General features: G+C 58.5%; 49 protein-coding genes and 2 tRNA genes. 19 read left to right on the forward strand and 32 right to left on the reverse strand.

Going from position 1 to position 57,508, the window contains the following annotated elements:
• Positions 1-534: 534 nt before the first annotated feature.
• Both ACQK2L_RS23740 and ACQK2L_RS23745 read right to left on the reverse strand, forming a co-directional pair.
• Entirely contained in the window at positions 535-732 is a 198-nt protein-coding gene (locus tag ACQK2L_RS23740) for a hypothetical protein (RefSeq protein ID WP_425399530.1), read from the reverse strand.
• A gap of 80 nt (positions 733-812) precedes the next feature.
• Positions 813-2,711, reverse strand: coding sequence for a thioredoxin-like domain-containing protein (locus ACQK2L_RS23745; RefSeq protein WP_425399531.1), 1,899 nt, complete (start codon positions 2,709-2,711; stop codon positions 813-815).
• 261 nt (positions 2,712-2,972) lie between these two features.
• Between ACQK2L_RS23745 and ACQK2L_RS23750 the strand changes: the two genes are divergently transcribed.
• The 4 genes from ACQK2L_RS23750 to ACQK2L_RS23765 all read left to right on the forward strand — a co-directional run bounded on the left by ACQK2L_RS23750 (position 2,973) and on the right by ACQK2L_RS23765 (position 5,452).
• Positions 2,973-3,046: transfer RNA gene (locus tag ACQK2L_RS23750), tRNA-Ile, on the forward strand.
• 62 nt (positions 3,047-3,108) lie between these two features.
• Positions 3,109-3,181 (forward strand) — tRNA-Ala (locus ACQK2L_RS23755).
• Positions 3,182-3,319: 138 nt separating this feature from the next.
• The gene (locus ACQK2L_RS23760; protein WP_425399532.1) at positions 3,320-4,669 is read left to right on the forward strand and encodes an L-fuconate dehydratase; all 1,350 of its coding nucleotides are present in this window, start codon (positions 3,320-3,322) and stop codon (positions 4,667-4,669) included.
• Between the two features lie 36 nt (positions 4,670-4,705).
• Complete coding sequence (locus tag ACQK2L_RS23765; RefSeq protein WP_425399533.1) at positions 4,706-5,452, forward strand: SDR family oxidoreductase; 747 nt, start codon at positions 4,706-4,708, stop codon at positions 5,450-5,452.
• An 11-nt stretch (positions 5,453-5,463) separates the two neighbouring features.
• Here the strand turns inward: ACQK2L_RS23765 and ACQK2L_RS23770 are convergent, their stop codons facing one another.
• Positions 5,464-7,581 (reverse strand): glycoside hydrolase family 97 protein, encoded by a 2,118-nt coding sequence (locus ACQK2L_RS23770; protein WP_425399534.1) that lies wholly within the window; start codon positions 7,579-7,581, stop codon positions 5,464-5,466.
• A complete protein-coding gene (locus ACQK2L_RS23775; RefSeq protein WP_425399535.1) occupies positions 7,578-8,657 on the reverse strand; it encodes a substrate-binding domain-containing protein in 1,080 nt (359 codons plus the stop codon). The genes ACQK2L_RS23770 and ACQK2L_RS23775 overlap by 4 nt, the downstream gene beginning before the upstream one ends.
• 579 nt (positions 8,658-9,236) lie before the next feature.
• Here ACQK2L_RS23775 and ACQK2L_RS23780 point away from each other — a divergent pair.
• The 8 genes from ACQK2L_RS23780 to ACQK2L_RS23815 all read left to right on the forward strand — a co-directional run bounded on the left by ACQK2L_RS23780 (position 9,237) and on the right by ACQK2L_RS23815 (position 18,537).
• Entirely contained in the window at positions 9,237-9,986 is a 750-nt protein-coding gene (locus tag ACQK2L_RS23780; protein WP_425399536.1) for a PEP-CTERM sorting domain-containing protein, read from the forward strand.
• A 136-nt stretch (positions 9,987-10,122) separates the two neighbouring features.
• A complete protein-coding gene (locus tag ACQK2L_RS23785) occupies positions 10,123-11,643 on the forward strand; it encodes a hypothetical protein (RefSeq protein ID WP_425399537.1) in 1,521 nt (506 codons plus the stop codon).
• Between the two features lie 36 nt (positions 11,644-11,679).
• Entirely contained in the window at positions 11,680-12,744 is a 1,065-nt protein-coding gene (locus tag ACQK2L_RS23790) for a DUF1559 domain-containing protein (RefSeq protein WP_425399538.1), read from the forward strand.
• A gap of 22 nt (positions 12,745-12,766) precedes the next feature.
• Positions 12,767-13,183, forward strand: a complete 417-nt coding sequence (locus ACQK2L_RS23795) for a hypothetical protein (protein ID WP_425399539.1) — start codon at positions 12,767-12,769, stop codon at positions 13,181-13,183.
• Between the two features lie 54 nt (positions 13,184-13,237).
• The gene (locus ACQK2L_RS23800; RefSeq protein ID WP_425399540.1) at positions 13,238-15,337 is read left to right on the forward strand and encodes a hypothetical protein; all 2,100 of its coding nucleotides are present in this window, start codon (positions 13,238-13,240) and stop codon (positions 15,335-15,337) included.
• A gap of 117 nt (positions 15,338-15,454) precedes the next feature.
• Complete coding sequence (locus tag ACQK2L_RS23805; RefSeq protein WP_425399541.1) at positions 15,455-16,747, forward strand: MFS transporter; 1,293 nt, start codon at positions 15,455-15,457, stop codon at positions 16,745-16,747.
• Positions 16,748-16,852: 105 nt separating this feature from the next.
• Complete coding sequence (locus ACQK2L_RS23810; protein WP_425399542.1) at positions 16,853-18,010, forward strand: alpha/beta hydrolase family protein; 1,158 nt, start codon at positions 16,853-16,855, stop codon at positions 18,008-18,010.
• 92 nt (positions 18,011-18,102) lie between these two features.
• On the forward strand, positions 18,103-18,537 hold the full coding sequence (locus ACQK2L_RS23815) for a ribose-5-phosphate isomerase (RefSeq protein ID WP_425399543.1): 435 nt from the start codon (positions 18,103-18,105) through the stop codon (positions 18,535-18,537).
• A gap of 116 nt (positions 18,538-18,653) precedes the next feature.
• Here ACQK2L_RS23815 and ACQK2L_RS23820 read toward each other — a convergent pair whose 3' ends face one another.
• The 5 genes from ACQK2L_RS23820 to ACQK2L_RS23840 form a co-directional block, all read right to left on the reverse strand.
• Positions 18,654-19,490: a hypothetical protein gene (locus ACQK2L_RS23820; protein WP_425399544.1), complete on the reverse strand. Its 837-nt coding sequence runs from the start codon at positions 19,488-19,490 to the stop codon at positions 18,654-18,656.
• A gap of 483 nt (positions 19,491-19,973) precedes the next feature.
• Positions 19,974-21,092 carry a glycosyltransferase gene (locus tag ACQK2L_RS23825; RefSeq protein WP_425399545.1) on the reverse strand — a complete coding sequence of 373 codons (1,119 nt, stop codon included), beginning with the start codon at positions 21,090-21,092 and terminating at the stop codon, positions 19,974-19,976.
• On the reverse strand, positions 21,089-21,793 hold the full coding sequence (locus tag ACQK2L_RS23830; RefSeq protein WP_425399546.1) for a hypothetical protein: 705 nt from the start codon (positions 21,791-21,793) through the stop codon (positions 21,089-21,091). The genes ACQK2L_RS23825 and ACQK2L_RS23830 overlap by 4 nt, the downstream gene beginning before the upstream one ends.
• Before the next feature lie 95 nt (positions 21,794-21,888).
• Positions 21,889-22,704, reverse strand: a complete 816-nt coding sequence (locus tag ACQK2L_RS23835; RefSeq protein ID WP_425399547.1) for a hypothetical protein — start codon at positions 22,702-22,704, stop codon at positions 21,889-21,891.
• On the reverse strand, positions 22,701-23,522 hold the full coding sequence (locus ACQK2L_RS23840) for a hypothetical protein (RefSeq protein ID WP_425399548.1): 822 nt from the start codon (positions 23,520-23,522) through the stop codon (positions 22,701-22,703). The genes ACQK2L_RS23835 and ACQK2L_RS23840 overlap by 4 nt, the downstream gene beginning before the upstream one ends.
• Positions 23,523-23,826: 304 nt before the next feature.
• Between ACQK2L_RS23840 and ACQK2L_RS23845 the strand changes: the two genes are divergently transcribed.
• Positions 23,827-27,177, forward strand: a complete 3,351-nt coding sequence (locus tag ACQK2L_RS23845; RefSeq protein ID WP_425399549.1) for a S41 family peptidase — start codon at positions 23,827-23,829, stop codon at positions 27,175-27,177.
• Positions 27,178-27,192: 15 nt separating this feature from the next.
• Here ACQK2L_RS23845 and ACQK2L_RS23850 read toward each other — a convergent pair whose 3' ends face one another.
• Positions 27,193-28,065 (reverse strand): hypothetical protein, encoded by an 873-nt coding sequence (locus tag ACQK2L_RS23850; protein WP_425399550.1) that lies wholly within the window; start codon positions 28,063-28,065, stop codon positions 27,193-27,195.
• 379 nt (positions 28,066-28,444) lie between these two features.
• On the opposite strand from ACQK2L_RS23850, the gene ACQK2L_RS23855 reads away from it, so the two are divergent.
• The gene (locus ACQK2L_RS23855; RefSeq protein ID WP_425399551.1) at positions 28,445-28,915 is read left to right on the forward strand and encodes a hypothetical protein; all 471 of its coding nucleotides are present in this window, start codon (positions 28,445-28,447) and stop codon (positions 28,913-28,915) included.
• 578 nt (positions 28,916-29,493) lie between these two features.
• Positions 29,494-30,147, forward strand: a complete 654-nt coding sequence (locus ACQK2L_RS23860; RefSeq protein WP_425399552.1) for a PEP-CTERM sorting domain-containing protein — start codon at positions 29,494-29,496, stop codon at positions 30,145-30,147.
• Between the two features lie 21 nt (positions 30,148-30,168).
• Here ACQK2L_RS23860 and ACQK2L_RS23865 read toward each other — a convergent pair whose 3' ends face one another.
• From ACQK2L_RS23865 to ACQK2L_RS23875, 3 genes are all read right to left on the reverse strand, one after another.
• Complete coding sequence (locus tag ACQK2L_RS23865) at positions 30,169-31,053, reverse strand: polyphosphate kinase 2 family protein (RefSeq protein ID WP_425399553.1); 885 nt, start codon at positions 31,051-31,053, stop codon at positions 30,169-30,171.
• Positions 31,054-31,195: 142 nt separating this feature from the next.
• Positions 31,196-32,704, reverse strand: coding sequence for an arylsulfatase (locus tag ACQK2L_RS23870; protein WP_425401123.1), 1,509 nt, complete (start codon positions 32,702-32,704; stop codon positions 31,196-31,198).
• Between the two features lie 228 nt (positions 32,705-32,932).
• A complete protein-coding gene (locus ACQK2L_RS23875) occupies positions 32,933-33,196 on the reverse strand; it encodes a response regulator transcription factor (RefSeq protein ID WP_425399554.1) in 264 nt (87 codons plus the stop codon).
• Positions 33,197-33,471: 275 nt separating this feature from the next.
• Here ACQK2L_RS23875 and ACQK2L_RS23880 point away from each other — a divergent pair, with 275 nt between their 5' ends.
• Positions 33,472-33,681, forward strand: coding sequence for a PEP-CTERM sorting domain-containing protein (locus ACQK2L_RS23880; protein WP_425399555.1), 210 nt, complete (start codon positions 33,472-33,474; stop codon positions 33,679-33,681).
• A 203-nt stretch (positions 33,682-33,884) separates the two neighbouring features.
• On the forward strand, positions 33,885-34,292 hold the full coding sequence (locus ACQK2L_RS23885; RefSeq protein WP_425399556.1) for a hypothetical protein: 408 nt from the start codon (positions 33,885-33,887) through the stop codon (positions 34,290-34,292).
• A 56-nt stretch (positions 34,293-34,348) separates the two neighbouring features.
• On the opposite strand, the gene ACQK2L_RS23890 is transcribed toward ACQK2L_RS23885, so the two are convergent.
• Together ACQK2L_RS23890 and ACQK2L_RS23895 are read right to left on the reverse strand one after the other, a co-directional pair.
• Positions 34,349-34,888: a hypothetical protein gene (locus tag ACQK2L_RS23890; protein WP_425399557.1), complete on the reverse strand. Its 540-nt coding sequence runs from the start codon at positions 34,886-34,888 to the stop codon at positions 34,349-34,351.
• Between the two features lie 111 nt (positions 34,889-34,999).
• Positions 35,000-36,352, reverse strand: coding sequence for a DUF1598 domain-containing protein (locus tag ACQK2L_RS23895; RefSeq protein ID WP_425399558.1), 1,353 nt, complete (start codon positions 36,350-36,352; stop codon positions 35,000-35,002).
• A 410-nt stretch (positions 36,353-36,762) separates the two neighbouring features.
• Between ACQK2L_RS23895 and ACQK2L_RS23900 the strand changes: the two genes are divergently transcribed.
• Positions 36,763-38,802 carry a sigma 54-interacting transcriptional regulator gene (locus ACQK2L_RS23900; RefSeq protein ID WP_425399559.1) on the forward strand — a complete coding sequence of 680 codons (2,040 nt, stop codon included), beginning with the start codon at positions 36,763-36,765 and terminating at the stop codon, positions 38,800-38,802.
• An 8-nt stretch (positions 38,803-38,810) separates the two neighbouring features.
• Here the strand turns inward: ACQK2L_RS23900 and ACQK2L_RS23905 are convergent, their stop codons facing one another.
• The 13 genes from ACQK2L_RS23905 to ACQK2L_RS23965 form a co-directional block, all read right to left on the reverse strand.
• Entirely contained in the window at positions 38,811-40,196 is a 1,386-nt protein-coding gene (locus ACQK2L_RS23905; protein WP_425399560.1) for a serine hydrolase, read from the reverse strand.
• A 77-nt stretch (positions 40,197-40,273) separates the two neighbouring features.
• On the reverse strand, positions 40,274-40,690 hold the full coding sequence (locus ACQK2L_RS23910; RefSeq protein ID WP_425399561.1) for a VOC family protein: 417 nt from the start codon (positions 40,688-40,690) through the stop codon (positions 40,274-40,276).
• 232 nt (positions 40,691-40,922) lie between these two features.
• Positions 40,923-41,381 carry a nucleoside-diphosphate kinase gene (gene ndk / locus ACQK2L_RS23915; RefSeq protein WP_425399562.1) on the reverse strand — a complete coding sequence of 153 codons (459 nt, stop codon included), beginning with the start codon at positions 41,379-41,381 and terminating at the stop codon, positions 40,923-40,925.
• A 268-nt stretch (positions 41,382-41,649) separates the two neighbouring features.
• Entirely contained in the window at positions 41,650-43,701 is a 2,052-nt protein-coding gene (locus ACQK2L_RS23920) for a recombinase family protein (protein WP_425399563.1), read from the reverse strand.
• 107 nt (positions 43,702-43,808) lie between these two features.
• Positions 43,809-44,081 carry a hypothetical protein gene (locus ACQK2L_RS23925; protein ID WP_425399564.1) on the reverse strand — a complete coding sequence of 91 codons (273 nt, stop codon included), beginning with the start codon at positions 44,079-44,081 and terminating at the stop codon, positions 43,809-43,811.
• Between the two features lie 98 nt (positions 44,082-44,179).
• The gene (locus ACQK2L_RS23930; RefSeq protein WP_425399565.1) at positions 44,180-44,677 is read right to left on the reverse strand and encodes a hypothetical protein; all 498 of its coding nucleotides are present in this window, start codon (positions 44,675-44,677) and stop codon (positions 44,180-44,182) included.
• Positions 44,652-44,894, reverse strand: coding sequence for a hypothetical protein (locus tag ACQK2L_RS23935; RefSeq protein ID WP_425399566.1), 243 nt, complete (start codon positions 44,892-44,894; stop codon positions 44,652-44,654). Before ACQK2L_RS23935 ends, ACQK2L_RS23930 begins: the two co-directional genes overlap by 26 nt.
• 18 nt (positions 44,895-44,912) lie before the next feature.
• Positions 44,913-45,674 carry a hypothetical protein gene (locus tag ACQK2L_RS23940; protein ID WP_425399567.1) on the reverse strand — a complete coding sequence of 254 codons (762 nt, stop codon included), beginning with the start codon at positions 45,672-45,674 and terminating at the stop codon, positions 44,913-44,915.
• Positions 45,675-47,114, reverse strand: coding sequence for a hypothetical protein (locus ACQK2L_RS23945; protein ID WP_425399568.1), 1,440 nt, complete (start codon positions 47,112-47,114; stop codon positions 45,675-45,677). It abuts the gene before it with no gap.
• A complete protein-coding gene (locus ACQK2L_RS23950) occupies positions 47,111-47,503 on the reverse strand; it encodes a hypothetical protein (protein WP_425399569.1) in 393 nt (130 codons plus the stop codon). The genes ACQK2L_RS23945 and ACQK2L_RS23950 overlap by 4 nt, the downstream gene beginning before the upstream one ends.
• Positions 47,504-47,585: 82 nt before the next feature.
• Complete coding sequence (locus tag ACQK2L_RS23955; RefSeq protein WP_425399570.1) at positions 47,586-48,224, reverse strand: recombinase family protein; 639 nt, start codon at positions 48,222-48,224, stop codon at positions 47,586-47,588.
• A gap of 99 nt (positions 48,225-48,323) precedes the next feature.
• Complete coding sequence (locus ACQK2L_RS23960; protein ID WP_425399571.1) at positions 48,324-48,515, reverse strand: hypothetical protein; 192 nt, start codon at positions 48,513-48,515, stop codon at positions 48,324-48,326.
• Between the two features lie 237 nt (positions 48,516-48,752).
• The gene (locus ACQK2L_RS23965) at positions 48,753-50,666 is read right to left on the reverse strand and encodes a DUF6884 domain-containing protein (RefSeq protein WP_425399572.1); all 1,914 of its coding nucleotides are present in this window, start codon (positions 50,664-50,666) and stop codon (positions 48,753-48,755) included.
• A gap of 317 nt (positions 50,667-50,983) precedes the next feature.
• Between ACQK2L_RS23965 and ACQK2L_RS23970 the strand changes: the two genes are divergently transcribed.
• Positions 50,984-51,700 carry a hypothetical protein gene (locus tag ACQK2L_RS23970; protein ID WP_425399573.1) on the forward strand — a complete coding sequence of 239 codons (717 nt, stop codon included), beginning with the start codon at positions 50,984-50,986 and terminating at the stop codon, positions 51,698-51,700.
• Positions 51,701-51,909: 209 nt separating this feature from the next.
• Here ACQK2L_RS23970 and ACQK2L_RS23975 read toward each other — a convergent pair whose 3' ends face one another.
• The 4 genes from ACQK2L_RS23975 to ACQK2L_RS23990 all read right to left on the reverse strand — a co-directional run bounded on the left by ACQK2L_RS23975 (position 51,910) and on the right by ACQK2L_RS23990 (position 57,287).
• Positions 51,910-53,277, reverse strand: a complete 1,368-nt coding sequence (locus ACQK2L_RS23975) for a hypothetical protein (RefSeq protein WP_425399574.1) — start codon at positions 53,275-53,277, stop codon at positions 51,910-51,912.
• 616 nt (positions 53,278-53,893) lie between these two features.
• Positions 53,894-54,763, reverse strand: a complete 870-nt coding sequence (locus ACQK2L_RS23980) for a hypothetical protein (protein WP_425399575.1) — start codon at positions 54,761-54,763, stop codon at positions 53,894-53,896.
• A 1,108-nt stretch (positions 54,764-55,871) separates the two neighbouring features.
• Positions 55,872-56,318, reverse strand: coding sequence for a hypothetical protein (locus tag ACQK2L_RS23985; protein WP_425399576.1), 447 nt, complete (start codon positions 56,316-56,318; stop codon positions 55,872-55,874).
• 135 nt (positions 56,319-56,453) lie between these two features.
• A complete protein-coding gene (locus ACQK2L_RS23990) occupies positions 56,454-57,287 on the reverse strand; it encodes a hypothetical protein (RefSeq protein ID WP_425399577.1) in 834 nt (277 codons plus the stop codon).
• Positions 57,288-57,508: the final 221 nt, after the last annotated feature.

Raw genomic sequence — 57,508 nt, forward strand, 5'->3', positions numbered from 1 at the left:
CTGTGCAACCTTGGGCGTTTCACCAAAATGGTGAAACTGCCTCCCTATTTGTGTGCCTTCGTCGCAAGGTATTGCGCCAGCTCGACTTAAGTGATGCGTTGACAGCGACTCCGAAGCAGCCGAGCCAGTCGTCGGGGATCGCAGTCAACTGCAAGTCTTTACTAGGGCTCGATTTAGCTCCTATAGCGGGCGACGTCACTAATCTCGTGAATTTCGCTGGCCGCCGGTTCGAACCGCAGGACCACCTTCGAACTAAATCTCGAATCCCTCGGGACCTCTCTCCGCTGAGAAATGCGTCCCGCAGAGTCCGAAACGGGGCGGTTTCGACGAACATCGGACTGTTCTGGCCCTTTGGCACAGCCATTGCATTTGGCGGTTGCTGAGTGCGGATGGTGATTAGCCATCCGAAGAGTTTGATGAGTCACCCAGTCTTTCGGCGAAACGGACCTGACCCAACGAATCGCCTGTTCGTCGAGATAGATAGCTATGAAGGAGGGGATGATGAGCTACGGAAGTCAAAACATCGATTACGCTCTACGCGCCGGTTTGATCGACGCTGTTGATACCGAAGATTACGCCGAAGAGAAGCAGCCACGATACAGCCGCAAGCGCTCCACCTTGGCCCAGCGCAAACGGGGCCGGAAGCGTACCGCGAATGCCCCGAGCTGCGGAATTGGCGGGCGTCGTAATCGCCGTTACCACGTTTAAGTCAGCGGCAGCGACTGAGACCATAAAAAAACCACGTGCCAGTCCTCGGTCGAGGCGGCACGTGGTTTTCTTTTTTGCTTCGCTACAGACAGAGCTAACGCGACTTAGCGGCGGCCGATTTGGGGCTCTTTGCCAAGCACGCGTTTTAGTTCGTTCTCCAGCTCGGTGATGTGGACGTTGCGGTTGGCCACTTGGCCCTTGTCGTCCACCAGCAGCATCAGTGGAAGCGTCATCACGCCCATCTCGTTAGCAAGGCGGCCATCAAGCCCGCCCTCGTCGTACACGTGCTTCCAAGGCATGCGGTTTTGCTTCAGGTACTTCTCGGCTTCGGACACGCTGCTGTCCAGGTTCACGCCGATGATGTCGAACCCGCGACGCGAATACTTGTTGTGGAGCACCTTCAGCTCTTCGATGTCCTCCTTGCAGGGCTCGCACCACGTGGCCCAGTAATGGATGAGCACGTACTTGCGGCGGTAGCCAGCCAGGTTAACTTTGCCACCTCCCACGGCATCGCCGGCCAGGGGCATCGCCTTGCCGATCGATTGCAAACGACGCACCGCTCCAGTGGCCTTCTTACCGGCGTCGCTGTTGGGGAACTGCTTGGCCAGTTTGGTGTACCATTCGATGGCCGATTCTTCCTCGCCCGCGAATTCCTCCTCCATGCCCAACTGCAGCATGGCCTCGGCCGTATCGGGGAAGTTGGGGTAGTCCTTGGCAAACTTCTGCAGCGATTCGAGCCATGCGTCGCGGACCTTCGTGTAGTTGGACTTCGGGTCCATGCTGGACTTGATGTACTCCGACCACAGCCGGCGGAATTCGACATGCGCCTGCAGTTCCTTCGAGGCTTTCTGCTTCTTTAGCTCCGTGGCAAGCTGTTCGATCTGCTCGATGGCGTCGTAGTACTGCATGGTCTGCACGGCGGCGCTCAGCATATCGACTTGCTGGCGTTGCCATTGTTCTCGATCGCTACCCGCGGCGCTCTCGGCGGCCAGTTTCTCCAGCACCGCCACGCGTTTTTTGGTAACAGCGATTTGCTGGTCGTTCGATCCTCCCAACTGCGAGTCGAGCTTTTCCAGATCGGCCAGCAGCTGCTGCACTTTCTCCGAAGGAGCGTCGCCGCTTGGCATCGCGGCCATCGATTCGGTTTGCGGAGCGGCGAACAGCTGCGCCACGGCGGACGAGTCGCCGATCTGCGGCAACCCAATCAGTCGCCAGGTGTCGCCCATCTGCACCATGGCGCCCAGGTAAACTTGCTCCGGCTTTCCACCGTTGTCGACCAAGGCTGCGACGTTTTCGTAGACGTGCAGGTCCTGCTTCACTCCATCGCCACCGGCAGGAATAATGGCCGGACGGCTGGCGCCGAAGTCGAGGAACATCGTCGACTTGCCCACCAACTTCTGGTCCTTGGCGAACTTGGCAAAGTCAGACTCTGCTTCACTAATGCCCTTGGATACGCGGTCCTTGAGTTCGCCGCTGAAGCCCAACCTGTCGATGTCCTTGCTCGAAGGCAACAACGTGGCGTACAGGCGGGCGTCTTGGTTCTGGATTGCTTGAATGGCGACTTCGGCCACTTCGTAAGGGGAAATCCGCTTCCAGGAGTCGATCTTCCCGTTTTCGTCCTCATCAATGGCCCATCGCGTGCCGGCCGAGTGGAACCAACGGTACTGGTCGGCCTTGCCGTCGAAGTCGGCGTCGATGTCGCGGTAGACTTCCAGGCCGTTCTTGAAGTAGCTCCAGGTGTCGATCACCTTGTCGGAGTTCGAGTCGCTGAACCGCCGCAAGACCTTACCGTCCGGGTCGGTAACCACCCAAGTGGTTCCTCCATCCACCAGCTTGATGTTGCACTTCTCCACGTCGCCGCTGTCGGGCTGATCGTAGTCGATATTGGCCTGGATGGGCTTCAAACCCAGTGCTTGCTGGATGGTGGCGCTCTGGGCTGCGGTTGCCACAGCGAGCGTGAGAAAGGTGCTGGTAATGACGAAAGCCGAACTTCTTAGCGACATGGCGGCATCCTTGCGAACTGCGGGGGGCAGAAAGTGGCCCGTTTAAGTGCGAAACCTGACGTTGGCAAGGAAGAATATCGAACCTTCCGCCCTGCGACTAGGTCAGTGTTCTAAAGACGGGGAAGAGGTCGCCCGACCGATATAACCGGTGGAGAGGCCCATTTTGCGGCCCGATCGCTCCACACGGCCGCCGGGTGCCCTTTGACAGTTGCCGCCGCCGACCTAGAATACTGGACTTGCCACTTTCAGTTGGCAAAACGCGGGTGCGTAGCTCAGTTGGTTAGAGCGCAGCCCTGATAAGGCTGAGGTCCCAAGTTCGAGTCTTGGCGCACCCACTCCCCGAAGCGATCAGCCCTCAGCCCTCTTTGGGGCTGATAGCTGACGCTGACCCCCATTTGGGGCCGTAGCTCAGTTGGGAGAGCGCTAGCTTTGCAAGCTAGATGTCGCCGGTTCGAGCCCGGCCGGCTCCACTTTCGCAAGTGCCGTGAAGTGTTCTGCTCTATTTCCTGCCCGCGTTTGGCAGTGCGGCGCTTCCCTCGGGCGGTCGCTCGCTGCGTTCCGCTGCCCCATTTGCCTCACCAGCAATGGCCAGTGCACGCCTGCCTCGCATGTCCATCGTTGAATTCTCCCAGGACCAGCCCAACATGGATTCTTCGATCACGATCACCGACTGCCAAGTGGTCGATCTGCGGTTTCCGACGTCGGAGGAAGCGCATGGCTCCGACGCCATGCACACCGACCCCGACTATTCCGCCGCCTATGTCACGCTCGCGACCAATCGCGACGACCTGTTTGGTTACGGCCTGACCTTCACCCTGGGCCGCGGCACGGATCTGTGCGTCAGTGCGATTGAGTCGCTGGCAGATAAAGTGGTCGGGCGGTCGCTCGGCAGCCTGGTGGAATCCTTCGGCGAGACGGCTCAGCAGATTGCCAACGATTCGCAGCTGCGGTGGCTCGGTCCCGAAAAGGGAGTCGTGCACCTGGCCACGGCCGCCCTGCTGAACGCCATCTGGGACCTTTGGGCTCGAGTGGAAGAGAAGCCACTCTGGAAGCTGGTGTGCGACCTGCCCGCCGAGCAACTGGTCAATTGCATCGACTTTCGATACCTGACCAACGCGCTCACACAGCAGGAAGCACTCGACATCCTCCACCACAACGACTCGACCCGCGCCCAGCGCGAAGCCCAAATGCAATCGACGGGCTTTCCTGCCTACACTACGTCGGCAGGCTGGCTGGGCTACTCGGACGATCAAATCCGCGCGCTCTGCCGCCAGGCGCTCTCGGAGGGTTGGGAACACTTCAAACTCAAGGTCGGCGCCAACCTGGACGACGACAAACGCCGAGCAGCGATCATCCGCGAGGAAATTGGCCCTGACCGCCGCCTGATGGTCGACGCCAACCAGCGCTGGGAAGTGGCCCAAGCGATTGAGTGGATTGGAGAACTCGCGGAGTTCGACCTGTGGTGGGTCGAAGAACCGACCTCGCCCGACGACGTCGTCGGCCACGCAGAAATCGCCAAGGCAATCGCACCGATTGGCGTCGCGACCGGCGAGCAGTGCCAGAACCGCGTGTTGTTCAAGCAACTACTGCAACTGGGCGCGATCTCCTTTTGCCAGATCGACAGTTGCCGCCTTGGCAGCGTGAATGAGATCCTCGGCGTGCTGCTGATGGCCAAGAAGTTCAACATTCCGGTCTGCCCCCACGCGGGCGGTGTTGGGTTGTGCGAGTACGTGAACCACCTGATCATGATCGACTACATTCGCGTCGCCGCGTCGCTGGACAGCCGAGTCGCGGAGTACGTCGACCATCTGCACGAGCACTTTGTACACCCAGTCGTGGTCCGCGACGGATGCTATCTACCACCGACCGAACCAGGGTATAGTGCTGAGATGCACTCGGCGAGCATCGAGCAGTACAGTTACCCGCAAGGGTCCGAGTGGCAAAAGCGTCTCGCGTGAGCGACGTTACCTCCCAGCCTACCAGACACGAGAGAAATGATGGCCGAACGATTGCAGGGCAAGACCGTGTTGGCGACTGCAGCCGGACAGGGCATCGGCAAGTCATCCGCGTTGGCCTTCTGCCGCGAAGGCGCGCAGGTACTGGCCACGGACATCAACGAGCAAGCGCTCGAGCAGCTCCAGCGCGAAGAGCCGCGCATCGAAGTGGCGGTGCTGGACGTGTGCGATGCCGAAGCGGTTGAAAGTCTTGCCAAGCAGCAATCGAGTCTCGACGTGCTATTCAATTGTGTGGGCTACGTTCACCACGGGACCATTCTCGACTGCGAGCCCGACGCCTGGCAGCGGTCGGTCGACATCAACATCACGTCCATGTACCGCATCACCCGAGCCTTTCTGCCCGGCATGCTGGCCTCGGGTGGTGGTTCGATTGTGAACATGTCGTCGGTTGCTTCGAGCGTGACCGGCGTGCCGAACCGCTTTGCCTACGGCGCCACGAAAGCTGCGGTTATCGGGCTCACCAAGTCGGTAGCGGCCGACTTCGTGGGGCAAGGCATCCGCGTGAACGCCATCTGCCCGGGCACAGTGCACTCGCCGTCGCTCGACGAGCGCATTAAAGCACAGGGCAACTACGAAGAAGTGCTCAAGTCGTTCATCGCTCGACAGCCGATGGGTCGCATCGGAACCCCCGAGGAGATCGCTGCGCTGGCCGTGTACCTGGCTTCCGACGAATCGGCCTACACCACTGGCGCCATCCACCTGATTGACGGCGGCTGGTGCATCTGACGCCCTCGGCCTCAAGTTCCCTGTCGCGGGTTGGCGGCCGTTTCGGCGTGCGGCTCGTCGCTCACCGCCTTGGGGGCGATGGGGTGGAAGCGAATCGCAATCCCTCCGCCCGGCGCTAATCGCAGATCGAGGGTTGCCTGCGAGTCGACCTGCTTCGACTCGATCGTGTACGCGGTGGGATTCGACTGCCAATCGGCATCGTCGGCGTCGCGATAGATCTCGGCCATGTACTGGGTGTCGGCATCCAGAAACGACAGCGGTACCTCGAGGCTGCGCTGCTCTCCGTCGGTCACTCCGCCCAAGTACCAATCGTCGCCGCCCCGCTGCCGCCGGGCGATGGTCACGTAGTCGCCGATCACCGCATCCAACACGCGTGTCTCCTCCCAGTCGGTGGGAACATCGCGGATGAACTGCAAAGCGTCGTCGTGCTGGGCGTAGTGCTCCGGCAGGTCGGCGGCCATGTGCAGCGGGCTGTAGAGCACCACGTACAGCGCCAACTGTTTGGCGAGTGTCGTGTTCACCCGGTTGTCCGGGCGATACTCCGGATAGGTGAGCTTGAAGATGCCCGGCGTGAAGTCCATCGGACCCGCCAGCAGCCGCGTGAAGGGAAGGATCGTTTCATGCTCCGGAGGGTTGCCGCCATCGGCGCTCCAAGCGTTGTACTCCTGCCCGCGTGCGCCCTCGGCGGTCATCAGATTCGGGTAGGTGCGTCGCAGACCCGTCTGTTTGACCGGTTCGTGCACATCGAGCATGATCTGATGCTCGGCCGCCTGGTCGACCACCCGCTGATGGTGGCGGACCATGAACTGCCCGTAGTGCCACTCGCCCAATCGATTGCCTTCCTCGTCGTAGCGGGGCAACTCGTCGGCGAAGTTCACGTACCCCGTCTTCACGGCGCGAATGCCAAGCTTCTGGTACAACGCAAACGCGTCGCCCACTTGTTGTTCGTAGTTCTGCGCGGCTCCGCCGGTCTCGTTATGACCGATGAGCCGCACACCGCGTTGTTGGGCGTACTGGGCTAGCTCCTCCAGATCGTAGTCGGCGACTGGTTGCGTGAAGTTGAACTTCTCGCCGTTCTTGATCCAGTCGCCATCCCAGCCGGTGTTCCAACCCTCGACCAACACGCCATCGAACCCGTTGGCCGCCGCGAAGTCGATGTAACGCTTGGTGTTGGCCGTGGTGGCGCCGTGCTTCTCGCCGGTCGCCCAGGTCGACTTGTTAAGGTGCATCTCCCACCAGATGCCAACGTACTTGCCCGGCTTGATCCATGAGGTATCCGCGATCTTGCTGGGCTCGTTGAGATTGAGGATCAAGCGCGACTCGATCAGGCCGCCCGGCGTGTCGGCGATTTGAATCGTACGCCAAGGCGTGCGATGCGGGGCGCGGACCTTCACCTTTACGCCATCCGACCAAGGAGTCAGGTCGGCCGCGAGATTGGAGGTGCCATCGCCACGCAGCGACATGCTCGAAAAGTCGACTAACGCGGCTTCGTGAATACTGACCACCGGCCCATCGGCGAATTCGAACGTGGCCGGCGTGTGGGCGACAGGAATTTGGCTGACGGGCGTGTGCCGGTACAGGTACTCGTAGTGCTCCCGCTGGTAGGACGGAATCCACCACGCCTGGGCGTCTTCAGCGAAGTTGAACTCCGTTAACTCGCTGGCGATCTGGAACTCGCCGAGCTGCTTCTGCTCCGGCCACTCGTAGCGAAAGCCCAACCCATCATCAAACACGCGAAACACCAGCACCATTCGCCGCGAGAGCGGGTCTTGCTGCTCGATGGTGACGCGCAGCTCATTGTACTGGCACTCGACCTGCCGGCACTCGCCCCAAGGTTGCTCCCAAGGCTCGTCGACCGTCCGGCGCTGGAGCCCGACAACCTCGAAGTTCTCCGCCAGGTCCTGGCCACCGACCAGCCGAAAGCCGAGGCGCGATGCATGGAACAAACTGCGCCCGTCTCGCTTCACCGAGTAACTGGGCGCTCCGTCGTCGACCGTAAGCGTCAGTTGGATCGTGCCATCGGGCGAAGCAACTTGGATTCGCTCGGCCGCTTGCGTGGTTGTTGCCGAGATGAAGAAGAGGAAAAGTGCCGTAACGGATGCCGATGAGAGCCTGCGCAACTCGATCATAGATTCACTCGCCTTGTCGCTCGCCCGACTTTGCCGGTCGACTCGCCTTTGAACAGATTCGATTTCCTAGGTTCCAACAGTCGCGTCCCTCTCCACTGCCTGGCGCTGGCGAACCAATCGAAGCACTCGGCGAGCACTTCCGACAGGTCGGGGGTCATCAATCCCGTGATGGAAGGACAGAAGTACTCGGCCGGCGGCTCGAGGTTCACTGCCGCAATGGAAAGGTCGTTGCCAACTTCGATGTCTGCTTCGTAGCATGCTCGGATCGCGCCCACCGCAGCAGGACAGGTCGTGCCGATGAACGCCGTGCAGTCAATCTCATCGCGCTCGATGATCCCCGACATCAGCCGGTAGGCGACCGCGGTGGGGTCGGTGAACACCGGCGCCGGGTCGTCGTGCAACGTGCCGGTGCAGTCGCGGCGCTCGAGCCAGCGCTGCCAGATGTCGATCCGCCGGTCGATTTCCGGATTCCGATTCTGAGTGTTCAAACAGTCGATGCGTCGATGCCCGAGCTGATAACAATGCTCGAGCACGCCTTCGATGCAGACTTCGGAAAACAGCCGAACCGAAGGCAAACCGTTGTCGGCAAAGTCACCGTCCAGGATGGCAACCTTGTTACTTCGAAATTGCTCAAGCAATCGTCCTGGAATGCTGGGGCCGTAGGGAATCACGATGGTTCCCTTCGCCTGCTCCACCACATCCATCAACGCTTGCTCGTCCCAGTGCACGTATTGACCAGGCCGCAAGGCGATGCCGCGGCGCTTGGCCGACTCGGTCACAATCACCCTCAGCTGGGTCAAATAGCTGGACGGGTAGGCCGGGTACAGCAGCACCACTTCGGCTGGGTTGATCTGCTCGTTGTAGTCGGGATGCACTTCGAGGGCGCCGGACTCGTGACGAATCAGCACCTTCTCTTCGAGCCAGTTCTGCACCGCGCGCCGCGCGGTCATGTAGCTCACCCCCGTTTCCTCCGCGAGTCGTCGCTCGCCAGGAATACGCTCCACCAGGTAATCACCTTCGCGGATACGCCGCTTGATGACCGACATTACCTCGTTGTATTTCGCAGGCGCCGGCATGGGGGTTATCGATATTGGTGGGGTAAGTTCAACACGTTTAATCGGCCACTGGCGTGTTCTCGCCAGTAGTTGGTACGCAGCGGGATCGCCAATTGTGTTCGACCATTTGGGCCGGACCCAAGAGGAGTAACTTCAAAAAAGCGGGGCAAGTAGCTTGACACTCGCCTGACGATAGTATAGCATGACCGCTATACGAAGCAAGAGGCGAGACAAAATCCCGCTTCTCAATTCGCAAAGATCTTTCACGATCACAACACGGCTTCTCGGCTTCGACACATCGAACCGAGTGCCGCTTTTCAATCGAACACAACTTGGCGGTGTCTATTTAATGTTTCGAGACGACGGAGGCATTTAACTCAGGCGCATCCAGTGCTTTCTCCAGTGACTGAGATTGCGACTCCTGCAATCGGTGTGGCAGCTACCGATTCGCAGTAGTCGCAATCGAAGTCGACACGCAACTTCCCTTCGCGCACCGGTGCGATACGCCGCGCGTAATGAGCTGCGACTTCGAGAGCGACACTGGTGATGGCTCTTTGATGCAATCTCTTCCTTTGACTTGACTTATTGGAGGTGCTAATCATGAAACTTTCAGCTGTGTGGAGTCCTCTTGCTTGCTTGGCGGTCTTGGCGATCACCGCAAGTTCGCTCAACGCCCAGACCGTGTTGATCGACTTTGGCAACGACAGTAGCTTTCGCGGAATCAGCGTCCCAGGCCCTGATTCCAACGGCAACAGTTGGACCAGCGTGTGGTCCGGCGCTTACTACCCGAACCTGGTGGACACCGCGGGCAATCCCACGCCGTTCGCGTTCGGCTTCGATCCTTCGGCGCCAGGCGGCACCGATAGCTACAACGGCCCCGCCGGCGCAACCGATAGCGGTGTGCCCGCTGACCATCTGGTCAATGTGGACATCGACGCAGCAGCACTGGGCGACCTTGGTGGATCGCTGGAAGCTGCCATCGATTTCTCCGACAACGCTCGCTTCCAAGTTCAAGGTCTGGACCCCAGTAAGACGTACGACCTGACGTTCTTCGGTTCGCACAAATACAACAATAACAACACGACGACCTACTCCCTGCACGATGTTGGGTTTGTCAATCAGTTCGAGTCGGTGGACTTGGTGGTGGGCGTGAACGAACTTCACAACCGCGACATGACCGCCACCCTCAGTGGTGTATCCCCGCAACCGGACGGCATCCTCTACGTCCAGTCGCTCGGATACATCAACGCCATGTCGGTTACCGCAGTGCCCGAGCCGGGCGCAATTGCACTGCTGGCCGGCGGCTGCGGTTTACTGGCGATTGTCGCCCGACGACGCAAGCGTGCGTAGCTCGGATGTAAGATACGCAAAAGGGTGCAACACCTCCGCCCAGCAGGGAAATCGCAGGGCGGAGGCACCCCATACACAGGACCATCTCCTTTCGTTAAGTACGACCCAATTGCTTGTTACCGGCGGAGTTCCTTCGATGTCTCGCTACAAGTTGCTCGCTCATTGGCTTCGACCTACTAGCTTGGCTGTCAGTCTGCTGCTGGCGTCGGTTTGCTCCGCTCAGACTTCGGTGCTGATTGACTTCGGCAACGACGATTCGTATCGCGGACTCAGTGCGACCGGCGCCGATACCAATGGCAACTACTGGACCAGCGTGTGGTCCGGGCTGTTCTATTCGGACGTCGTCAACACCACGAACACTCCCACCCGCATCGACGTCGGCTACGACGCCACCTCGCCCAACGGCGGAACCGACAGCTACAACGGCCCCGCCGGTCCGACCTCCGAACTGACTCTCAACACCGACGTGATCTTCACCGAAGTCGACGCGGAAGCTTTGGGCAGCCTGGGAGGATCGAACGAGGCCGCGTTCGACTACTACGTCTCGTCGCGATTTCAGGTTCAACAACTCGATCCCAAGAAGATCTACGAATTCCGACTCTTTGGCTCGCATCGATACAACGATGTCGGCCCCGTGCCGGATGATGTGACCCGATATACGATCTACTCCAACGATGCCTACACCAACGTAGTGGCCACCGCCGATCTGGAGATCGGCACCGTCGATGGGCACAACCAGGACATGGTGGCGGTGCTCACCGACATCCAAGGACCGACGACCGCAAACAACACGTTCTATCTGGGATTCGACGGCGCTAACGGCGGCTTCGGGTATCTCAACGCGATGGAGATCCGGGAGATTGGCGACGCGCCGATCCCGACGGAGATCATCGTCTCCGATTTCAACAACCGCCCACTGGGCGGCACGTTCGACAGTTGGTCGTCGGCCACCATCACACCCGGCGCCGACGCCCTGCGTGTCGAAGCCACGGGCTCGGGCGGGGGCTTTGGCGTGCAGCAACTGCCCAACGCGTCGCTTACCAACACCATTGAACTCGACGTCACGATCGACTCCGGCACCTCGACCGGCGTCGTCGCCCTGCTCGAAGACGCCGACGGCACTCAATATCGCTACCGCTTCCTCGACCTCGCCGTGGGCGACCACTTGTTGTCGTTTCCTCTCACCCCCATCGACCAGACCATCGGCAACAACATGAGCGACATCGCCGTGCCAGGAACCGTGGCCGGCCTCGATCTCACGGACATCACCGCGTTCCAGATCCATGTCGAATCGGCGATGGACGACAGCTACGACATCTCGTTTAACAACTTCCGCTTGTACCAGGCCACCGCGGTTACCGGCGACTACAACGGCGACGGCGTCGTGAACCTGGCCGACTACACCGTGTGGCGAAACAACTTGGGCGGCGACGCCGAAACCGCGTTTGCCGCTGGCACCCGCGATCCTTCCGAGACCGGCCCCATCAGCACCGCTGACTTCACGTACTGGAAGTCGCGCTTCGGCAGCAACTCCGCGGCAGTCGCTGGCCTGAGCTCCGCGTCGGTACCCGAGCCGGCGGCGATTTGGCTCATGGCGGGCGTTGCCTGTTTGCTGGCCAAGGTTGGCCCAGCAGCGGCTAAGCCGCGTTTGCGATAGACCATTATTCCTTCGATCTCGAAGAGGTAATCCATCATGCGAAGCAAATCCAGCAAAGCGCCTCGCACCCCATCGGCCCGAGGCTTTACACTCGTCGAACTGCTGGTGGTAATCGCCATCATCGGCATTCTGGTCGCCTTGTTGCTCCCCGCCGTGCAAGCGGCACGCGAAGCGGCGCGTCGCACGGCGTGCGTCAACAATCTCAAGAACCTCGGCTTGGCGGCGCTCACTTACCACGACACGCACAAGCACTTTCCTGTGAACTACGGGGCAGCGTGGGGCGACGAGTCGCCCAAAGACCGCCCGGCGGTGGGTTGGCTGCTCGACATGCTTCCGCAGCTCGAGCAGCAACCCTTGTACGATCGCTTCAAGCAAGGCGGTGCGTACGAAGGCAGCTTCCGCGCCGACAAGGCCAAGTTCGTCGCGCCGAACATCGGCATCATCTCCACCAAGAATGGCATCTCGTGCCCCGAGTTGCTGAGCACCGAGTTGGCCATCCTGGCTTGTCCCTCGGACAACGACAACGAGAAGGTAAAGACCAACCAGTTTCAGTTCACCGACTGGCCCGTGTCGGTCACCAACTACAAGGGAGTGCTGGGCGATACGTTCCTGGGTCAGACCTTCGGCGGCACGTACGTGAACACCGCACCGCCCAGCGGCCTGTACCCCAAGCCACCGCCCGCGAATCTGGGCAACCAGTGGGAGAACGACTGCCACGCCGACACGCGATGCCGCGGCTTCTTCTTCCGCAACTCGTACCTGCGGCCGGTGAAGATCAGCACGGTGACCGATGGCACAAGTCATAGCTTCATGATCGGCGAGGACCTGCCTGCGTATAACCGGCACTCCACCGCGTTCTACGCGAACGGCAGTTGGTGCAGCTGTAACATTCCGCTCAACAACCTGATCAACCTCGAGCCCGAAACGCTCAACCTGGAGTACTGGTGGGACCAGCAGGGATTCCGCAGCCTGCATCCCGGCGGGGCCAACTTCTGCCGCGCCGATGGCTCGGTGGAGTTCATCACCGACTCGATCTCCCACACCGCCTACCGCGCGCACTGCACCCGCAATGGCGACGAACTCGTGGCGGGAACTCTGTAGGATCATGGAAACGATGCTGAGTATGAGTTGGTTGCGATGCATGGTAGTGCTGGCGTTAGCCGTTCCGCTCGTGGGCTGTGGCAATGGGCTCTCGCGGGTGTCGGGCAAGGTCACACTCGACGGGCAGGAACTCACCGCCAGCGACGATGTGCGGGTGACCGTGTTCTTCAATCCCACCGACGGCACGCGGGCTTCCGCCACGGGGCTGGTCGACGAGCAGGGAACTTACACGGTGAGCACCGGAGCCGAGGCAGGGATTGCACCTGGTGTGTATAAAGTAACTATCTCGGGCTCCCAACTTATTCGGTCGGCCGACGGCGGCGCGCCCGGCGGCAAGCGAATCACACCGCTCCGCTACGCCAGCCCCGACACCAGCGACTTGGAAGTCACCGTCGAGCCGGGTAGCAACGAGATCGACCTCCATATGACATCCAACTAGCGACAGGGTTCTTTGGGACAGGAACCAATCGCAGCCGAACCGAAAGCTCTCGCGATGAGTTCGAAGCGCCTTCTCTTCCACGCCCCGCTCGTCTTGGTCTGTTTGTGCTCGGCAGCCCAAATCGCCATCGGCCAGACGATCCTGTTCGACCTGGGCAACGACCTCAGCTACCGCGGCGCGAGCGTTACCAATCCCGACCCCAATGGGAACCACTGGAACAGCGTGTGGTCGGGCGCGTTCTACAACGGCGTGGTCGACATCAGCGGCAACGCGACGAACATCGACTTCGGATTCAGCTCCGCGACCGGCAACGACAGCTACAACGGCCCCGCTGGCGACACGACTATCTTTGGTCCAGGCGACACGGTCTACGATGCGGGAGCCTTGGGAAACCTGGGCGTCAACGAGGCGGTGTACGACTACTACGTCAACTCGACGCTGCAGATCCAGAACCTCAACCCCGGCAAGACGTACGATCTGACGTTCTACGGATCGCACAAGTACAACGACGACAACATCACACGCTACACGCTCTACTCCGACGCGACGTTCACGAACCCCATCGCGTCGGTCGATCTGGAAGTAGGTGTTGGCAACGCCCACAACCAGGCCAACGTCGCCCGGCTCACCGGCGTCGCTCCCCAGGCGGATAACCAACTCTACATCGGATTCGAAGGCACGAACGGGGGCAACGGCTACCTGAACGCGATGCGGCTGGAAGAAGCCGCGCCGCCTCCCTCGGGGCCCAAGGTCTACATGCACTACATGCCCTGGTTCGACACGCCAGAGACACTGGGAGCGAACAACTGGGGACTCCATTGGCGCGACACGCGCGGGAGCACGACCAACCCGAACATCGTGGACGAAACGGGCAAGCGGCAGATTGCGTCGAACTACTACCCCAAGATCGGCCCGTATCAATCGTCGAATCCGCATGTGATCGAGTATCACATGCTGTTGATGAAGATGGCCGGAGTCGATGGCATCCTGATCGACTGGTATGGTGTGCAGGGCGCCAATGGCGACGTCGGCACGCTGCTGGCCAACTCCAATGCGATTGTCGACAAAATGGACGACTTCGAGATGGAGTTCGGCGTGGTGCTCGAGGATCGCTTCTCGACCCACGGCATCAACGGCTCGCCCGACATCAGCAAGGCCGAAGCCAACGTGGCTTACCTGCGCGACCACTACTTCAACCGCGGCGAGTACATCCGCATCGGTGCGGGCAACGACCCGCTGCTGCCGGTGTTCGGGCCGATCACCTTTGAGCAGGAATCCCAATGGACGCAGATTCTGGCGCAGGCCAACGAGGACGTGGCTTTCCTGCCGCTGTGGTACGAGTCGGGCGACGGCGGCAGCAACTCCGATGGTGAGTACTCGTGGATCTACGAGGACGAGCCTCAGGACAACTATCTCAATCACCTCCGCAACTTCTACATCAACCGTGCGCCCACTTTGGACATCGCTGGCGCGTCGGCGTTCCCGGGCTTCGACGTCTTTGGCGGGGCGAACTTCGAAATCCCGCACGACGACGGACAGACCCTCGCCAGCACGCTGAACCTGGCGAACCTGTACAGTTCCAGCTTTGACTTCCTGCAACTGGCCACCTGGAACGACTTTGGCGAGGGAACCATCTTCGAGCCGACCGCCGAGTTTGGCTTCGCGTACCTGCTGCAACTGCAACAGTTCACCGGCGTGCCGTTCGGCGAAGCGGAGTTGCAGATGGTTTACCGTTTGTACCTGGCTCGCAACAAGTACGAAGGCAACCAGGCGATCCAGGCCGGGCTGGATGAGGTCTCCGGTTTGATCGTGGATCTCAATGTCGAGCAAGCGCGTGCCCTGCTCAACACGGTCGCGCCAGCAGGCGACTACGATGGCGATGGCGACGTCGACGGCGACGACTACAGCTTGTGGCGAGACACCTTTGGCTCGCAGACCATCCTGGCGGGCAGCGGGGCCGACGGCAACTACGACGGTGTCGTGAACATCGCCGACTATGCGATTTGGCGGAACAATCAAGGTGCCACCTCCGCTACGTCGGCACTGCTCGGATCCAACGTTCCGGAGCCGGCTACGCAGTCGCTTACGGGCATCGCCATGCTTACGTGGTGCATTCGTCAATTCTCGAGTCGGGGTCAGGTCCAAGCCGACTAGCCGCACTGGCAGTCGGCGTGGTTAGCTACTAGGCTAAGGACCATCGTTACTTAGCCCTCTCTCCCACTGCTCGCCCTGTCTGTCTTCCGTCGACCTGGCAGGCGACAGGACATCACCATGACCGATCGCTCCGACGAGTCTCGCCCCGCGCACACGCCGCTGGCGACGAGACTTCGTTTGTCGGCCATGATGTTCCTGCAGTACATGCCGCTCGGTTTGTGGGGTGTCACCGTGGGCACCTACATTGCCGCCAACACCGGCGAAGCCGGCGCGGGCATCTTCGCGCCGGGTTTCATCGGCTACAGCACAACCGCGGGCGCCATCGGCAGCCTGCTGGCGCCGGTGCTGCTGGGCTACCTGAGCGATCGCTACGTCGCCGCCGAGCGGTTGCTCGCCCTGACGCACTTCGTGTGCTTCCTGGCCGCCCGGGGCATGGCGTACAGCGAATCGCAAACCGCGTTCTACTTGTGGCTGCTGGTGTACTTCCATTGCTTCCTTCCTGCTTGTGCGCTGACCAATAAGATTGCGCTGAAGCACCTGGTCGACTCCGAGGCGGAGTACCCACACGTCCGCATCTTCAGCACGCTGGGCTGGATCACTGCTGGCCTGCTGGTCGGGTTCGCGTGGCCGACGCTCTTCGGCAGTTCGATCGAAGCGACCGCCACGCCCATCTTGCTGGGTGCGTACGCCAGTCTCGCCATGGCGATCTACTCGCTCACGCTGCCCTCCACTCCGCCCGAACCGAAAGCCGGCAAGCCGGGCGTGCCTCGCCTGTCGGGCAGCTTGCCGCTGTTGTCGAACGTGCCGCTGATGGTGTTCCTGGCAATCAACGTGCTCGCCTGCATCCCCACCATGCCCTACAACAACTACGGCAACCTGTTCCTCAACCGCCACGACTACCCCAACCCTGCAGCGCTGATGACACTCGGCCAGTTGTCCGACCTGTTCTGCCTGTGGGCGTCTCCGTGGCTCATCGCGCGGTTTGGGTTGCGACGACTCTTCTCCTTCGGCATCATCGCATGGCTGCTTCGCTATGTCTTGCTCGCGGTGGGCGGTTACTATCAGTTGAGTTGGGCGGTCTATTCGGCCATCTTGATTCACGGAGTCTGTTACGTGTTCATCTACGTCGTGGGCGTGATGTACGTCGACCGCTTGACCGACGCCGCGTACCGCGGGGCCGCACAGGGTTTGCTCGCCATTGCCACGATGGGTGTTGGCAACTTGCTCGGTGCGTTGGTCGTGGGCTACTCGGAGTCGACGTTCCTCACTCCGCCGGGCGTCACTCCTGCTCCTTACCATTGGACCCCGTTCTGGATGGTGCCCGCGGCGATCAGTCTCGTTACGCTGGCGGCGTACTACCTGGTGTTCGTGCCAATGAATCGTCAGTCGCCAACGGCCGAGGAAGGCTAGCCCACCCGTTTTGAGCCATTCATGCCAACTCCTGCCGATTCTGCTATCCTGGTGAGCAGCCATACTTACTCCGTCCAGGTTCCAGGTTCTCAAAGGCGTTAACTCATGACACCACTCCGCCCTGCCCGCTTTGGTGCGTTGCTTGCTGTGCTCTTGGCAACCTCGGCTCACGCCGATGAGGAGCCTCGCCTGCGTGTGGGCCACGCCCAGACCCAACCCGACGCGGCCGCCGAACTCGCCGCACTGCGCAATGAGCTGCCGGATCTCGAAGCCTGGCAGCAGCGGCGGCAACAGTTGATCGACGGCATCGTGCATGGCGCCAAGCTCGACGCGCCGCCGGAGAAGACACCGCTCAATCCCATCACGACGCGCAAGCAAGAGTTCGATGGATACACGATTGAAAACGTCGCCATTCAAAGCTCTCCCGGGTTCTACGTTACCGGCACGCTGTACCGCCCCACCAAGCAGTACGACTCCTACGCCGGCATCCTTTGCCCCCACGGGCATGGTGGCCGTTTCAACGACAACCGGCAGATCCGCTGCGCCGTGTTGGCGAAGATGGGGGCGGTGGTGTTTCAATACGACATGGTTGGCTACGGCGACTGGAAGGAAGCCGGCTGGGACCACCAACAAACGCCCGAGGTCCTGCGACTGCAAACCTGGAACAGCATCCGAGCGATTGACTACCTCCTTTCGCTTGACGGAGTGGACGAGGAGCGGATCGGCATGACCGGCTGCTCCGGCGGCGGCACCCAGACGTTTGTGCTGGCGGCCATCGACCCGCGGGTCCGCGTGTCGGTGCCGGTGTGCCAGGTGTCGGCCCACTTCTTCGGTGGCTGCGTCTGCGAAAGCGGCATGCCTATCCATTGGAGCGACTCGCACAAAACCAACAACGCAGAGATCGCCGCCCTGGCTGCTCCGCGTCCTCAACTGATCGTCTCCGACGGCGGCGACTGGACCCTCAACACACCGGACGTTGAATACCCACACGTCAAGTACATCTACGACCTGTACGGCAAGCCCGACATGGTCGCCAACGCCCACTTCGCTGACGAAGGTCACGACTACGGCCCCTCCAAACGCCAGGCCGCGTACGAGTTCCTCGCCAAGCACCTGTCGCTCGACATCACCCCGCTCCAACTCGCCGATGGCAGCGTCGACGAGTCGTTTGTCGTCGTCCAACCGTACGAGGCGCTGTTGGTGTTCAACGACGAGCACCCACGACCAGCCGACGCGGCACCGCCGAACACCCGCTTGCCGTAGCTCTCCGGCGAGTTCACTTCCCGCTCGCCATCTGCTACCATCTGCTGTTTGTCACTCTAAAACCCGCTGTCCGAATACAGGGCGCGCCGCGCATGCGTATTGCAATCGCCTCCGATCACGCTGGCTATCACTTGAAGCAACACCTGATCGAGCATCTTCAGTCCACTGGGTACGAGGTGATCGACTGCGGCGCCGACAGCGATCAATCGTGCGACTATCCCGACTTCATTCGCCCGGCGGCCGAAATGGTCCCCGCCGGCCAGGCCGATGCAGCCATCGTGCTGGGCGGCAGCGGCAATGGCGAAGCCATCGTCGCCAACAAGGTGCGCGGCATTCGCTGCGCGGTTTGTTGGAACGAGGAATCGGGCCGACTTGCCAAACAGCACAACAACGCCAACGCTATCGCCATCGGCGAGCGGATGGTCACCCTCGATCTCGGCGCGCAAATCGTCGACGCTTGGCTCGGCGCCACCTTCGAAGGCGGCCGCCACCTGCGGCGGATCGAAAAAATCGAACCGGCAGTCTAACTGTAGCGCTATGTGGATTGGCAGGAAACGAATTTAGCCACGGATGAACACGGACACTAAGAGCGGGTTTTGTCGCACCGTCGCGCAATTCGATTTCCTGCGACAAAACTCCCCAGTCACGTTGCTTCCCGGCGCTCGTTGGAGCCTGCTTTTGCCGAGGTTTTTGCAGCACCACCCACCGGCCAGTCAGGCCGTTGTTGCGCGCGGTTGTCCGCAGCTGCGGCAAAACCCTCGCTGGCCGCGCTCATCACCTCGCGCCGGACCTCGGCCATCCACTCAACAAGGCTCTCCCGATCGATCTCGAAACTGTCTTCATCCGCATGCTCGTTGTGGATGTCCTCCTCGAGGAGATCCTCATCCTGCTCGGCATCCATTTCATCATCCAACATGTCCTCCATGGGGGCCACGTCCGGGTGTTGCTGACCCTCGGACGCCAAGTGCGGATGCGACACCGGCCATGGCTCGAGCGACGGAACACTCGGCGCCTGCTGCCGCCGGGTGTTGCGTTTGGCCCGCTTCTCGGCCGAATCGGGACTACAGAAGATCTCGTCGATCGCTTGCTGCAGCACCAGTTCGGTCACTGGATCGCTCACCTTCTCGGCAACCGCCTGCTTCACCGCGCTGGCCAGCTGCTGGAGGTTCGGCGCGACCCGGCGTCGCTCCCGGGCGGCCCGCTGTTCGGCCTCGCGTCGATCCTGCCGATCGAGCAAATAGGCCGCCGCCCGCCAATGCGTCTTCGACACGTTGCGCAGCGTCTGCAGCGGCGAGAGCTCCTGCGCCATGGCCGCCCGCCGCATCCGCTCGTCGAACTCCTCGTTCGTTTTCCGCAGCCGCTGAATAGTCCGCCGATCGCACCCCACGTAGTCGGCAATCTTCGTCAGGCTCATCCCAGCGGTCACCAACGCACACACCTCCCGCTGCTTCGCATCGTCCAACACACAAGGCCGAGCCATCACACACCTCCAAAAACCAGGTCAAAAGAACGTATCCAGGCGTACAGTATTCGCCGAGTCTGTTCTACCATGCCTGGTGTAAGAAAACGACCAGGAAAATGGTCGGTGAGCAGCGAATTGGAAAGCTATTTCGCAACCAAATTCACCCTCCCCCCGGGAGGGTCGCCGCTGCATTTGCGGCGGGGAGGGCGAGCCACACAACACGACGAACCTTCCACAGCCCCTGTGCGTCACCTGTCATCCTGAGGGAGCCTAAGCGACTGAAGGATCTCACGGGGCCAGCCGGCGACGCCCTCGCCAACTGTGCTTCGCCACGGACGAACCCAGCGCGACCGCGACACAACGAAAGTGCTTTGAACAGGAGGCCGCAGAGGACACAGAGAACAAACGAACCGTGAACGCCGGTCGCGTCGGAGGTTTGCCCACGAATCCACGCGGATTTCGCGAATAGAAGACCGCAACTGGGCCGAGATCACAACTCGCTCACTTCCCCAGCAACTTCAAATTCTGCTCCGCTCGACTCTTGTACTTCTCGACCGATAACAACTGCCGGAAGCACTCCCTGGCGCGGCCCACTCGGCCGAGGCTGGCGTAACAGACGCCCAGGTTCAGCACCGCGTCGCCGCGCATGATGTCGGGCTGGAAGCTGTAGCCTTTGTCGTAACGCTCGCTCTTGCCCAATTCGATCACCCGCTCCAACAGCTCCGCGCTCCGCGCGAAGTCGCCCGACTGGTATGCCCGCAGCGCCAATTGCCATAGGAGCGGCACCGCATTGGGAAAATGCTCCAAGGTGAGCCGCGCCGCATCGTCGTGCGACAGCGGAAAGCCAACGGGCAAGGTTTTCGCGGCCAGTAACTGTTCTAGCAGTGTCGCCAGCAGGCTGCGATTGGCCAACGCCTCTTGCGGATTATCGCGCACAACTCGCGCTGCCTCGGCAACCAGCGCGACACCCCGCTCGTCGCGGAGCTTCAGGTAGGTGCGGCCCAGCTCCACCAGATAGTAAAACTGCCCCGGCCGGTCTTCGAGTTCCAGTTCCATGAGCCGCGCCGCCCGCGTGAGCTTCGCCAGCTGGTCGCCACCCGCGTACCCGTGATGCAACAGTTCCACGTCCGAGTCGCGCAGCCGCAGCCCCGACTCTTTCTCGATCGATTCGATCGGCGTAATGAATTTGTGATGAATCCGCCCCACAAACCGCAAGTCGGGCCGATTGCGAAACAGCCGCACGTGCAGCATCTTGGTGTAAGAGTCGCTCTCCGGCCCGTACAGATCGCGCCGCAGAACCATGTAAGCCAGCGCCGCTGGGTCGGCGATGCTCTTGCGCACGGCGTCGACACTCGCTGGCAACAGCTCTTCGTCCGCATCGATCTGCAATATCCACTCACCCTGCGCTTGCTCGATGCAGTAGTTGTAAGCCGCCGAGAAATCATCGCACCACGCAAAGTGTTCGACGCGCGCCCCCAGCGACTTGGCTATGTCGATCGTCGCGTCGTCCGACCCCGTGTCGACAACAACCACTTCGTCCACCACCGGCAGCACCGACTCGATCGCCCGAGCGATGGCCGATTCTTCGTTGCGAGCGATGATCGTGGCGGAAAGTTTCACTCGGATTCTCCGCGGGATCGAGCGTAAATGGCGATCATGCCGAACGTTGTTACAAGTAGAACGATTGAGGTTGGCTCGGGCACGATCGTTACGTTGGCGGTTCCTGCGAAACGGGTTGGTCCAAAAGCGATTAGTGTTGCCTCACTGCCGTAGTCTGCTAAGAGTGGCCTTTGACTATAGCCTTCGGGGTATTCAGGGATATCGGTAAGGAACTTTGAAGAACCAACGAGTTCAGCGAGTGTCGTCCAGTTCCAATGGTGAAGCCCCCGAGCAAGTTCTGCAAAATACTCGTCGACAAGTTCATCTTCTGAGCTTTCCGGATGCCACGGCCGCGCAAAGTCGATAAGTTCCTCCCACGACTGTTGGGTGTCGATTGGTGAGCTGTCGATGTAGGAAACGACTATTCCATGCTCTCCATCGAGTTCGTAGATTCCACCGACTGCAAAACCAATTTCAGCATTCCCGCCGGGTTGATAGTATTCAGGGGTGTCGTCAAGATAGAAGCCACTCGAACCTGGCAGGTTAAGTAAGAAAGTGTGAGGCTCGTCGGCACTGAGTGAACCGAGGGGATAAGCGTTTGCACCTGTCGCATTGTTCCCAAAGTACACAAAAGCATCCAACAGATCATGCGCCGGAGTGACCTCCACCTTGAATGTGATATCGGCCTCCGCTTCGCCGCCCCAGGCAGTAGCGAGGCCCAATGCGACACAAGTGGCCGTGGCCAGCGTACGCGGCCGCCGAGGCCGCAAGAATCGGCCAAGCTTGTTCCAGAGCCAGGTCCGCCAGGTTGTGAACTTCATTGGGCTCGTCCTTGAGAGAGTTTATTGCCACCGGTCGCCAGCGTCATGCAGGCAAACGCGACGACGTAGAACACCGACTGCGGCTCGGGCACGATCGTGACGATGGCCGTCCCGGCGAAACGGGTGTCGCGGAAGCTGATTAGCGTGGCTTCTTTGCCGTAAAGCGTTAGGTACCGTTCGTCTCGGTACTCCTCAGGGACCGACCGAGAATTGTTGTATGACTCGGTATAACCATGGTAAATGTAGGGGATCACCATCGACCAGTAGTCTGGCTGCTCCATCGACACACCAAGGTACTGATCCGCGACCTGCTCTTCGCTATCATCAAACCCCAACAAGGGTGGCGCACTCGCGAAGTCTTCCCACGAGCCCCCTTCGTCAAGTAGTAACCGGTCGGGCATCGAAACGGTTATTCCGAAGTCCTCGTCACGCTGATATAGTCCAGCGACCGCGAAGCCAAGTGGGAGCTTACCACCGTCTGAAAACAAAGTCTCGAATCTAGCAGGAGAATGCTCAAGTTCTGCAGGCGTAAGCGTACAAGTCGATTCATGTGGCTTACCGCCTTCGAGTGGTCCCAGGGATCGAAGAGTTGGAGCGGTGGCATTGTTCCCAAAGTACACAAACGCATCTAGCAGATCATGCGCGGGAGTGACCTCGACCTTAAAGGTAATATCCGCCTCCGCTTCACCACCCCACGCGGTAGCTAGCCCCAACGCAACACAGCCGGCTGTGGCCAGCGTGCGGGGGCGTTTGCGTCGCAAGAATCGACCCAGCTTGTTCCATAGCCAAGTCCGCCAACTTGTGAATTTCATTGTGCTCGTCCTTGAAAGAGCCTGTTGCTACTGGTCGCCAGCGCCATGCAGGCGAACGCGACGACGTAGAACACCGATTGCGGTTCCGGCACAATCGTGACGATGGCCGTTCCGGCGAAACGGGTGTCGCGGAAGCTAATGAGCGTAGCCTGCTTACCGTATGCGGTTACATGTTGCTGTTCGCGCAAGTGCTCGTTCAGTTCGTAGTAGTTGAACACCGTCGTGTAGCTTTGATAGATGGTTTTAAGTGAGGTTTCACTCAAGCGGTATGTTGTGTCTTCTAGTGCTTCGAGATATTCGTCTACGACTTCTTGCTCACTCGGAATGACCACTAATCCGCTGATTGGTGAGTCTGAGAGATCAAAGAGCCCCTCCCAAGACTGGCGCGTTTCTATTGGGCTGTCGGTAGGAAGTGATAACGCTAATCCAAATCCATCCTCGCGTTCGTAAATCCCCCCAACTCCAAAGCCTGCGGGAAAGCTCCCACCGTCTTCGTAGTACTTCGGAGTGTCGTCAACGAAAGTACCTGGAACGCCTGGATATCTTTGAACTAGCGTGTAGGTATCGCCCGCTTTGATGGGCCCCATCTGGAAGATTCCGCCTCCAGTCGAATTATTCCCATAGTACACAAACGCATCTAACAGATCATGAGCAGGAGTGACCTCCACCTTGAAGGCAATGTCAGCCTCCGCTTCACCCCAAGCGGTGGCAAGCCCCAACGCAATACAGCCAGCCGTGGCCAGCGTGCGGGGGCGTTTGGGCCGCAAGAATCGGCCAAGCCGGTTCCAGAGCCAGGTCCGCCAAGCCGTGAACTTCATTGTGCTCGTCCTTGAGTTTCAGATTCCGTCCGCTGTGTGCGTAGGATACCACGGCTCGCTTAAGGGGGCCAACCTTGATCGTGGGCTTTGTTGGTGTTTGGGGTCCGTGTTTTGCACCACGCTTTTTCAAAGGCAGCCCTCCCCGCGGCTGATACCGCGACCCTCCCGCAAGCGGGAGGGTGAATCGCTCGCCCGCACTCGCCCCCAGCGCGAAAGTGGCTAGCCGCCGCCGTGGCTGTTATACTGCAGTTCTTACCTCTATTCCTACCTTTGCATCCCTCCTTGATTCGCCTCATTTGAAATCATGATCCACAGGCTCTTTGCTGCGCTGGCCGTGCTGTTGTTGGCGGCTCCTTCGTTTGCCAATCATGCAATCCAACTTCCCAGTCGCCCTGCGCTTTCGCCCGACGGCAAGCGGGTGGCTTTCGCCTGGAACGGCGACTTGTGGCAACTGCGACAAGGGCAGCGGTTCCCGCGGCGGCTTACTTCGCACGACGCGCGGGAGAACTTCCCCGTCTACTCGCCCGACGGCAAGCGAATCGCGTTTGTGAGCAATCGCACCGGGTCGGATCAGGTGTACGTGATGCCGGCCGCGGGTGGCGAGCCGCGGCAGGTGACCAGGCACACCGAAGGTTACCAGGTGCACGATTGGTTTCCCGACGGCAAGTCGCTGCTCTGCACCGGCGAGCGCGATCATCACTGGCGCGACGCGTCGCGGCTGATTCGCGTCTGGATCGACGGCTCGCGCGGCGAGCAGGTGCTGGCCGACATGGCGGCCGACGAACCCTCGCTCTCGCCGGATGGCCGGCGCATCTTGTTCAACCGCGAAGGCGAGCGGTGGTGGCGCAAGGGCTATCGCGGTTCGCGGGCCGCGCAGGTTTGGATGCTCGACGTCGAGACCGGCCGCGTGGTCGAGTTGCTGCACGACGAGATCGACTGCTACTGGCCCACGTGGGCGCCCGACGGGAAGTCGTTTTACTTCGCCGCCGGAGCGAGTGACGGATTCGACCTGTGGCAGGCGGACATCGCTCCCGCCGTGTTGGAAGGCAAGCAAGCGGATCCGGCAGTTACCACCACACGCGTTCTGCAACTCGACACCCACTCGGTGGTGTTTCCCACGGTCGCGCGTAACGCGCCCGAAGTGGTCTACCGCCACGGCTTTGACCTCTATCGGTGGAATGCCGAGGAAGGCGGCGCGGCGGAGGAGATCAAACTCATCGCGCGGGACGATCTGACCATCCCCGACGACCTGGTGCGGCGTCGACTCGATCGCACGTCGGACGTCGCCTTCTCGCCCGACGGGCTGGAGATTGCTTTCGTCGCCGGCGGCGACGTGTGGGTGATGGATACCGAGTTCCGCGAGCCAGCCCGCGTGACCGACACGCCCGGGCACGAGTCGAGTGTCGTCTGGGGGCCGAAGGGCGACTCGCTGTGGTTCACGAGCTCTACCGGCCCGCGCGTCGACATCTACACCGCCACCCGCGACAACGAGGACGAGTACTGGTGGCGCAACACCGAGTTCACCACCAAGCAGGTGACCGACGACTTGGCGGTCGAAAGTCGCCTGATGCTCGACCCGACCGGCAAGAGCTTGTTCTACTGCCGCGGCCTGGGCGACATTTGGGTCCGCAACTTGGAGTCGGGCGAAGCGCGGCGGCTGGTCGAAGGTTTCGATCCGCCCGACTACGACGTCTCGCCCGACGGTCGTTGGATTGCCTACTCGCAGGAAGACAACAACTTCAACAGCGAAGTGCACCTGCTGCCGATCGACGGTTCGCAGCCGCCGTACAACGTGTCGCGTCACCCCGACAACGACACCCACCCGCGATTCTCCCCCGATGGCAAGGTTCTGGCGTTCACCGGATTGCGGTTCGGCGAGGAGTCGGACATTTACTACGTGTACCTCGAGAACCGGCTGGACGAAAAGACGGCGCGCGAGCGAAAGCTGGAAGCGGCCCTGAAGAAGATGGAGAAGGAGCGCAAAGAGAAGTCGAAGAAGGACAAGCCCAGCGGAGAGGAAAAGAAGGAAGAGGGAAAAGAGAGCGCCGACGAAACCGAGGACAAGGAGGAAGCAGAGGACAAAGAGGACGCGAAGGACGAAGAGAAGCCAGACGTTGAGCCGATTGTTGTCGACCTCGAAGGCATCGAGCAGCGGCTGCATCGCGTGTCTCTTCCCGGCGTGGCGGAGCATGGACTGGTGTGGCTTGGCGGCGACAATCAGCGGCTGGCGTTCGAAGCCTCGATCGACGGCCGCCGCGGCTACTACACGATCCAGCTTCCCGACAAGCTCTCGGCGAAGTTCTTCACCGACACGACCGGCGGCTCCGCCCGCTGGTCGAGCAAGGCCAAGGCCATCTTCCTCAACTCCGGCGGCACGCCCACCAAGATCGACGGCAGCGGCAAGGTGACTCGCTACTCGTTCTCGGTGGTGCAGCAGTACTCGCGTTCCGCCCGCTTCGCCAACGGCTTCGATACCGCGTGGCGAATCATGCGCGACCGCTGGTACGACGCCCGCACCGGCGGCAAGAACTGGAACCAGATCCACCGCCGCTACCACGACGCGGCCGCTCAAGCGATCGACAGCCAGGCGTTCGGCACCATCGTCCAACTGATGCTTGGCGAGCTGAACGGCTCGCACCTCGGCTTCTATCCCAGCCAGGGGAACAGCTTCGACGCGCCGGACTTTCCCGACCGCACCGCGCACCTAGGCATTCGCTTCGAGGCCAACTCGAAAGGGCCTGGACTCGTGGTTCGCGATGTTCTCACCGATGGGCCGGCCGATCGCGAGGACGTCGAGATCGCACCGGGCGACATCGTGCTTGAGATCGATGGCATCGCGCTTGATCCCGACATGGACTTGGCCAAGGCACTCAACGGCCGGCCCGATCGCGACGTGGAGATCACCTTCAAGAAGCCCGATGCCGACGAGACGCTCACCGCCAAAGTCCGTCCCACGAGTTACTCGCGAGCGCGGGAACTCTTGTATCGCAAGTGGCTCGACGACTGCCGCGACCGGGTGACGCACCTCAGCGGCGGTTCGCTCGGTTACTTGCACATCCGCAAGATGGACATGCCGAGCTTCACCGAGTTCGAGCGGCAACTCTACGCGGCCGGGCATGGTAAAGAGGGGCTAGTGATCGACGTGCGCGACAACGGCGGAGGCTGGATCACCGACCTCTTGCTCACCTCGCTCACACAGCCACGCCATGCGATCACTGTGCCCCGCGATGGCAAGCCGGGCTATCCGCACGACCGCCAGGTGTTCGCCTCGTGGCACAAACCGATCATCGTGCTGTGCAACCAAAACAGTTTTTCCAACGCGGAGATCTTCAGCCACGCCATCAAGACGCTCGGCCGCGGCAAGTTGGTCGGCGTGCCCACTGCCGGCGGTGTGATCTCCACCGGCGCGGTTGGCGTGACCGACGTCGGCCGCATGCGGATGCCGTACCGCGGCTGGTTCGTCGTCGGCACGGGCGAGGACATGGAACTCGGCGGCGCGGTGCCTCACACCATCCTGTGGCCCGCACCCGGCGAACTCCCCACCGGCACCGACCGCCAGCTGACCGAAGCGGTCACGCAACTTCTGGTCGAAGTTTCGCAGCAACCCAATGACCCGCAGGTGAAGTATCGCTCGGAAGATGATGAGGCGGAGTAGAGTTGATTCACCCCCTCACTGGGGCGCTGCCGCATTCAACTTCTTCAACTTCATCACCGGCGTCGGATCAAAGAGTTTGCCGTCGAAGTTCTCGGCGACAAACTTCCGCCAAGCTTTCGGCTTCGCGTCCACGACATACACGTGGCCGATGTTCGCTTCCTGATCGGGGTCGTGACCAGCAAGCTTGTCTTCTTTGGTCGCCGTGGATACGAACTCGTAGTCGAGCACTCGCACTTCGAAGCCATCCTTTACCGGAGTGAGCTTCAACACGTTGTAACTGACCAACTTCGGATCCCACTCTCGCTCTGCCGACCAGAACATGTTCTGGATGTTGTCGTATTCCTCTTCCTCTGTTGGCTCCTCCTCTTCCTTCTCGGCGTCTACAATCTCCACAACAGTTGCTGGCTTCTCCTTGGGATTGGCGTATGGCATCTGCAGCAATAGGCCACCATCGAATGAGTCGACAAACACGACCGCGCGGAACTTCGCCATGTCTTCGCTCACTGGCGGTCCGGACTCGTTTGGCTCCTCAGCCAGCAGCAGGCAACCCTGTGGCACGCGGTCGTCGGCTGGGTGAAACCGCAGCACGGCACCTTTTCGGTGTTCGATTAACCTGCCGAGGAAGTACCGCGTTAGGTCGGCAATCGATTGCTCGCTCGCCTTCGCCTGCCGGAACTCCTCTTCCGAAATCACGTTCATCGGCTCGATCTGGTAGCGGCCGATCACCGTGTCGGACGATTTCCCTTCGGTGGGCGAAAACGTCGGGTACTTCACATCGATCAAGTAACAACCGCTGCAGGCAATCAACATCACCGCAAGGCCGAATCCTGCAGCGATCCGCTGGGCTCTGGGAAGTACATTACGCCGAGAGTTAGGCAGTCTAATCATCACTCGCCCCCAGGTTAGTTGGTTATGCCCATGTTGGTTCGCTCCAGCGAACATGGGTATTGCCCCGCGAAACGGCTCATTGGCCCAAAACTCCCACGCGGTGGCTCCGACGGCAAGCTGCAAACCGTTTGACAAGAGCACCTTACGGCGTCGAGTGCGTTCTCGACCTCCGCGATTATGCCCCTTCGATTTCGAGCACCTGGGACAATACTCCAATGCCCACCTACTAAATGTACCGAACTCGCCGGGGGCTTCTTTGTAGCACAGGGAGTGTAAGGAAACCACAACGACATGATATTCGCCCCTCGGCATCGGAGCTCTGGATACAATAGTACACAGCCAATCTCCTCGATGTCCCACTTCTCTTGAAAGTCCCCCCATGAACCGCGTCACTCTTGCTGTCCTGTCGTGGATACTGGCTTCAAGCCTCTTGGCCCAAACGCCGGATGCCGCGAGCCACGAGCCCGTTGATGATTCCGCGGCCGCCACAAGCGGCTCCTTCAGTCTATTTAGCACCGCCAATCTGACGGAGAACACGGAGAATCTGGTAAAAGCTTCGGCGTCGCTCGAACGATTTGGCGATTCGCTCGAGCGGGTGTCGGTTGCCTTGGTCGACGGGCTGGCGAGGATGAGCAGCGGGTTTGATCCGCTCGGCTATCAGGGCGCGTTTCGCACCATTGGCCAGCAGACCGAACTTATCCAACAGCAGCAAGCACAGATTTACGAGTTGCAGCAGCGCGAGATCGAGCGACTGAAGAAGGAAAACAAGCAACTGCAACGCCGAGTGGCGGAACTTCAGAAGCAGGATCGATCGACGAAACGCAAACCAGGTCGCAAACGTGGGAATTGAAATGAGTGATTTGGGGAACGTTCCGCCCCAGGTCTGATTCCGCCCCAATCCACCGCCGTCTGGTTCGTCGTCGGCACGGGCGAGGACATGGAATTCGGCGACGCGGTACCTCACACGTGGCCCGCGCCCGGTGAACTCTCCACCGGCACCGACCGGCAACCGAAGCAGAGCCCGAGTAGCAGGCCAACTTCATCCTCCCGCTTGCGGCGTGGATTTTTGTCCGTTTTGCCCCCCCCAAAAATCGATTCATGGGCCCAAAACTCCTTCGAGTCGGCCCTGACGGCACGCTGTAAACGGTATGGTGATATCACCTTACAGCAACGGACGCGATTCTGAACCGCCGGGAGTTTCGCCCCTTCGATTTCTCGCGATGGGATAATTCTCCCCACGGCGTCCGCTTCCGCCGACGCGCGTTTCCCCAGCACGTCTGCCTACGTCTTCCGATTAGTTTGCGAATGCTCAAGGCTGGATTTGACTTTATCGAATAATCTTCATGATAGTGCAATAACATCCGAATACACTATCGATCTATGGTCTATGCCATTTCGGGTGTGTCCTGAATTCCTGGGAGTGAGCCAATGTTCGGAAGACGAGTCTACGCCAGCCTACTGCTATTGCCCCTCGCGTCGGTTGCACTGATATCTCCAGCCGATTCCGCGACGCTGGCAACCAATTCGCAGTATGAATTTCAAGGGTCCTTACAGAGCATTCCTGCAAGTCTACAAGGTGTGCTTGATCCTTTTGAGACCATCGAGGGGTCGGTGGTGCTGGGAAGCCCCCCTCACCTGTCGCGACCTGGACTTGCGATGTATCCGCTATTGCAGCTGGAGTTCCAAGTTCGCGAAGCTCTGCAGTTTCACATGCAGTCCAGTACTTCAGAGTTCACCATCAATGACAATCTGACCTCGGATATCGTTTCTACTCAAGTTACTGTCAATGATCTGGGAAACACGGTACAAGTTCCCGGCACCCCACCTGTAGAGGAATTCCTCCTGCGATTTGTCTACCTTTCCAACCAACTCGCAAGCACGGAGCTCCAGCAGGAGTTTGTTAGTCCCTTGGGAGTCTACTCGGGTACCGTAGTTTTTGCAGGCGAGAGCGAGCCCTTGGAGTTTAGGATTACCGGGTTCACTCGCATACCCGAGCCAGGTGCGATCTGGCTGGCTGGTATAGGTCTACTGGGTGGCTTGGGACGTTGGGGATGGCAACGGTCCGGCTTCCCACTTCGCTAGCCACAATACGAGCGGTCGCGTTCAGTCGTTCTCCAACCGCTTGCGGTAAACTTGCAGTTCCGCGCGGCGGGCGTCGGAGACTTCGGGGTAGTGCATGTCGAGCGACTTGAGTTCTTCGAGCACGACTTGCGCCACGATCAGGCGCATGTTCCGTTTGTCGTCGGCCGGGATCACGTACCACGGGGCGTGCTTGGCGGCCGTGGCGTTGATGGCTTCCTCGTAGGCCTTCTGGTAGGCGTCCCAATGTTGCCTCTCAGAGACGTCACCCTCGCTGAACTTCCAGTTCTTTTCCGGTTCGTCGATGCGGGCGATGAAGCGGTCGCGCTGTTCGTCGCGCGACAAGTTGAGAAAGAACTTGATCACCCGGGTGCCCGAACGCCACAACTGCCTCTCCTTGTCGCGGATCGACTCGTACCGATGCTCCCAGAACTTATCCAAGTCACGGGTGCACTCGGCCGGTAGCTTTTGCGACTTGAGGATGATCTCGGGATGCACCTTCACCACCAGCACTTCTTCGTAATAGGAACGATTGAAGATGCCGATGCGGCCGCGTTGAGGCAGCGCCTTGTTGGTGCGCCACAGGAAGTCGTGGTCGAGTTCTTCGGCGCTGGGTTGCTTGAACGCATGCACGGAGATGCCGTGCACGTTGACGCCCGACATAATGTGCCGAATGGTGCCATCCTTGCCGGCCGCGTCCATCGCCTGAAACACCAGCAGCAAGCTGTATCGATCGTGGGCGTACATCATCCGCTGCAGCTCGTTGATTCCCTCCTTGCACTCATCGAGCATGTCGCGGTAGTTGCGTTTGTCCTTGTAAAGGTCCTCTATTTTGGTGTCGTGCTTCTTGAGCTTGAACTTGCCCTCGCCGGTCACGCGGAAGTCTTTGGGGTCGATAGCGATATGCATGATGAAACCCTTGGCCCAAAAAACAGACGACCGTGCCCGGCCTTACTATGTCGAGCATAGGGCCGAGCACGGTCGATGTGTAGTGGGGTTGTCCCAATTGGCGAGTCAACTGCAAGCGTTGTCTCAAATTGCATTACCGCAATTAGTTGTTGCCAGCCTCCTGCAGCTTCTTCATAACTTCGTCCAAGTTGAAGCTCGCTGGCTCCTGGCGAGGCGGATATTCCTTGAAGGTCTCCAGGAACTTGCCTGCGTACTGCTGAGCCGGCACCAACAGGAATGCATGCTCGAACAACCAGTCGTAGTAGGTATTGGAAGTGATGTCGGCCTGCTCGTAGGGATCAGCACGCAGGTCGAACATCTTGGGCAGGCGAAGTGGTGTGAATGGTTCGGCCCAGACTTGGAGCGTCCCTCTCACACGTTGCTCCAGAAATACCAGCTTCCAATTCTCAAACCGCATGCCGACCATCTGGCCATCGTCGTTGAAGTAGAAGAAGTCCTTACGAGGCGACTCGTCCGCCTCGCCTGTCAGGTACGGCAACAGGTTGTAGCCATCGAGGTGCACCTTGTAAGTCTTGCCGCCGGCTTCGTGCCCCTTAAGGAGCTTTTCCTTAATGTCGTCTTCGCCCACCGCCGCCAAGAAGGTAGGCAACCAATCGAGACCGCTGACGATGCCGTTGGATACGCTCCCCGGCTTGATCTTGCCCGGCCAGCGGATCACGCACGGCACGCGGAACGCGCCTTCCCAGTTCGAGTTCTTCTCGTTCCGGAAGGGGCTCAAGCCGGCATCGGGCCAGGTGTTCTTGTGCGGGCCGTTGTCGGTCGAGTACAGCACGATCGTGTTTTCGTCGATGCCGAGTTCCTCAAGCTTGTCGAGCAACTTACCGACGTGGTTGTCGTGCTCGATCATGCCATCGGCGTACTCGGTGCGCGACGTCAGACCGGGCTCGTCACGATGTTCTTCGCGGACGTGGGTGCGAGCGTGCATCCGTGTGGAATTGAACCAGCAGAAGAACGGCTTCTTGGCTTTGACCTGTCGCTCCATGAAGTCGACGGCCGCATCCGAAGTTTCGTCGTCCACGGTCTCCATCCGTTTTTTGGTGAGCGGGCCGGTGTCTTCGATCCGCCCATCGGCATAGCTGTGAATCACGCCACGCGGACCAAACTTCTTGCGGAACGCGGGGTCGCGGGGATAGTTGCGGTTCTCTGGCTCCTCTTCGGCGTTCAAGTGGTACAGGTTACCGAAGAATTCATCGAACCCGTGAGCCGTGGGCAGGAACTCGTCTTTGTCGCCCAGGTGATTCTTACCAAACTGGCCAGTGGCGTAGCCGTGCGGCTTGAGCAACTCGGCGATGGTGGGATCCTCTGCCTGCAAACCAAGGTCCGCGCCGGGAAGCCCCACTTTCGACAAACCGGTGCGGTAGGTGCACTGGCCAGTGATGAAGGTCGACCGGCCGGCCGTACAGCTTTGCTCGGCGTAGTAGTCGGTGAAGATCATGCCCTCGTTGGCAATGCGATCGATGTTCGGCGTGCGATAGCCGACCAGTCCCATCGTGTAGGCCGAAACATTGGTCTGCCCAATGTCGTCGCCCCAGATAACGAGAATATTCGGCTTATCCTGGGCAGTTGCGACGCCTGCGACCAGCAGACACATCGCCAGAACAGAAAAACGTCTGAGACAAAGCATAGAAACACCTCCCCGATTACTATCAAGCTGGTTGGCCACGGAACGAGAAACGTGTGGCCACTGTTCCCGAAGAACGACCCATACAGCCGATCCTACCCGATTAAGTGTAGGGGCTCTATCGCGAGGGGCAATGAAATCCTGCCCCGAATTCGACGAATTCTCGGACGTCCGAACAGCCCAGAACGGCGAGGAAGGCTAACTCCACCCGTCCTTTTTTCGACGAGCCTTCCGTTTTTCGGCCGGCGTCAGCGTTTCCGTCGACTTGGTGATCCGGTGCTTGATCGCCATCCGCGTCAGCAAGGCCACCTTACGAACGCCAAGCTTCGTCATGGCGTTGGTCCGGTGCGTGTCGACGGTCGACACGGCGAGGCCCAGGATGCGGGCGACTTCTTTATTACTGCAGCCCAGACTGATGAGTCGGACTACTTCCCGTTCGCGATTTGTGAGTTCGATTGCCATGGTTGGCGGTTTTACACTAAAATTTCACTTCGGCAACCCGGTGCGGCTCACCGCAACCCCTCGGTTGGGTGGGTCAGAAACCTCGCCCCGGTTGTCGGTAAACCACCACGGCGAACCACGCACGACGCCCATTAGCCTGACACGAGAGCGTTCTGCTCTCAGGAACTTACATGAAGTGCTCCGGAACACGTTTCCGGATAGTGGTAGACGGTGGTTGCGCTATTTCATCCCGGGGTAGGGCTGACGATCGAATTCGTCAGACAATCTGCCGCGCTATGCTGCAAGCTCGGAACCAGCGACCTGACGCTCGACATTCGCGAGATCCAGTACTTTTGCAACGCGCTCGCTTTACCGTCGGCTCGCACACCGGCTCGCCCCTGGTTCAAGTTCCCGAGCCAGCAAGCAGTCTACTGCTGCTGGCGACCGTGAGGATCGCGGCGACCTCCCTCGTGCAGCGAAAACGTCATGCTTTCCTATCAATGTGAAACTCTCCCTCACGCCCGCAAGTTGTCGCCCACCCGGCCATTTACCCTAATCGGTCGATGACGGAGCATTGCAGGTCGCGAGGTTTCGAGAATTCATGGAGTATTCACCGCAGGATGGACGAATTGATTGCAGAATGTTGCGGGGACAATGCAAGCGTACGTCACAGGCAGAAACCTGATGCCGTTGGCCGCTGGAGCGCCGGATGTCGACTGCCCAAACTTCGTCCCAAATCATCGTCGATGCGCTGTGGAAGCAAGCGCACTCCACGGTCCAGCTTCCCCCCACCATGGAGTTACACTCTCCCCACGCCAAATCACCGCCTAAAATCCACACAGCCCTCCATTCCTTCGATTGGTACAAGTGGCAAACTCGCTGCATTCTGCTGTGTGGCGAGACCCTGTTCGGCATTCTCTCGCGCGACCTCTCGCGCTCCGGCATCGGATTCTACTCGCCCATTGAAGTCCGCCCTGGCGAGACCGCCGAGGTGGTACTGCCCAGTTTGCGTGTGCTGAAGATCAAGTCGCTCCACTCCACCAAACTCAACGACGTGTGCTACGAGTGCGGCGCCTGCTTCCGAGGCAACACCGGAGCTTCTTCGGCACCAGCCTGAGTCCAGGCGAGCAGGTCTGGTCCTGGTGGCCGGGTTTTGGAAGTTACGCCGCCAGGTTACTGGCTGAGCCAGCTGAGAAAGAAGTCTTTGGCCACCGGGTCGACGCCCCGCATGTCGATCACGTGCGACCCCAATCCGTATTGGGCGACGACGTACTCGCCGATGCCCATTTGGGCCACGGCCGCGTATCCGCTGTAGACAAACTGGCCCACGCCAAACGCTGCGGCCATGGCCGCCTGGCCTACAGCCAAACATCCGGTAGCGGCTTGCCCGAACCCGAAGCCAACACCCAGAGCTAGCTGCCCAATCGCCACTAGGCCAACGGCCATCTGACCGATAGCCAGCACCCCCGTCGCGCGGCGACCAATGGCCAGAATTCCCACAGCGTGGATGCGTCTGCCGGTTTCGGGGCACTTGCCCCAAGTGATGTGCACCAGCGGCAAACGGCCGAAGCACACCGTGGAAGTGTATTCCGCGAACATCGATCCATCGGAGTACATGAATCGCCGCCACGCTCCCCGTGGCGTGCGGGTCCACTCGTAGTCGACCGGCTGTTTCAGCAGGTTTTCGCCAACAGCTGGCGTGGCTGCGTGCATGCGTAGAGTTCCCAAGCGGTTTCCGGCGTGCGGATTCTTGGGACGCGAAACGAGTTCTCGGTGCGTGGGCCAAACCCAACGCACCGATTCGACTCTATCAGCCTAGTTGCCTTATTTCGCGTCCCACCACCACTGCTTTTCGCTGGCGACGCGGTTACCTTGGGAGGCAGCGGCGATCTTTTCCGTGCTTTCGCTGTGCGAGAGAATCTCACCCGGCAGGATCTGCACACCGCCCGACGCGCTCACCAGCATTTGGCCGCCAGAGCGGATCAGCGTGGTTTGCGTCGACACCTGCTTGGGAGCCGCGAACTGGTCGACCTCAAACTTGCCAGCCAGCCAAGGCATCTCCAGCCCGACCTGCTCGGCCAGGCCTTCGTGCACAATCAGCGTGGTGATCACGGCCAGATCCATCGCGTTACGAAGGCTACCGAACGACGAGTCCTTGTCGGCCAACTCCTCAAAATTCGCCGTGAACGAATCGGCCCACTGCTGTGCCGCAGGGCCGGCCTTGCTGCTGCCGGTCTTTTCGCCTTGGGCGTTGAAGTGGTCTTCCTCGGTCATGCACTTCACGCCTTGACCGCGAAGCTCCCACGCCAAGCCAGCTTCGTCACGTAGCAGCGGCTGGTAATCGGTCGCCAGCCACCAACGCGGCGTCAGATTTTTCGTCACGCGCTTTCGCTCTTTGCCCACGATATCCAGGTAGTTGGGCATGTCCTTCACCGGCGAGGGGTCGAATCCCATAGCCAGCCGCTTCATGCGAAAGTCGGCAGCCACCAGCGTGCGGGCGAAGTGCGAGCTGTCGGGCACTCCGGTTACGGTGATGGTCTGATAGCCCATGGCGTCGGCAATGGCCTTGGCGGCGCGCTGGGGCGACATGTTCGCGGTAAGTCGCCGCTGGACCTTTTGGTAGTTGGCCATTCCCTGCTGCGTGGGATTGATCGAGCAACTCATGCCGGCTCCGGGTTGCGCCATCGCGGCACGCAGCGCCACCATGAAGTCGTCGAGCGCCACGACCGGACGACCGGAGGTTTCGCCCACCACGGTGCCCAGCGCGTCGACACGCCAACCTTCGGCGGGCCCGGCCAACACGATGTCGCCGATTTCGGGATAGACCAGCACGTACTGCACACGCTGCAGACCGCCCATCAGCATCACTTCATCGGGCACTGGCAAGCCGGCTTCGCTCTTCTCGGCGATGATCGCTTCAATCTGGCGAAGTGAGATGAAGCGCAAGTCGCTCTTTTTCGCCAAGTCACCCGGCACGGCGTCGAGGCCATTTTTCCAGGCGGCCTCCAGTTGCTGAGGATCGCCGATCTCGGGGTTCGACAACACGCCCTCGGGATCGATGCTGACGCCTCCCACGGCGTTGCTGCGGATAAATCCTCCCGCAAGTGTCGGGTGCTGAGCTAACAGCACAGCAGCTATGGCCAGGGCCAGCAGGCTGAATCGCGGCATGAATCGCATCTCATTCTCTCCGGGGTCTCACAGGCGGCCGCGACTGCGACGGTCTGGTGGGGTTGAATATGGGGTGCTGAGGCGGGCAGTGCCCTACTGGCGCTGGTTGTCGCGTCAGCCCATCTACAATAACTGCTAAGTTGGTAGCTCGCAACAAGTTTCGTTCTGCACCAAGCGGACAACCGACTCCTGGACGGTGCCCTGCGTCCGCTCAACCGATTCTCCCCTCAAACGCCGAAAATGGGCAACACCAATTCTACGTAAGTTCTGTCTATCAGCCCATTTCCGTACTTCAGGCTTGCTCACTTGGGTATGATGAGAATAGGCTGAAAGGGTTGGCGGCAAACGGGGGGCCGCGGCAGCCCAGCCCCGTTGCCGAAGCCCGGCTCCCGAATCGCAGGAATCAAACGAACTATTCGATGACCGCCTACCTGGTTATTCGCGAAGGCTCCAAGTGGACCGACGTTTTTCGTCTGGTCGAGGGCGAGTCGGTGACCATCGGTCGGGCGCCCACCAATGCGATCGTCGTCAAAGACGAGCGGTGTAGCCGGAATCACGCCGAAATCTTCCAGGTCCAGCACCAATGGACCCTCCGCGATCTGGATAGCCGCAACGGCACCCAGGTCGACGGATCCGCAATCAAGGTCGACTACCACCTTGAGCCCGGCGACATCATTCGCATCGGCAACTCGCACCTGGCATTCGTCGACAACCTGTCGCACGCGTTTCCCGATCCCACCAGCGTGCTCCGCAAGTCGCACCCGATCGGCGACGAGTTGGATGTGCTCGACCCGGACGATGACGAGAGCGTGTTCGAACCGGTCGAGCCCACGCAGATCACCCACCGCCGCGGGCAGAGTCGGTTCCTCGAAGCCCCGCCCCCCGGCGAAGGCGAGGACGAGGTCGCCACGCCCAAAGTGGGCCGCGCGGCCGCCAAGCTGTGCCGCCTGGCGTTTGAGTTGGCCAAGACCACCGACGTTGTCTCGCTGGCCAACAGCGCGCTGGGCGCACTGTTCGAGAGCACCCAAATCGACGCCGGCGGACTGCTGCTCCGCGGTCGCGACGCACAAGGCGGTCGGACGCTCGAAACGCTGGAGGTAATCGCCTCGCGCAGCGAATCAGCGCACAAGTACCACCGCGTGAGCCAGTTCCTCGCTTCGACCGTGATGCGCGATGGCCAAGGCGTGCTGGCGCGGAACGTGATGGACGACAGCCAACTCGGCGCACGCGACTCCAGTGGCGACATCCTGGCCACCAGCGTGATCTGCGCGCCGATCCGGCAAGACGGCAAGGTGCAGGGCATTCTGCATCTGTACTCCACCGACGCCGCGCGGCCGCTAGATCCCGACGATCTGGAGTTCTCGCTGGCGGTGGCCGACACCGTGTCGATGACGCTGCAAAACCTCGACCGCCGACAAGAGTTGGCCGAGAATCTGAACTTGATGCGGGACGAGAACGTCCAACTGCGCGAACAACTGGGCGTGCAGAGCGAAATCGTCGGCGGCAGCGAAGCCATGCATCGCGTCGCCCAACAAATCGGCCGCGCCGCGCCGAGCCGCGCTACCGTGTTGATCCGCGGCGAGAGCGGTGTGGGCAAGGAACTGGTCGCCCGAGCGGTACACTTCTCGAGCCCCCGCAAGAAAGGCCCGTTTGTGTGCCTGAACTGCGCGGCGCTCTCCGAGACGCTGCTCGAGAGCGAACTGTTCGGACACGAGAAGGGCGCGTTCACCGGCGCCACGCATCGCAAGGTCGGTAAGTTCGAGCAAGCGAACAAAGGCACGCTGATGCTCGACGAGATCGGCGAGATGAGCCCCACCATCCAGGCCAAGTTCCTTCGCGTCCTCGAAGGGCATCCTTTCGAGCGGGTCGGCGGCGCCGAAGCCATCAAGGCCGACGTGCGGGTGATCGCCGCGACGAATCGCGACTTGGAAAAGGAAGTTTCCGAAGGGCGCTTCCGCCGCGACCTCTACTTCCGTTTGCACGTGCTGGAGATCGTGGTCCCCGCGCTTCGCAAGCGGCCCGAAGACATTCCCGAGTTGGCCAAGTACTTCCTGCATCGCTACAACGCCGAGACGGGCCGCAAGATTCGCGATTTTACTCCGCGGGCACTCGAAGAGCTACAACAGTACCGCTGGCCCGGCAACGTGCGGGAGATGAAGAACGTGATTGAGCGGGCGGTGGTGCTGGCGCGGGGCGAGTTCATCGACCACGACGACCTAATCCTCTCCACGCTGAAAACGGCGGGCGATACCGAAACCGGCGGCAGCGCCAGTCACTCGGGCGACGACTTCACGCCCTGCTCGCTGGCCGAGATGGAGCAGCAGCATATTCTGCTCACGCTCGAATCCACGGGTTGGAACAAGAGCAAAGCCGCGTCGATCCTGGGCATCGAGCGATCGACTCTCGACCGCAAGATTCAGCGGTACGAACTGCTCGACCGTCGTCAGACCGCCAAGTAACGCGGTTGTTACTCTTCGATTCGCTTGGCCGGGAGTTTGAGGCCATTCTGGTGCAATGTAAGCGACGTGCAGTTCCCTTCGTCGTCGACCTCGAACACGATTTTGGCGTCCACCACTTTGTAGAACCACTCGGTTTCGCTGCGCGGATGCACTCGCGCCTTGCCTTGGCCGGTGCCTTGCACGTACAGCTTGCCGTCGTCGCTCGTTACGTCGAGCGCGAACACCGGCGCTAGCTGGTATCTGCCCACGTACCGATCGAGCACCGCTTGATCGACCTGAATCGGCTTTTCGAACTTGCGCGGTTCGACCTTCACCCCCGCGAGCATCTGAATCGTCTGCTCGGCTAACACATCGAGTTCACCCGTCGCGGTGTTGGAAAGCACCACAACCGCGGCGTTTATATCGCGATTGACGAACATCGCCGAGTGGTACCCGCCCGTCTGACCGTTGTGCCAACGCGTGGTTCCATCGCGGGCGATGTGCCAAGCGAGCCCCATGCTGAAGTCGCCGGCGCTCAGTGGCGGTTGATGTTCTTTCCACGAAAGCTCGAGGGCCTCGCCGATCTCACCTTCCGGTGGCGACAGCGCGGCCGAGGCCAGCTTCAGCATGTCGCTGGCCGTACTTCGAATCCCCCCTGCTCCCGCCAGTGTGGGCAAGTCCCAATTGGTCGCCGCGTCTCCGTCGGCGTTGTGTGGCTGGGCAAGGCGCGACTTCTGGTCTTCGCTCAAGGTGATGCGCGTATCGCTCAAGCCCAGCGGCCCGGCGATTCGATCCTGCAGCAATTCCTCGTACGACTTCTCGGCCTCCAGCGCCAGCAGGTGGCCGAGTAGTCCCATCCCGAGGTTGGAGTACTCGGCCCGCTCGCCCGGTTCCCGATACAAACGGTAGCGACCCAAAAAGTCGTGTAACTGCTCGACCGTGTAGTCGGCGTAGGGATTCGTCGGATCCTGGCGGGGCATATTGAACGGAATTCGCGGCAACCCGGAACTGTGCGTCGCCAGGTGCCGCAGCAGTATCTGGTGGTCGCCACGGGCCGGCATGGTCACGCCATCGGGCAGCAACTCTCCGGCGGGTTGGACGAGCTTCACGCGCCCCTGCTCGACCGCGTCGGCGAGCAGGATGCCCGTGAACACCTTGGTGATCGAGCCGATCTCGTAGAGCGTATCGCCGTCAGGCGTTTGGTCGCCGTCACTGGCCATGCGGCCATAGCCGAGCACCACGGTTTCGTCATTGTGGACTACGCCGACCGTCATCCCCACCACGACGCCGCTGTCGACATAAGGCTGCGCCAAGCGATTGACGCGATCGGCCAAGTCATCGGCGAGCACTGACGACGTGGTTAAAGACACGAGCAGCAAGACGACCAACGGGCCGGCGATGCGCGCAATACTCATCGTTTCCACTCCTTCGCATTGAGGACGTTGGAGTCTACTTCGCCACGAAAATGGCGATATTGGAGCCTGCAAGAAGTTTACTTGGCGAACAACTGCCGCTCCATATCGGCAAACGCCTTGAACTCCAGGGCGTTGCCGCTGGGATCGTAAAAGAACATCGTCGACTGCTCGCCCGGCTCACCGGCGAAGCGGGTGTGGGGCTCGATGACAAACTCCACACCGGCGGTCGCAACACGCTCGGCCAGCGCGCTCCAGTCGCTGGGCGACAGCACCACGCCGAAATGCGGAACCGGCACTTTATCGCCGTCCACCGGATTATGGTACCGCGCCGCCTCGTAGCCGGGCACGTAATGCACGACGAACTGGTGCCCGTACAGATTAAAGTCGACCCACGCCTCGGCGCTGCGGCCTTCAGCGCAGCCAAGCAGTTCGCCATAGAACTGCCGAGCCGCCGCCAAGTCAGAAACCGGTACTGCCAAGTGGAAGGGATTCATAAGAGGCTACCAACGAAATGGGGTTTGCATGTTGGGCGCTCTGACCAACACTGGACGTAACTCGCCTCGCGATTCCGCGAGGCACATGGTCTCCGCTTAGGGCTCGGCAGCAGCAAGTGTCTTCGTCTCGTCAAAGTCTCACGCAAGCCATTTGCAAGCGTACTCAATCGGCACTGCTTCAAATAACGGAGTGTGGGACACGGTGTTGAATCTGTTCTCCGCGTTTCAATGGCTACTCGTCCGCAGCCCGCAGCCACGGCGCGATGGTCGGCGTGTTGTCCACCAACTCATCGGCCTTGAAGTACAGGGCGATTTCGCGCTCGGCCGCTTCGGGGCCGTCGGAGCCGTGCACCAGGTTCATCTGTCGGCTGCTGCTGTAGTCGCCACGGATAGTGCCGGGCGCGGCCTTCAAACCGCTGGTGGCGCCGAGCATCTCGCGGACCACGGTAATCGCTTCCAGTCCCTCGAGTACGGCCGCCATGATGGGACCGCCGGTGATGAACGACTCGAGCGTCGGGTACCACGCCTTCTCCACATGCTCGGCGTAATGCTGCTTCGCCAGATCCGGCGTGACCTGCATCAGCTTCATGCCGACAAACGAGAGTCCCTTGTCCTCGAACCGCGAAATGATGCTGCCCATCAGGCGGCGTTGAACACAGTCGGGCTTCAGCAGAATAAGTGTGCGCTCCATGGCGGGATGTTCTCGTACGAGTAGGAATGGTGTAGGGTGGGAAAACCGCGATTTTACGTCGCGCACGGCCCAGGTTCAACGGGCCTCGCAGCCCATACCCTGTTGGTCATTTGGCCCTTCGTCATTTGGCCCAACTCAGACCCTTTCCACTTCATTGAGACTCGGTCCACCACTATGCCCATCCTCGGCGCCCACATGTCAATCGCCGGCGGCTACTACAAGGCCGTCGAAGCCGCTGAAAAGGCGGGCTGCGATTGCGTGCAGCTTTTTACGCACACCCCTTCAAATTGATGTCCTGCAATCCCCACTCGATTCGCTCTGCGTCAATCGTGTAGGTCCAGCGACCGGGACGATCCGTCTTGCGTGGTCGCGATGGCTTAGCCTCGGCGGCGTGCCATTCGCGATTCCAATACAGTATCAACTTCTCGAACAGTCGCCGCAACGCTTCGCCCTTCGCTCGCGCTTCCATGTTCGGCCAATCGACGAGCAAGTCACCGTATTCGGCAATGCGTGAGTCGTCCGCGTCGTGAATCGCCCTGATCTTGTCGCTGAGGGGCATCGTACGCGATTCCCACTTATCTAGTTCGGCTTCGATCTTCTCAAGTTCCGCAGACAGCACGACTCGTTGTCGGTCGCTGGCGTCGGCTTTGGCAATCGTATACTTGGTGTGCTTGTCCTTGAGGCCTTCAACTTGTTTCGTCGCCTTGGCAATGGCGTTGCATTCGCAGTCGGCAATCGCCTTTTTGAAGTCGCGGAATTCGACGGGCAGTTTGTCACGGTAGCGACGGGACAGTTCGCCCGCATTGTAGAACTCGTCGGCACAGCGTTTGATTTCCGATAGCTCCTTGCTCGTCAGGTCGTAATGCTCCTTGAAATACGCAGTCAGCGCGATCGTACCGTCCTTGACTGCGGCGGCCATTTGTTCGAGGGCCTCGTCGCTGGCGTCCTGTAGATGCTCAAGACGGAGTGTTGTGCTTTCGGGCGTTTCGATACCCTCGGGCACGTTGACGGGGATACCCAGCTCGGCAGCTTTGGTGAGCAACATTCGCTCAGCATCGTCGTGGGCGATACGATGGTATCCACATTCCTGGGGATTGCCGACCGTGCGGGCGTTGACGTAGCTGGAACAGACATAGACAACCTTATTCCCGTTTTCGGTACGCCCGATCATGCCTTTCCCGCAATGACCGCACACCAGCAACTGTTTCAAATAGTAATTCGGGTTCCTCGGCGCGAAGCTAGTGCGTTGTTGCTTGCGGTCGGATTGTTCGCTCGTGATCTTCGCCTGTGCAAGTTCCCACGTCTTGCGGTCGATCAGAGGTTTGTGGGTGTCCGGCATGACCATGCGTTCGGATTCGTCGCGAGGTATCGCCTTGTTGCGAGCAGTGTCCTGGCGTTTCCGATCTTTGAACTTGAGTAGGTTCCCATCCTTATCGAACGAACAGTAGACGCCGCTTTGAGTCTTACCAAAGTGAGTATCGCCGGCGTAAGCGGGATTGAGCAGGATCTCGCGAACCAGTGCAGGCGTGAACGGCTTCGCGTAGTACTGCCGTCCTTCATCGTTCAGACGCTTTGCGATGGCGCGACGGGACAGTCCTGCCCGGGTGAACCAATCGAAGATGAGTTTGACCGATTTGACGTACTGCTTATCGCGGTGCGGTATCAACTTGGTGATGCCGCGTTCTTTCTTAGCACGCGGTGGGATCTTCGTGTCCTCGGCACTCTCCGTCAGCTTACCGTTGGCGTTTGCTAGGTAGACACGCCCGATCGTTCTTGAGGAAGGATGAAACTCCCATCGCAGTTGAGCGTTGACGAAGTACACTTTGCCGTATCCGAAGGGGTGACACCCCGTCGGCCACGAACCAACCGTCTTGAAATTATCGACTTTGGTTCGTGTCGCGAATGTCGCGGTGTCTTCAAGTTGCTTTTTGTTCGTGTGGGCACCCACAAGTCCGGTAATCTCGGTGCCGATGTCGTCAGATGTTAGTTCTTTTCGCTCGTCGAGATCCCACAGTTCTGTATCGTGGTCACGCAGGATGCCGATGACACCAAACCAATTAGATGAGTCCGTTTGCCCGAAGCGATTAGCTTTCTCCACGAAGATGATACCGATTTGATCCTGCTCGACGAGCGCGAGCAAACGCTTAAACTCAGAATCGTTACGAACCACGCGACGGGATGCGGTCGTATGGAACCAATGAACGCTATGTGGTTCCTCAATGCCCTGTTCCGCGAGCATCTTCTTGATATTGCTAACCTGTGCTTTGTCTTCCTGAGCGTCGGTCGACTTCCGAACCCAAACCACGTTGCGACGAGCCATAGTTCATAGCCTCATTTCGTAGCCAAAGTGTAAGTAAACGAGGGCGACACGCAGCTGAGGCTACGAAAATACTGCTACGCCGGGGGATCAATCCCGACGCGTCGCCCTCATCGCCTATGGAACCCGAAGGTGTCGTAACCTTGTGGGGCACCGTGTATCAACTCAATCTCTATGTGCTTGCAGTCGCGGAGCAATCGGTACGTGACATACTCTGCTGCTGCCGCTTGTTTCGGCGTCATCGGTTTGAATTTTCCATCACAACCAGCCAATCGCTGTACCTCACGCAACATCCGTGGGCGTCCTCGCCACGAACCATCGTCGAGGTACAGTAGTCCAAACGTTTCGCCCAGCTTCGGGATGGTCACACGTAGTCGAAACATCGTTGGTACCAGTTAAAGGTGACGTCCGGGGCAAGTCGAGGAAACGCGAGCTCGACCGTTCGGTCGGTTGCACAGACCTAGCCCCGGCGTCACCGACCCTATACTGTTCGCATTCCACATCCAGCTCTGATCGAACAAGCACCTTCCGTATGAGGCAACAACGCCAAGTGGTTTGGTAGCAAACCACGTCCGACAATTGCACCAGTCGAATTGCGTGTGCTGCTGTCGGAGATATACAGTCCAGTGCTAACCTCAACGGTCTGACTACTACCAATCGCCTGCAGCACGTTAGGTGCGATGGCTTCGAGCCGCTGAATGTCGAGCCACGCCTCCGCGTTTAACGCGTGGCCATTCATTGCAGCATTGAACACCGTGCCGACACGTTGGCTGTCGTGTACCTGGGGTGTGCCCGCAGGCCCCATGGGTGGGTGTTCCAGTAAGATCGGCACGCCATTCCACAGCGAAGCCGTGGCAGCCAGTTCGTTGTAGCTGTATTCAATCAGGCCGTTATTGCCCTCGTGTTCACCTACGACCAGCAAGGTCGCAGGGAACACGTAGTGCGGACGACCTTCAAGCGTTCTTACCTTCCCAGTCATAGTCGGGTAGTCCTATCCCAAGTTGGTCATTCTGAGTGACATCGGTAGGCCACCCAAAGTCCGATGCCGTCGGCACTCCGAGAGCTTCTTGCTTTTGGTTGCAATTGCATGCCTCGTGAGTGACATAGAGCACGGTGCTGTGTTGTGGTCCATCGCCGGATGACTTCATCGCCGCTTCGTACTCGTTCAACGCCAAAACTGCTTTCTCGCTCAACATGGCGAAACACTCCTTTCGTTAGATGTTCAATTTTTCGAGTTGACGTTCCGCCTCCTCGATCTCTTGGGACAACTCTGCTTCCCGCTCGCGGTCTCGCTTAGACCGAGTTGGGGGTTGGTCGTTCGCAGCGGGATCGTACTTCTCCAGCCCTTGGCGTGCTTTCACGACCTCCAGGCGAAGCTGTTCGAGTGTCTGCAGTTGCTCGTCTACATTGGGTGACCGATTGAGTTTCTTTGCATCCTCAATCTGCTTCTCAATCGCTGTCCTTGACTTCTCGAACTTCTGCTCTGCCACACGCAACCGAAGTCGCCAGTAATGCAACGCTATACGTTGGCGGTCGATATTATCGCGGGGCTGGTTAGCGACACTTACACCAGCGGGATTCTTGTCACGTTGGCTACCATCCTCGTAGTACAACTTGCCCTTGAATTCGACCGGCTCGCCATGCTCCTTGTCGAACTGGGCAGCGACCAAAGAGAGCTGTTCATGCCGCGATGGCAACGGTGGTACAGAAGTGTAGGAATCTGCGGAACCGATTCGCTCTTCAAATCCCTCGGGTGGACGATAATGTCCTTTCAGCTTCCAGTAACGAACGGCCGCTTGAACTCGCACCTTTGGGTTAGGATCGGGGCCGCAAATTCGACCACCTAGTGCCTCGTCGCGCCAGGCACCGTTTTCAAAGATAAGTTTTCCGTCTTTGTAGACAGGATCGCCCCCATTCTGTGCGTCGAACTTGGCGACTTGCTGTTCCAGGTGGAGACGCATCGTGACGTTAAGCATTTAGAAACTCCTCAACATGACAGATGAGTGCGATTGAAGTGCACCAACCTTCGTTCTACGCTTGCCGCAGAGCCACGCAGCTCCCGCAATCGCATTGGCAAGATCGTCGTGGTTTCCTGTTGCGTGGTCGACTATATCGCGGCTGCCTGACCGAGCACGACGTTCTAGGAACGACAGCTGATCGACGAGACGTGATATGTCAGGCAGTTCGATCCGCTTTGCCGATAACAGCGGTAGCAACTCGATGTAGAGTTGCGACTTAGCGAACTTGCATTTGTGGTAGCGAACACCGTGCGACTTGAACGCCTGCTCGACGAATTCGGCTGAGTAGGCATCGCCAGTCACGTTGCTCACACCGTACCGTCGTAGTTCTTCGCCCATCTCACGAATGACGTGGTACGGATTGAACGGAGGTCGCCACACAGCCAACCGGTCGATGACAGTGTGGTGGCGACGACGATGAGCGATGGCCAGCGTGGCGTCATCGTGACGACCGCCCGAGATGTCCACGAATCCATAGTACTTTCGGTCAGTCGGCTGCAATTCAGTGCGACCTGCGACCACACAGGCTTCAACAATTTCGCGACTGACGAAAGCGGCAACATCGTCGCGGAACTCGCCGAGGTACTCGGACTTGGCAGACGCTAGGTCCTCAGCTAGGGCTGCGTCGACAATCGACTGGGGCAGAGTCGGATTTAACGAGCGACTAGGGGCGTTCACCACAAGTGTGGAAGCAAGATTGTTGCCAAAACACTTTTGCCACTGACTGAAGGCCCATCCACGCTTGGCAAAGGGACTGCTAATTGCGATCAGGCGTCCGCCTGTGGTCGACAACCCAGGCAAGATCGCTCGCACCAGTTCCGTGTCACTCTTCACCCTCGATTCATCGCTGCAGCCGAAGAATGCAACTTCGTCGACAATGGCAGCGATCAAACTGAAACCTCGCACCATGCGGTAGTCACCAGCCAAAATGAGAATGCTGATTCCATTTTGCAGTTCAATTTCGTTCTTGGTGGTGCGAACAACCTGCTTCCGGAGCAATGGCGTCGACTGCAAGATGGCATCGATGTAGTCCTTTACTATCTTCGATTGCCCGCGTGTCGGTGAAATCACAGCGACCACACCTTGTTCGCCGCGATGCAGTTTCTTTTCGTGGCCAGCGATCAGCGATTCGTAGCCAGCCACGACCGATGCAATACGTGACTTGCCGGATCGACGACCAGTCAAGAATAGCGACTGATGAAAAACACTCTCTGGCAGTTGTGAAGCGTCGCGATCGGCAACATCTTTGATGACCTGACGACCGGTCCGGGAACGAATTGGCAATCCGTATACGGCTCGCAGGGTAGTGAGCCAACCTGACCAACTAGAGAGGTCGCCACCATCGTCGAGGAACCGACGAAACAGATTCTCGTCGTGGATGGCTTCAATGATGTTCACTTTCTGGAACTCTTCACGTAGTTGGCCAAGTCGTCAGTGTCGTCCGAATCGTCGTCAATCGGTTCGATGCCCAGTTGCGACCATATCTTTTGTTCTGCTGCGACCAGTCGGGAGAACACCACCGGGTCGATGAACTCGCCCTCTGCCTGCTGAAGTTCCATCCGCTCGATCAGCAGTGCCATGTGGATCGCTCGCTCGCAAAGTTTCTCCTTGGCGTAGGTGTCAGCTCCCGTCTCATCAATCAATCGCTTAATGCGGCGTTTGATCTCACGGATCATCGATTGCCGCTGATCCGCTTGGTCGTAGAACTTGGGGACAAAGCGATCGGGCACCGTGGCCTTGTTCTTTGCTCGTCGTCCGGCTCGTGTTGTCGGCTGATTTGTCGGCATCTGGTAGGTAGTGGGTTTCGCAAACCGTGCATTGATGTTTTTTGTTTTATCGCTTACTCGGAAGGTGGGTAAATGCAACGGACTATTGGCCACCAACGGGTTCCCGGTTCGCCGCAAGAAGCTTGTAGATCGTTGTGCGTGAAAGTCCCTCGGACCTGGCGATGCCCGATATGGGAACACCTTTCTCGAACAGTTCTAGCACTTTGCGTTCAGCCTTCTTGATCCTCTTGTGACGACGACCCTTCTCCGAGCCACCCCACGGACAGGTGCCGCCATTGGCGTCGCGAGCTGCCTTGATGCCGTTGCGTTGGCGCTCCAACGACACCTCGCGCTCGAATTGTGCGACCGATGCGAGCACACCAGCCATGAGCCGCCCTGCGGGCGTTGTCAGGTCGAGTCCGTCCTTGAGGCTGACCAAGCCAATACCGCGGTCAATGAGATCTGCAAACAGCTTTGACAGGCTCACCAGCTTGCGACCAAGGCGATCGATTCTCCAAACGACGATCGTTGACACCTTTCCTTGCTGCATGGCAAGATCGAGCTTCGCCCAGCCGGGGCGCTCATTGGGTTTCGTCTTGCCGCTGACCACGTCGCGGTACCACACGACTGGCTCTGATTGTTGGGACGCCCAGACCTTGAGGTCGGCTAGCTGGGAATCGTGTTTCTGCTGGTCGCTACTGACGCGAGTGTAAATCGCAATGTGCTGCTTTCGTTTTGGCATCGCAGGGGCTCCTGTGGTTGGGTCTCCCGCGCTGTTGAGCGTCAAGCCGTCAAATCACCCGGCTTGTACGAACGACACAGGAGGAGGCGGTGCAGGGGTTCAATCGATGAAAGTGATCATTCCGTGGGATTCGCGTTCGACGACCTCGCAGGTGTGGGCGTAGTCGCCGCTTGTCGCATCCTCCAGGAGGTCAGGCCACTCTTCGTCGCGTCCCTGTTCGGTCATCAGGCGACGAAATACGCCCAGGATGAAGAACACGTTGCCTTCGGGGCTGCCTCGATCGATGGTCATTGCAAGTTCCTCGTGTGAATGGGGGGTAGTGTTCTTACACTATCGCATTATCACACGGGACCTCAGTGAGCGCAATCGTGTGTACCTGATTTCTCACAGGTCACACGAACACGCGACGTGCAGGAATCCCGGGTTTGAAGTTTCAGGATTCAAAACACACGATTTTGGACAACCCAGGTCTAGGTCCGAAATGCAATTGAGTATGGAGTCGCTTATTTCGATCCCATGTTGCATCTATCATGCTGCACCGACTGAAGGAGCTTCAGGTGGGCGATGTCGGTTGTTAATAAGTCGTACGAATTGCCTGAACGGTTGCGCTTTTCCCATCTCTTCAAAGCTCACCAATATATTCGCATCTGGGATGAAGCGATCGGGCGACGTTTCCCAGTCACAAGCAGCGGCAAAGTAGATCTGGCACTGACGATCGTGGCGACGTAGCTCTTCTTGTAATTTTTGATAGTAGCGAATATTGACTATGTATCGCACGGCGGCACAGTTGGTCAGCCCATACGGGATGTATCCTTCGTTATCGAAATCTTCGTCTGGGATCAGGCCAAGCGGTAGCTGATGTTCTTCTGCCAATTGACGAGCGAGTGGAAGTTCTTTACCTGCCTTTACCCCGCCTACCCGATGGCGACTCTCTTTACACGTGTAATCACCGTCCTGCGGGATGAGTACTGATTTATGTTTCTCTGCCGCGAGCTTCCAAGTCGTTCCATCTACGCTGTGCCACCGGTGACGCCAGATGGTCTGGGCGGACATCACACCAAAGCCGTGCAACCTGATATTGTCGCCAGCGATCTTGAAGCAGTCCTCTAGCCATTCTTGGCACTCTGGCTTATTGAGATTTCCTACCAATCTCCCGAGGCCGATGAATTCATATCCTTCGTCTATGTACCGGCGTAGCTCATTAGTGTTGGTCCCAAAATGGACAACGGGAACGGGACGTAGGCCGTGTTGCAGTTCCAGGTAGCGTTGGTTTCTTCTCGTCAGAGTGGCATTGCCAATTACGTCGAGGTTGGCATAGGCTGTGACGCGGTCTCCCCATTGGTGCAGGAATGTGGCGTACCTTTCCAGGTAGTCCCAGTATTCCGTTGAGTGGTAATAGGCTTCGGGGCCACCACTGAATTTTTCCGACGCCTGGACCTGACTGTAAGCCCCGCTGTCGAGGAGCAGTTGATTGATGGGCATGGCGGGTGCATCGTACCAGGGGCACACGTCGCGGAAGACACCATCGAAGAACTGTTCTTCGCGCTGCCACTTCGCTTCATCCACTGTCCGAGCCAGCTGATAGTAGTAGTCCTCACGGTGGCATTTCAACATCGCCGCCATCGTGGGATACTCGGCTTCTGGGTTATACGGCTTGCTTCGCTCCTTGATGAGTTTGACTACATTTTCCAGATTGCTTAGAGACTCCAACTCTTCTTGCTCCAGAAAATGCCAGCCTTCGTACAGGTCACGGTACTGCTTGGACTGTTTGCGCTGGAAGCCAAATTCTGCCCACACCCAAGCCTCGAACTCGCCGTGCTTCAGTTTTTTCTTCAGATAGATCAAAGCACGCCCCATCTCCTTGTAGCAGAGAAATTTTTCTACATTGTTCTGCTTGGCACGCAGGTAGTACTGCTTGGCCGTGGCTTTGGCTGCCTCGACGTTGGCAAACTCAGCGGGCTCGGGCTGGGAATTGTTACGTGGGCGAAACATTTGCTCGCCGCTAATCAATTCGACTACCTCTTTTAGCCAATGTCCGGTGGGGCCTTGGCTCAGCCCCTTAAGCGGTCGCCGTACCTTAATCTTGAGCCGTGACAGATGAGGCTCAATGTTAGCCCAGTAGTCCTCGGGGGCGAGCATCAATACGCAGTGAAGGTCGGGCACCCGTTCAAGTAAATCGTGTGCGACTCTCTCGCCCCACTCTTTGTTTTCCGGCTTGGTGGCCTTCGGCAGCTTCTGGTCGTACGGCTCTATGATCTCATGTGGGGCCAGCAATCCGTGCTTAGCCGACGTGATAAACCAGGAACCGCGTCCTCCTGCCGTGAGCCATTCTGAAATGATACGTTTCTTGCAAAAACCATCGGACTTGTCGTACAGGTCCTGTGCTGGCGCGGACTGTGAACGCTTCTCCTTGGTGCAGGACACCAATACTGCATATGACATGACAACAACCTCTCCGCTAGGGCGTGCTCCGTCATAGAAGCTACTTCCCAGCCTAATTTGGCACGACGACTCCGCGTCGTGTTGGTTAGGGGTTGCCTAAGCCGATCGAGCGATCGGTGCCGAGCGGGCCAGAAGTAGCCAGACACTTTGTGATACCAGAGTGGTGCTCGGGGGCACAAGCGAAAAGCATAGCAAGTTGGTCCGCAAAGTCAAGATGCGGAAAGAAAAATCCTTCGTGATACAATGCAAGCCAAGAGTAGGGTCCTGTTAGCGAACACTAGTTAGGCATGAGTCCGGTTAACGCGGAGCACAAGAAAATGTCCGAATCTAAATCGACAACTGATAATTGGGGGAAGGTGGCTGTAGTTATCTCACTACTTGCGCTGTGCGTAACTTTCCAGCAACGAACCGAAAGTAACCGCAACGATCTTGAGGGCAACCAAATAGCCAGAGAAGGAAATGAAATTGCGGTTAAGGCGACGCCGGATTACTATGCTAGTCCTGAGGACGTTAGTTATTACTACAGCAGAGAAAGGTCATGCCGAGGACATGCGCCGGGATCAAATGAGTGCACGCCGGGACCAAGTACGCTACGAATGTATGTGGTAAATGAAGGTGGGAGTCCCGCCAGAGACATTGAATTGCTGGTGTGGCCGCTAACCAATTCCCCAAGTATAGAGTCGAGCCACACAATCACCACAACAGATGTAGCAAACGGCAGGAAGCTAATCAAGCTAAAGCAACTTGGGCCGCACTCTGAAGCTTTCGTTGAGCTTGTCGATAGTGGCTTCGACGAGTACGCTATACTCGCCATCAGCACAAATGGCGACAAAAGCAAACATATCTATCAGCACGTCGCAGAGATTGAAGACGCACGGTTTGAGTTTGGCCAAATCCCCTGCGAAAGGGATCGTTGTCGTGAGTGTGCAGGGCACAAAACGCTGAACGCATCAGGTGTGAACTTGTCGGCACCATTTATCCGAACGCGTGCCCGAGAAGTCGTCTATACACCGGCGCTGAATAATTCCATGTAGATTTACTTCATCGCCGGCGCCGCAGAGTTTATTCTTCTATCTCTTTGAATCGAGCCAAAGCCACGGCCATAGCCAGTAACAACAATACGCATAAATTGGTGGCGGGCGTCCGCCTGCGGCGGGGGCCGGTTCGATCCCATCCCATATACCCATGCGAATTGACAGAACATCAAATTCAACAACGCTTTGCGTCGTTGAGAATTGACTATTCAGAATACCCGCGTGATGACGGGCTCGTGGAGCATCATGCGTTCGTATTGTTCGACCATCACTTCGTGTGCCCGATCCACGTCCGCACGCCGAACTACCACGGCATCGTGAATGCCAAGCGCAGGGATGTTGTCCTCGGCGAGCGATGCAAGCACACCCTTCATAATCTGTCCGTCAACGGTCATCAGCTGCACACCGAAGCCCGAAAAGAAACGATCATCGATCGGCGCGTGGATTGTCATCAAGCGTGACACAATGTCCTGCACTGTGACATGGTCCCAAACATTCATGACGCCATGCAATGCATCCCGCTTTGGATGCTCGGACAGGACGTGTGCGATGCTCGAATGAGCTTTCTCTCGTGTATCGACATTCCAGCAGATGTTGGTTGCCTGTTTCACGAAATCGCGGACAACGGCTTTCTGCTCATCCGTCGGATTGCCTTTCTCGTAGAAAACCGGAAACACACGTTCCGGTTGGTAGATATCTCCCTCGGGGTCGAGACCGGCGTAGTGATACAGCATCCGCGTTGCCATGCCCGAGTAATCGAGTTCTGCGGTGGGTTGGCCGTCGATCAGCATTTCTTGTCGCTGCTGTTTCGACAGATTCTGACCTGACAGCGCCGACCAGCTATACAGGCGACAAGCGCGGAAGAACTTACCGACGTGGATTTGGCGCAAGCACGGATTGGGTTGAAACGCAACCTTGCGGCCGCTTTCGGGATCGGTGAGGTACGCAACCCAAGAGTGCTCAAGGTTCCGCTGATTGATGTATTCAATCCGGTCCTCGGTGTGTCGCCAGAACGCCATGCTGTTCTTGATCGCTCGCGGTGCCACTTGGCCCGTTTCGTCACGCTGACCGTATTCCATGATGTAGTCGAAGAATGAAATCGACTTCTTTTGCAGGTCCTCGGGCAGTGGAGTGCCGGTTGCCAGATCGGTGCGACCGGTGTGCAAGTGCACCAGTGCAAGATGCGTGGGGTCAGTAGGTCGTTCCGTATTGCGGGCCAGCTGCGTATCGAGCAGCAACTGCAATTCCCACAAGCCACGAAGCTCAAGTAGCTTGCTCGTGGCACGATAGCGAGTGTTGTAGCCCGATTCTTGTGACCCTTTGCAAACGTCCGCGAAGCCGGCACGGATGATACTGTCCCATACCTGGGTACGCAGTTTGACGCCTGGCAACTTACCGTCCCGATCATCGGCGACGACTTTGCCTCCCAAACCCGTCTGGATCAGCAGGTTGGTGCATTGTGCGGCCAGTTGTCGCTTTGCCTCGAGTTTGTAGCCACGGAGTTCGAGGTGCGGCAGGATGGCGTCGTTAAAGAATGTGATGTATAGCGGTAGCAAGTGCTGTTCGTGAAAACGCATTGATTCGAGTTCTCGGAAGTGTAGGTTCTTCGACATGGGGCCCTTTCACACATACATCGCTTGCCGAAACGATGCATGCGATTGTGACGGTGCCCGATGAGGCTGCCGAGAGCGAAGACTCCGTGGGACTGGCTGCTTCTCGCATAGAGAATTCCCTGAAGCCAGGAGAATCGACGGGCGATGCGAGGTAGATGAAGATCGGTCTTCGAGGTGTGCTAGCCCGCGGCATCAATTGAGTATCGCTCCCCGATTGTTTCGGTGAACTCAGAGTGATGACAATGTCCCGTACCAATCGGTGGGAATGGCAGGTGAAATGAAATGCCGTATCCGAGGATGGGAACAAAAGTGGTCACGGGAGTGGGCGTATTGATCTCGCCGGGGCCAGACTTCTTTCGTAAAGCACTCGGCCGAGTCTACACTTGGGCCGAAATCGAGCCGATTTGCGAAAAACGAGAGTCGCAGGCGAAGACGGTAGAGGCTCGGGAGCAGACGATAGGGTTAGGCGGGATCAGCAGTCAGAGCGAGTGTCACGTCTGCACTAGCCGGCGGGTTGAGGTGGCGACTTCAGAGAAATCCGATTGTATTGGGAAGGCGATGACTGTTTGAGAAACGCTTTCTAAGTGTGCATCTGTTTGACGAATTCTTGAACAAGTTTTGCAATTATTCCGACAGCCAACACAATCTGAGAATAGACACCCTTCTTTGTTTCAGATACTCGCAAGATGATCTGGGCTGCGAAAGGACCAAGAACAGACTCTGCTAGCTTGCAGAATATCAATATCCCGGTGAAGCACAAATGCACTGCTGTTGGTAACAGGCTCGCAATGGCGATACAGGTCAGAGCCAACTCAACACTAAACTCCGTAATGCCAGGCTTGCGCGTAAAAAGCAATGCACTCAGCATATAAACAAAAACCCGAAACAACGCGCTGGCAATCAAATAGTCAATGACAAGGTACATCAGCAAGCGTGAGGTCGTACGGGAGCGTCTTGCCTTGGTGACGTAGTAGATGGTTAGTTTCCACGAATAGTGCCAGGCTATGGCTACCAAAGAGCCCATGTAGAACACGCCGAGGCACAACTCAAGATACGTGAGGTAGATGAACCCCACAGTCCCATATTCAGATGCGTCTTGCAGGCTGGGGTGGATGCCTCCAGGCACAAAGAAACAGCTAATGATCTGCACCGGCAGAAGCAACAGCAAAATCACTCCTCCAGGCACAAATGGGAGCAACAAAGTGCCAACCACTCGTGATAGTTTTCCTTTGCCAAATTCTCGCATGCCCTTCAAAGTTGCCGTACTATGTTTCAGCGTTCTTCGGATAATAGATGCGTAGCTGAAATCCGAGAGATGGCACCACCAGTCTTCAAGTGTTTCTCGTGTCCTTTGATCTGCTGCCGGCCCCCTATACCAGTCGATAGCCGCGACAACTGTGCAGACCAACGCTACGCACAAAAAGAAACTGTCAAAAAAACCCGAAGCCATGCTAATTGGCACCTGTACTCGGTAGTGAAAGGGTCACTATCGCGACTTGCACTTTCGGCTGCTATCCCCCACAGATACCACACTTCGCCAATCCACCCGCACCAACGCTCCCAGGCACGCCGCTCTTTCTGAGCGTGTAATTGAAGGGGTCGGCCTTCGTACTTCTTCGGAATCGAAAACCCATGATGAGCCTCGCTACGCGTGATCGAGAACATTAGACTTACGGGTCTGATCGATTTCAAGCATAGAAAAGCATGAGTGCTGGGGAGCGAAGTCTGAAAACTAGTGGACTTCACTTACCCGATCCACTTGTCCCTGGAATTGCCTGGATTGCCCAACCGGCAGAGTAATCGGCACGCTCACCAGCATGATCAGCTCTAAAGGTGGTGCCATCGTTGCGTCACCGAATCTCCCCAATTAAGCTAGGAGGTGACTTATCTCTGAGCCTGTCGATGAGGAGCTTTCTCAATGCGACTTCACCTTTCGTGCATCTTGGCGGCTTTGCTTTGGAGCTCGTGCTGCGGCGTTTCCTACCCGCAATGTCCTGTGTACGTCGATCAATGCTGTCAACCAGTGATTATGGAATACCAACCAATCTGCGTTGCAGGCTGCCCTGTGACCTTTAAACCTGTCCAGGAGTGTTGCTTTAGATCAGAGTCTCCTAGAAGGACTCAGATAAATTGGTGCAGTGGTGTGACTCCAACAAAAGCGGCTGACAATGTACCTGATACATTTGACAATACTCCGCTGCCAAATTCGTCAAGCGATCCATCAACACAGCACTGGACTGACGTTACACTCAGAAACAACACAGGCAAGAACCTGCAATTGTGCATGAAATATACAATTACAGGTAGATCTGACAGGCATTCTCCCTGTTATTGGATTCGAGCAGGTGAGACTTTAAAGGTAGCACTACCAGAGTATGTTCAGTCTACGCTCATGCAAAATGGAGAAAGGAAAGTACACCTAGCTATTACCGGCATTGATCCCGAAAACGGCGAGGTTAAGTTACTCGCAGGCTGGGTTGAGACAGACAGCTACCATGCGGTCAATGGTCGTGCGAAACTATCTATTCCCCTGAGGTGGGAACGGGACCGTTAGGCTCTTAATTTCGTCTATCACCAAGAATGTAGCCAGCGAGAGTTCCAAGCAGTCCCATCATGCCGGCAAGCTGGTCTTGATTCCATCCCACGACAATGAGAAACAACCCCGCAAAGACTATCAACGTCAGTGAATAGGCTCGAAAGTACTGATCGGTGAGACCTGCCTTTGATTTGAACATTAAGCCGAATAGCAAACCCATTATAATCAGAGCCAATACGACAAGGGGCCATACGATCCACGGCACAGTCTCACGCCAGAGTTGATATTTCGACTTTGAAACGCAATCTTTTGAACTATTGTCTATTTCTGGCGGATCCTCCATCGCTGGGTCTGCCCTTACGCCCCCCACTTCTTCCGCGGGTTGAGGATCAATCACATCTTCCCCTCTTACAGTTGCAGTGCCGAGCAAAGTGAGAGTTAGTGCCAACAGCAGCAGGGAGTACCGCATTTCATTCCTCACATTTAGGAGAAGCAACGTAAGACAACTGGTGTCTATAGGTTACTTAGTGCCATATGAGGTTGCCATCATAAAAACGGTGTACATCAATCCATATTCTGCAGATTTCCCTCCGATCAAGCTCCGTCAGAACGGCCATAGCAGGCTCCAGACCGTGCTGGCGAACGCCACGCGACAGACATAGCTAAAACCTTGGATCGCGATTACCAAGTGCAGTATCAAGCCTAGGCAATACAAGCGAAAGCATATGTAACGCATCGCAGGCCATATCTGATCTCCGGTATCACGAGCAAACCAAAAAGCACTGGCAAGCTGATCCTCCTTAAACACACCAAGAAAGACTGGCAATGAATGCGGAGCCAAAGCAAGTGTCTCGCCAACACTTCTACCGCTGCTGCTTTTCGACGCCGTCTCTCTCAGTTGCTCTACGTACAGGCCTGGATTCTCGATGGTCGTGTAGAGTTCAATAAAATGGCTAAGGCAAAGATCGCCCAGCTCTAGATTATTCAAATGCAAGATAGCATGAAGCATTTGTTTTGTGATGAATTCGCTCCCCCGTCCCTCGTCTTGGTACTGGCTGAAACTGGTATAGTCTCTAACCAAAGGAGGTGAAAAGGACGTGTACAGCAAAGCCCCAACGGCAAAGCTGACCGCACCAAAATAAAACAACTGCCAGCTAAAAGGCAATCCAACTGGTATCACATATATCTTCGAACCAAGAGTGAAGGTAAGATTCGGACCTATGTCCTTTAGCAAATAGGCCGCCAAAGGAACTACGATGAACCAGATGTAGGATGACCGTACCCAAGTGATCTTGCTAATACGACTTAAGGACGACCAATGTGGCTTATACAGCAAGGAGTAATAGAGCAAGTCTTTTGCAGCCTTCTCTACTCTCCACCATGTCTGAAGTACGAGAGCCTTCGCGCACTTTACGCACAACGATAATACGCTAGCCATCACCATCAACCTGAGGGTCCGCGAACTAGTGGAATGATAGTATTGGTTTTAGTTGGTGTGGAGAAGCCGTGCGCCAGAAGTTCCTCCAAATCCCTTGCCCACTCCTCCAATTCCCACCGGTGCCTCCGCGTCAGTGCATCCAACGCGGGGTCTCTACTTCCGACGCATGCCAGCTTGGGAGACGCACGTGATCGCTTTGCACGGTCGATGTCGCAAAGGCC

It is taken from the genome of Aeoliella sp. (assembly GCF_965227375.1).
Classification (GTDB): Bacteria; Planctomycetota; Planctomycetia; order Pirellulales; family Lacipirellulaceae; genus Aeoliella.

What these genes read in the sequence shown, in the direction of transcription:
- ndk (WP_425399562.1), bottom strand. Translation starts at nt 41,381, where the DNA reads ATGGAGCGCACACTTATTCTGCTGAAGCCCGACTGTGTTCAACGCCGC.
- ACQK2L_RS23985 (WP_425399576.1), bottom strand. Translation starts at nt 56,318, where the DNA reads ATGCGGTACTCCCTGCTGCTGTTGGCACTAACTCTCACTTTGCTCGGC.
- ACQK2L_RS23840 (WP_425399548.1), bottom strand. Translation starts at nt 23,522, where the DNA reads ATGAAGTTCACGGCTTGGCGGACCTGGCTCTGGAACCGGCTTGGCCGA.
- ACQK2L_RS23845 (WP_425399549.1), top strand. Translation starts at nt 23,827, where the DNA reads ATGATCCACAGGCTCTTTGCTGCGCTGGCCGTGCTGTTGTTGGCGGCT.
- ACQK2L_RS23930 (WP_425399565.1), bottom strand. Translation starts at nt 44,677, where the DNA reads ATGACTGGGAAGGTAAGAACGCTTGAAGGTCGTCCGCACTACGTGTTC.
- ACQK2L_RS23960 (WP_425399571.1), bottom strand. Translation starts at nt 48,515, where the DNA reads ATGACCATCGATCGAGGCAGCCCCGAAGGCAACGTGTTCTTCATCCTG.
- ACQK2L_RS23980 (WP_425399575.1), bottom strand. Translation starts at nt 54,763, where the DNA reads ATGGCTTCGGGTTTTTTTGACAGTTTCTTTTTGTGCGTAGCGTTGGTC.
- ACQK2L_RS23910 (WP_425399561.1), bottom strand. Translation starts at nt 40,690, where the DNA reads ATGAATCCCTTCCACTTGGCAGTACCGGTTTCTGACTTGGCGGCGGCT.
- ACQK2L_RS23885 (WP_425399556.1), top strand. Translation starts at nt 33,885, where the DNA reads ATGTCGACTGCCCAAACTTCGTCCCAAATCATCGTCGATGCGCTGTGG.
- ACQK2L_RS23860 (WP_425399552.1), top strand. Translation starts at nt 29,494, where the DNA reads ATGTTCGGAAGACGAGTCTACGCCAGCCTACTGCTATTGCCCCTCGCG.
- ACQK2L_RS23775 (WP_425399535.1), bottom strand. Translation starts at nt 8,657, where the DNA reads ATGCCGGCGCCTGCGAAATACAACGAGGTAATGTCGGTCATCAAGCGG.
- ACQK2L_RS23795 (WP_425399539.1), top strand. Translation starts at nt 12,767, where the DNA reads ATGAGTTGGTTGCGATGCATGGTAGTGCTGGCGTTAGCCGTTCCGCTC.
- ACQK2L_RS23835 (WP_425399547.1), bottom strand. Translation starts at nt 22,704, where the DNA reads ATGAAATTCACAAGTTGGCGGACTTGGCTATGGAACAAGCTGGGTCGA.
- ACQK2L_RS23950 (WP_425399569.1), bottom strand. Translation starts at nt 47,503, where the DNA reads ATGCCGACAAATCAGCCGACAACACGAGCCGGACGACGAGCAAAGAAC.
- ACQK2L_RS23765 (WP_425399533.1), top strand. Translation starts at nt 4,706, where the DNA reads ATGATGGCCGAACGATTGCAGGGCAAGACCGTGTTGGCGACTGCAGCC.
- ACQK2L_RS23920 (WP_425399563.1), bottom strand. Translation starts at nt 43,701, where the DNA reads ATGGCTCGTCGCAACGTGGTTTGGGTTCGGAAGTCGACCGACGCTCAG.
- ACQK2L_RS23800 (WP_425399540.1), top strand. Translation starts at nt 13,238, where the DNA reads ATGAGTTCGAAGCGCCTTCTCTTCCACGCCCCGCTCGTCTTGGTCTGT.
- ACQK2L_RS23780 (WP_425399536.1), top strand. Translation starts at nt 9,237, where the DNA reads ATGAAACTTTCAGCTGTGTGGAGTCCTCTTGCTTGCTTGGCGGTCTTG.
- ACQK2L_RS23955 (WP_425399570.1), bottom strand. Translation starts at nt 48,224, where the DNA reads ATGCCAAAACGAAAGCAGCACATTGCGATTTACACTCGCGTCAGTAGC.
- ACQK2L_RS23990 (WP_425399577.1), bottom strand. Translation starts at nt 57,287, where the DNA reads ATGGCTAGCGTATTATCGTTGTGCGTAAAGTGCGCGAAGGCTCTCGTA.
- ACQK2L_RS23895 (WP_425399558.1), bottom strand. Translation starts at nt 36,352, where the DNA reads ATGCGATTCATGCCGCGATTCAGCCTGCTGGCCCTGGCCATAGCTGCT.
- ACQK2L_RS23785 (WP_425399537.1), top strand. Translation starts at nt 10,123, where the DNA reads ATGTCTCGCTACAAGTTGCTCGCTCATTGGCTTCGACCTACTAGCTTG.
- ACQK2L_RS23935 (WP_425399566.1), bottom strand. Translation starts at nt 44,894, where the DNA reads ATGTTGAGCGAGAAAGCAGTTTTGGCGTTGAACGAGTACGAAGCGGCG.
- ACQK2L_RS23900 (WP_425399559.1), top strand. Translation starts at nt 36,763, where the DNA reads ATGACCGCCTACCTGGTTATTCGCGAAGGCTCCAAGTGGACCGACGTT.
- ACQK2L_RS23740 (WP_425399530.1), bottom strand. Translation starts at nt 732, where the DNA reads ATGGTCTCAGTCGCTGCCGCTGACTTAAACGTGGTAACGGCGATTACG.
- ACQK2L_RS23855 (WP_425399551.1), top strand. Translation starts at nt 28,445, where the DNA reads ATGAACCGCGTCACTCTTGCTGTCCTGTCGTGGATACTGGCTTCAAGC.
- ACQK2L_RS23940 (WP_425399567.1), bottom strand. Translation starts at nt 45,674, where the DNA reads ATGCTTAACGTCACGATGCGTCTCCACCTGGAACAGCAAGTCGCCAAG.
- ACQK2L_RS23865 (WP_425399553.1), bottom strand. Translation starts at nt 31,053, where the DNA reads ATGCATATCGCTATCGACCCCAAAGACTTCCGCGTGACCGGCGAGGGC.
- ACQK2L_RS23870 (WP_425401123.1), bottom strand. Translation starts at nt 32,704, where the DNA reads ATGTGTCTGCTGGTCGCAGGCGTCGCAACTGCCCAGGATAAGCCGAAT.
- ACQK2L_RS23925 (WP_425399564.1), bottom strand. Translation starts at nt 44,081, where the DNA reads ATGTTTCGACTACGTGTGACCATCCCGAAGCTGGGCGAAACGTTTGGA.
- ACQK2L_RS23850 (WP_425399550.1), bottom strand. Translation starts at nt 28,065, where the DNA reads ATGATTAGACTGCCTAACTCTCGGCGTAATGTACTTCCCAGAGCCCAG.
- ACQK2L_RS23805 (WP_425399541.1), top strand. Translation starts at nt 15,455, where the DNA reads ATGACCGATCGCTCCGACGAGTCTCGCCCCGCGCACACGCCGCTGGCG.
- ACQK2L_RS23760 (WP_425399532.1), top strand. Translation starts at nt 3,320, where the DNA reads ATGTCCATCGTTGAATTCTCCCAGGACCAGCCCAACATGGATTCTTCG.
- ACQK2L_RS23875 (WP_425399554.1), bottom strand. Translation starts at nt 33,196, where the DNA reads ATGGCAATCGAACTCACAAATCGCGAACGGGAAGTAGTCCGACTCATC.
- ACQK2L_RS23970 (WP_425399573.1), top strand. Translation starts at nt 50,984, where the DNA reads ATGTCCGAATCTAAATCGACAACTGATAATTGGGGGAAGGTGGCTGTA.
- ACQK2L_RS23820 (WP_425399544.1), bottom strand. Translation starts at nt 19,490, where the DNA reads ATGGCTCGGCCTTGTGTGTTGGACGATGCGAAGCAGCGGGAGGTGTGT.
- ACQK2L_RS23905 (WP_425399560.1), bottom strand. Translation starts at nt 40,196, where the DNA reads ATGAGTATTGCGCGCATCGCCGGCCCGTTGGTCGTCTTGCTGCTCGTG.
- ACQK2L_RS23790 (WP_425399538.1), top strand. Translation starts at nt 11,680, where the DNA reads ATGCGAAGCAAATCCAGCAAAGCGCCTCGCACCCCATCGGCCCGAGGC.
- ACQK2L_RS23890 (WP_425399557.1), bottom strand. Translation starts at nt 34,888, where the DNA reads ATGCACGCAGCCACGCCAGCTGTTGGCGAAAACCTGCTGAAACAGCCG.
- ACQK2L_RS23975 (WP_425399574.1), bottom strand. Translation starts at nt 53,277, where the DNA reads ATGCGTTTTCACGAACAGCACTTGCTACCGCTATACATCACATTCTTT.
- ACQK2L_RS23815 (WP_425399543.1), top strand. Translation starts at nt 18,103, where the DNA reads ATGCGTATTGCAATCGCCTCCGATCACGCTGGCTATCACTTGAAGCAA.
- ACQK2L_RS23880 (WP_425399555.1), top strand. Translation starts at nt 33,472, where the DNA reads ATGCTGCAAGCTCGGAACCAGCGACCTGACGCTCGACATTCGCGAGAT.
- ACQK2L_RS23745 (WP_425399531.1), bottom strand. Translation starts at nt 2,711, where the DNA reads ATGTCGCTAAGAAGTTCGGCTTTCGTCATTACCAGCACCTTTCTCACG.
- ACQK2L_RS23770 (WP_425399534.1), bottom strand. Translation starts at nt 7,581, where the DNA reads ATGATCGAGTTGCGCAGGCTCTCATCGGCATCCGTTACGGCACTTTTC.
- ACQK2L_RS23810 (WP_425399542.1), top strand. Translation starts at nt 16,853, where the DNA reads ATGACACCACTCCGCCCTGCCCGCTTTGGTGCGTTGCTTGCTGTGCTC.
- ACQK2L_RS23965 (WP_425399572.1), bottom strand. Translation starts at nt 50,666, where the DNA reads ATGTCATATGCAGTATTGGTGTCCTGCACCAAGGAGAAGCGTTCACAG.